Here is a 54,741-nt window from a genome sequence, read left to right on the forward strand (position 1 = left end):
CCCGCGTCGCCGACCGGTGTGGTGCGGGAGTTGGTCGACGGCGGGGTGGTCGCGGGGCGGCTGGTCGCCGCGGCGGGGCCCGACCTCCACCTGGCGGTGACCGGCGGGATCGGCGGGATCGGCGGGACCGGTGGGACCGGTGGGACCGGTGGGACCGGTGGGACCGGTGGGATCAGCGGGGCCGGCAGGAAGAGTGCGGCTGGCGGCGGGGGCGTGCTGGTGGTCGACACACGGGTGCTCGTGGGGTGGGAGCTGGTGGCGGCCGACGCGGGGGCGGGCGTGAGCGTGCCCGTCCAGGCCGTGGTGCCGGCGGCGGGCGGCGGTGCCGAGCAGGACGGGCTCTTCTGAGGCGCCTCCGTGGGGCTGCCGGGTTGGCGGGCTGGCGGCCTGGCGGCCTGCCGGGTTGGTGGCCTGTCGGCCTGTCGGCCTGTCGGCCTGGCGGGCAGGTGGGCAGGTGGGCAGGTGGGCTGACGAGGGCTCGGGCCTCCCGCTGCGCGATCCCGCGTCCCCTCCGTACGGGCCTTCGCCGACCGGACGGTCAAGTCCGCGTGACCGTCCGGCAAGATCCGGCGGAAAGGGGTGGACTCCGGTGGGCCGAAGGCCGAGTGTGACGACATGAGCGATCACGCCAGAGGTCCTGTCGGACCCTTCGAACCGCCGTACTACGCCGTCGTCTTCACCTCCGTGCGCACCGAGCACGGTGACGGCTACGGAGAGACCGCGGCGCGCATGGACGACCTGGTCACGGGGGTGCCGGGGTTCCTCGGCTCCGACGCGGCCCGCACGCCGGGAGGCATCGGCATCACCGTCTCGTACTTCCGCGACGAGGAGGCGATCAAGGCATGGCGGAGCGATCTGGAGCACCGCGCGGCACAGCGGCGCGGGCGCGAGGACTGGTACGAGACGTACGTCCTGCACGTCGCCAAGGTCGAGAGGAGCCACGGTTTCGAGCGGGCGGAGCCCAAGCCGTGAGCGGGGACAGCGGGGCCAGCGGGGCCAGCGGCGACAGCGGTGCGGAGGCCGCCGCCGTGCGCGGGTTCTGGGAGCGGCTCGGGACGCCCGGACTCATCGACGTACACACGCACTTCATGCCGGAGCGCGTGCTGGACAAGGTCTGGGCGTACTTCGACGCCTATGACGCGACGGGCGCGGTGCAGTGGCCCATCACCTACCGGCACGAGGAGGAGCGGAGGGTCGCGCTGCTCGGCGAGTTCGGGGTGCGGGCCTTCACCTCGATGCTCTATCCGCACAAGGCGGGCATGGCGGAGTGGCTCAACGGCTGGTCCCTCGACTTCGCGCGGCGCACGCCCGACTGCCTGCACACCGCGACGTTCTTCCCGGAGCCCGGAGTCGACCGGTACGTGCGGGAGGCCGTCGAGGCGGGCGCGCGGGTCTTCAAGGCGCATGTCCAGGTGGGCGGTTACGACCCCAACGACGCGCTGCTCGAACCGGTCTGGGGCCTGCTCGCCGAGGCCGGCGTCCCGGTCGTCGTGCACTGCGGGTCGGGCCCCGAGCCCGGCAAGCACACCGGCCCCGAGCCGATCGCCCGGCTCCTCGCCCGCCATCCGCGGCTGCCGGTCGTCGTGGCCCACATGGGGATGCCCGAGTACGCGGAGTTCCTCACGCTCGCCGAACGGTACGAGGAGGTGCGCCTCGACACGACGATGGCGTTCACCGACTTCAGCGAGCGGCTGATGCCGTTCCCCGCGGCGGAGGCGGGGCGGCTCGCGGACCTGGGGGAGCGGGTGCTGCTGGGCAGCGACTTCCCCAACATCCCCTACCCGTACCTGCACCAGCTCCAGGCCCTGGAGCGGCTCGGCCTCGGTGACGCGTGGCTGCGCGGGGTCGTGCACGGGAACGCGGCACGGCTCTTCGGGATCGCCTGAGCCGACGCCCCGGGGCCACCTGTCTCTCCCCTCCTCGAGCCCCCCGAGCCCCCCCCGGCGCCCCCCGCGCCCCCACGTCCCCCGCGGAGGGTTTCTCAGGGAATTCACAGGTTCGCGCAAGAGTGCTCTCAGAGGCGCGTCGCAGGGTGTGGGACATGACCACGACCACGCCCCAGGCGCGTACCGAACTGCTCAGGCCGGACGGGAGCCCCGTCCGCGTGCTCGTCGTGGACGACGAGGTGTCGCTCACCGACCTGTTGTCCATGGCCCTGCGGTACGAGGGCTGGCAGATCCGCAGCGCGGGCGACGGCGCGGGCGCGGTGCGGGCCGCGCGCACGTTCCGGCCGGACGCCGTGGTGCTCGACATGATGCTGCCCGACATGGACGGGCTCTCCCTGCTCGGCAGGCTGCGCCGCGAGATGCCGGACGTTCCCGTGCTCTTCCTGACCGCGAAGGACGCGGTGGAGGACCGCATCGCCGGGCTCACGGCCGGCGGCGACGACTACGTCACCAAGCCCTTCAGCCTGGAAGAGGTGGTGGCACGGCTGCGCGGGCTCATCCGGCGCGCCGGTGCCGCCGACAAGCGCAGCGAGTCCACGCTCGTGGTGGGGGACCTGACGCTCGACGAGGACAGCCACGAGGTGACGCGCGGCGGGGACTCCATCCACCTGACCGCCACCGAGTTCGAGCTGCTGCGCTACCTCATGCGCAATCCGCGGCGCGTGCTCAGCAAGGCGCAGATCCTCGACCGGGTGTGGAACTACGACTTCGGCGGCCAGGCCAACGTCGTCGAGCTCTACATCTCCTACCTCCGCAGGAAGATAGACGCGGGCCGGGAGCCGATGATCCACACGCGGCGCGGGGCGGGCTATCTGATCAAGTCCGCGGTACCCGTTCCTTCGTGAGACGTCGTCCCTTCGTGAGACGCGTCTTTGTGAGACGTGCTCCGGTGCGCCTCCCGGGACGGCGCAACCGGCCCCGCACCCTGCGCACGCGGCTCGTGCTGTCCGCCGTCGCGCTGATCGCCGTCGTGTGCGCGGTCATCGGGACCGTCACCACCCTCGCCCTCAAGTCCCATCTGTACGACCAGTTGGACGGCGTGCTCGGCGACGTCGGCAAGCGGGCGTCGGGGCCCGCCGCGGTGCCCGGCAAGGGGCCGCTCCCGGGCGCGGGCAGCGGCCCCGGCGCGCACGACGACCCGCTGGAGTTCGTCACGCGGGGCCCGCAGGAACTCGGCACCATCGGCGCGGAGGTGGGGCAGGACGGTTCGGTGGGCCGCGCCCTCGTCAGCACCGAGGCGGACGGCGACAGTCCGGTGCCGGACGCCACGCGGCTCGACGACGCCCAGATCGCCGCCCTCGCCTCCGTGCCGAGGGACGGGGAGCCGCACGACGTCGACATCCCGGGGCGCGGCGCGTACCGCGCCACGTACACGAGCGGCGTCAAGGGCGACTTCCTCGTCGGCGTCCCGGCGGCCAAGGCGCGGAACACCCTCGACACCCTGATCGTCGTCGAGGTCTGCGTCACCGCCGCGGGCCTGGCCGCCGCCTCGCTGGCCGGCGCCGCCATGGTCGGCGTCGCGCTGCGCCCGCTGCGCAGGATCGCCACGACCGCCACACGGGTCTCCGAACTCCCCTTGCACAGCGGCGAGGTGGCCCTGCACGAACGGGCCCCCGACGCCGACCCGCGCACGGAGGTCGGCCAGGTGGGCGCCGCGCTCAACCGCATGCTCGACCACGTCCACTCCGCCCTCGAAGCGCGCCAGCGCAGCGAGACGCGGGTACGCCAGTTCGTCGCGGACGCCAGCCACGAGCTGCGGACCCCGCTCGCCTCGATCCGCGGGTACGCCGAACTGACGCGCCGGGGACGGGAGGCCACGTCCACCGGTCCCGACACCCGGCACGCGCTCGGCCGGATCGAGTCCGAGGCCGAGCGGATGACCGGCCTGGTCGAGGATCTGCTGCTGCTCGCACGGCTCGACGCGGAACAGCCGCTCTCGTACCGGAGCAGTGATCTCGCACCGCTCGTCGTCGACGCCGTCAGCGACGCGCGGGCCGCGGGCCCCGACCACCACTGGCGGCTCGACCTGTCGCGGCTGCCGGACGAGCCCGCCCTCGTGCGCGCCGACACCGCCCGCCTGCACCAGGTCGTCGCCAACCTCCTCGCCAACGCCCGCACCCACACGCCGCCGGGCACGACGGTGACGGCCCGCCTGCGCGCGGACGGCCCCCGCGTGCGCCTGGAGGTCCAGGACGACGGGCCCGGCATCGACCCCGAGATGCTGCCCGCCGTCTTCGAACGCTTTGCCCGAGGCGACGCCTCCCGCTCGCGCCACGCGGGCTCGACGGGCCTCGGCCTGGCCCTCGTCCGCGCCATCGTGACCGCGCACGGCGGCACGGTGAGCGTGGAGAGCGCGCCCGGACGGACCGTGTTCGCCGTCGTGCTTCCGGCCGAGGCGGCTGAGAGCGCCCCGCCGACCCCCGCACGGCAGCCGGGCCCCGACTTCCCCGCACGGCAGCCGGACCATGACTTCCCCGCACGGCAGCCGGACCACGCCTCCCCCGCGCCGCAGCCGGGCCATGACTCCCCCTCGCCGCAGCCGGGCCACGGCGTCACCTCACAGCCGGGCCACAGCCTCACCACACAGCCCTGACAGACCACTTGGCGAGTGTCGGTCCCATGCGAACCGACTCTTCCCCGGGTGCCCTGCCGTCGCGGGACCACCTGCCCGCCGCCTGGCGCGACGTACCCGTTCTGGACGTCGTGATTCCGGTCTACAACGAGGAGAAGGACCTCGGGCCGTGCGTCCTGCGGCTCCGCGACCACCTCACCCGCACCTTCCCCTACCCCTTCCGCATCACGGTCGCGGACAACGCCTCCACGGACCGCACCCCGCAGGTCGCCGCGGGACTCGCCGGCTCCGTCGCCGAGGTGCGGCACGTCCGGCTCGACCGGAAGGGCCGCGGCCGGGCGCTGCGCGCCGTCTGGTCCGCCTCCGACGCGCCGGTCCTCGCGTACATGGACGTCGACCTCTCCACCGACCTCAACGCGCTGCTCCCGCTGGTCGCCCCGCTGATCTCCGGCCACTCGGACCTGGCGATCGGCTCGCGCCTCGCCCGCAGTTCACGGGTGGTGCGCGGGCCCAAGCGCGAGTTCATCTCGCGTACGTACAACCTCATCCTGCGCGGCTCCCTGCACGCCCGCTTCTCCGACGCCCAGTGCGGGTTCAAGGCGATCCGCGGCGACGTGGCGCGGGTGCTGCTGCCGCTGGTCGAGGACACCGGCTGGTTCTTCGACACGGAGATGCTGGTCCTCGCCGAGCGCGCCGGACTGCGCATCCACGAGGTGCCGGTCGACTGGGTGGACGACCCGGACTCCACGGTCCACCTCGTAAAGACGGCCACGGACGACCTGCGGGGCGTGTGGCGGGTGGGCCGCGCGCTCGCCGTCGGCGCCCTGCCGCTCGACCGCCTCGCCCGCCCGTTCGGCGACGACCCGCGCGACACACAGCTCACCGGCGTCCCCGGCGGCCTGGCCCGCCAACTGGTCGGCTTCTGCGTGGTCGGCGCCCTCTCCACCCTCTTCTACCTGCTGCTCTACAGCGGTTTCCGTACGTTCACGGGGTCGCAGGCAGCCAACGCGGCGGCCCTCCTGGTGTCGGCGGTCGCCAACACCGCGGCGAACCGGCGGCTGACCTTCGGCGTGCGCGGCCGCGACCACGCCGTCCGTCACCAGGCGCAGGGCCTCGTCGTCTTCGGCATCGGCCTCGCCCTGACCAGCGGCTCCCTCGCGGCGCTCGGCGCGGCATCGGGCGACCCCGCGCACTCCACGGAGCTCGCGGTGCTGGTCGCGGCGAACCTCGCGGCGACGGTGCTGCGGTTCCTGCTGCTGCGGGCGTGGGTGTTCCCGGACCGCCGCGCACCGCGGGCCGAGGCCGTCCCCCGGCCGACACCCTCCCCCGAGCCCGGCACCCGGGCTCCGGAGCCCGCCCACGCGTACGACATCACACACATACGCGACGTCCAGGCCCCCTCGTACGAGCCGACCGCCGGTAGGGCACGTGGCGTGGTCGCCGACGCTGCCGCCGGAATGGCGCCCCGCATGACCGCCGACGCCGCCGCTGCCACGCCCCCCGGCAGCGCACCCGGCGTGACCGCAGAAGCTGCCCCCGCCGCGCCCCCCGGCAGCGCACCCGGCGTGACCGCAGAAGCTGCCCCCGCCGCGCCCCCCGGCAGCGCACCCGGCGTGACCGCAGAAGCCGCCCCCGCCGCGCCCTCCGACAGGGAACCCGGCACCGCCCCCGGCACGCCCCCCGGCCTGACCGCTCCCCACGACCCGAGGAACGCACGATGACGACAGCCTCTCCCACGGCGGCGCCGACGCCCCTGCCGGCGGCGCCGGACGGCTCCGCGCGCCGGTGGCCCGCCGCGCTGCCCGCCCGGCTCTGGCGCGGCCGCCCCGACGACCCCCGCTGGGCCCGCCCCGCGCTCCTCGGCCTGCTGCTCGCCACCGCGGTCCTCTACCTCTGGAACCTCAGCGCGTCCGGCTACGCCAACTCCTTCTACTCCGCCGCCGTCCAGGCGGGCAGCCAGAGCTGGAAGGCCCTCTTCTTCGGCTCGCTCGACGCGGGCAACGCGATCACCGTCGACAAGCCGCCGGCCTCGCTCTGGCCGATGGCGCTCTCCGTGCGCCTGTTCGGGCTCAACTCGTGGGCGGTCCTTGTCCCGCAGGTCCTGATGGGCGTCGCGACCGTCGGCGTGCTCCACGCGGCCGTGCGGCGCCGCTTCAGCCCGGCCGCTGGACTGATCGCGGGCGCGGTCCTCGCGCTCACCCCGGTCGCCGCGCTGATGTTCCGCTTCAACAACCCGGACGCGCTGCTCGCGCTCCTGATGACCGTCACGGTCCACTGCGTCCTGCGCGCGCTGGAGCACGGCCGCACCAAGTGGCTGGTGTGGGCGGGCGTCGCGGTCGGGCTCGCCTTCCTCGCCAAGACGCTGCAGGCGTTCCTGATCCTGCCGCCGCTCGCGGTGCTCTACGCGGTGTGCGCGCCGGTCCGGTTGCGCAGGCGCTTCGGCCAACTCGCCCTGTCCGCGGGCGCGATGGTCGTCGCGGGCGGCTGGTGGGTGGCGATCGTCGAGCTGTGGCCCGCCTCCTCGCGGCCGTACATCGGCGGCTCGCAGAACAACTCCTTCCTGGAGCTGACCTTCGGCTACAACGGCCTCGGCCGCATCAACGGCGAGGAGACCGGCAGCGTGGGCGGGGGCGGCGGCCCCCGCGGGGGCGGCGGTGTTGGCGGCGGCGGTGGTCAGTGGGGCGAGACCGGCCTCGGCCGGATGTTCGACTCCGAGGTCGGCAGCCAGATCTCCTGGCTCCTGCCGGCCGCGCTGATCCTCCTGGTCGCGGGCCTCGTCCTCACCCGCAAGGCGCGGCGCACGGACACCGCGCGGGCGGCGTTCGTGGCGTGGGGCGGCTCGCTCCTGATGACCGCGGCGGTCTTCAGCTTCATGGCGGGGATCTTCCACCAGTACTACACGGTGGCCCTGGCCCCCTCCATCGCCGCGCTCGTCGGCATGGGTGTCACGGTCCTGTGGGAGGAGCGGACCTCGCGCCGGGCGTGCGCGGCGCTCGGCGTGACGGTGGCGGCGACGGCGCTCTGGGCGTACGTCCTGCTGGGCCGCACGCCGGACTACGCGCCCTGGCTGCGGTGGGCGGTGCTCGTCGCCGGTGCCGTGGGGGCGGCGGGCCTGTTGCTCGCGGGCCGTCTCGGCCGTCGACTGGCCCTCACCACGCTCGGGTTGAGCCTCGCGGCGTCCGTGGCGGCCCCGGCGGCGTACACCTTGTCGACGGTGGACAGCGCGCACACGGGCTCGATCGTGACGGCGGGCCCGGCGTCGGCGGGCGGCATGGGCGGCCCCGGCGGCGGCAGGCCGGGCGGCGGCGGTCCGGGCGGACCGGGCGGCGGCGACGGGGGCGGGGGCGGTATGCGGCAGCCGGGTCAGGCCGGCCAGAGCAATCAGCAGCAGGGCCAGCCCGGCCAGCGGAGCCAGCAGCCACCGGGCCAACAGGGCCAACAGGGCCAGCCTCCGCTGGGCCGGCCCGGCCGGCAGGGCGACAACGCCCAGGGCCAGCGAGGCCGCGAGGGCGGCATGGGCGGTGGCACGGGTGGCGGCATGGGCGGTCTGCTGAACGGCGCGCAGGTCTCCGCCGCGGCGAAGAAGCTCCTGGAGACGGACGCCGGTGACTACACGTGGGCCGCGGCGGCCATCGGCTCGCAGAACGCGGCGAGCTACCAACTGGCCACCGGCGAACCGGTGATGGCGATCGGCGGCTTCAACGGCAGTGATCCGTCCCCGACGCTCGCGCAGTTCAAGCAGTACGTGACGGACGGCAAGGTGCACTACTTCATCGGGAGCGGCTCGGGCGGCTCGGGCGGCATGGGCGGGGGCATGGGCGGCGGGGGCAACGGCACCGCGTCCGGGATCACGTCCTGGGTCGAGTCGACCTTCAAGAAGGTGACGGTGGGCAGCGCGACGTTCTACGACCTGACGCAGCCGAAGAAGTAGCGGACGAAGCCGCCGGAAAAGCAGCGGACGAAGCAGCGGCAGGAACCCCCACGGCCCTCCCACGGCCCTCCCTCGTCTCCCTCCCCGGAAATCTCTTGTACGCCGTATGGGAGCTGCCTTACAGTGTAAGTCGCACAGCCCCGTACACCGTATAACCAGAGAGGGAGGGCCGTATGACGGCGACGACCGCCGAGGCTCCCACCGCCTCGCAGAGGCACCCGCAGCGCTGGCTGATCCTCGGCGTGATCTGCCTGGCCCAGCTCACCGTGCTGCTCGACAACACCGTCCTGAGCGTCGCGATCCCCTCCCTCACCCGGGAGCTGGACGCGTCGACGTCCGACATCCAGTGGATGATCAACGCGTACTCGCTGGTCCAGTCGGGCCTGCTGCTCACCGCGGGCAGCGCCGCGGACCGCTACGGCCGCAAGAAGCTGCTCGCGGTGGGCCTCGCCCTCTTCGGCATCGGCTCGCTGGCGGCTGGCCTCGCCCAGACCTCCGGCCAGCTCATCGCCGCCCGCGCGGGCATGGGCGTCGGTGGCGCGCTCCTGATGACCACCACCCTCGCGGTCGTCGTGCAGATCTTCGACGACGCGGAGCGGGTGAAGGCGATCGGCCTCTGGGCCACCATCAACTCCCTCGGGTTCGCGGCCGGTCCGCTGCTCGGCGGCTTCATGCTGGACCACTTCTGGTGGGGCTCGATCTTCCTGATCAACATCCCCGTCGCGCTGATCGGCCTCGTCGCCGTCCTCAGGCTGGTCCCCGAGTCCAAGAACCCCCGGGGCGACCGCCCCGACCTGCTGGGCGCGCTGCTCTCGACGACCGGCATGGCGGCGGTGGTCTACGCGATCATCTCCGGGCCCGAGCACGGCTGGACGTCGTCGCAGGTGCTGGTCCCCGCCGCCGTCGGCGTCCTGGTGCTCGGCGCGTTCACGTGCTGGGAGCTGCGGATCCCGTACCCGATGCTGGACATGCACTTCTTCCGCGACCAGCGGTTCGTCGGAGCGGTGGCGGGCGCCATCCTCGTGGCCTTCGGCATGGGCGGCTCGCTCTTCCTCCTGACCCAGCACCTGCAGTTCGTACTCGGGTACGAGCCGCTGGAGGCGGGGCTGCGCACGGCGCCGCTCGCGGCGACCATCGTGGCCCTGAATCTGGCGGGCATCGGCGCGAAACTCCACGCGAAGCTGGGCACACCCGCCACCATCGCGTCCGGCATGAGCATGCTGGCGGCGGGCCTCTCGGCCATCGCGCTGCTCGGCGGCGACAACTACACGGGCCTGCTGTTCGGCCTGATCGTCATGGGCATGGGCATCGCCCTCGCCATGCCCGCGATGGCCAACGCCATCATGAGCGCCATACCGCCGGAGAAGGCGGGCGTGGGCGCGGGCATCAACGGCACGCTCGCGGAGTTCGGCAACGGTCTGGGCGTCGCCGTGCTCGGCGCGGTCCTCAACTCCCGCTTCGCCTCGCTCGTGGCGGTCTCCGCCGCGTCCTTCCCCGCCGCCATGGCCGCCGCGAAGTCGACGGGCGAGCGCGAACGGATCGCCGACGCGTTCGCCTCGGGCCTGGAGACGAGCCAGCTGGTGGGCGCGGCGGCGGTCTTCGTCGGGGGCATCCTGGCGGCGGCGTTGCTGCGCAGGGCGCAGAGGGCAGACTCCGTGGGTGAGGGCGCGGCATAGCATCGGGGGAGGGCGGACCACCCGGCTCCGTACCGGCCGCCCTCTCCACGCCGCACCCCCGGAGACAACCGCTCCAGGCCCGAGGACCAACGAGGAAGGCGCGCCATGGCGAAGGCTGCCGGCCGCACGAAGAGCGCGGCGCGGACGAGTGTCTGGCTGCAGGAAAAGGCCCCGCGCGGCGGCGGCCGCAAGGGCGAACCGAGCGGCCTCGACCGGGACCGCATCACACGGGCCACGGTCGCGCTCCTGGACGCGGAGGGCCTGGACAAGTTCTCCATGCGCAGGCTCGCCGGCGAGCTGAACGTCACGGCGATGTCCGTCTACTGGTACGTCGACACCAAGGACGACCTCCTGGAGCTCGCCCTGGACATGGTCTGCGGCGAGATGCGGCTCCCCGGCCCGGAGACGTCGCCCGAGGCCTGGCGCGAGGAACTGCGCGCGCTGGCGTACGAGTACCGCGCGGCGCTGATCCGCCACCCCTGGGTGTCACCGCTGGTCGGCCGGTACCTCAACATCGGCCCGAACTGGCTGGCGTTCGCCCTCGCGATCCAGAACGCGGTCCGCAACACGGGTTTGCCCGCCTACACGCAGAACGGCGCGATCTCGGCGGTCTTCCAGTTCGTGTACGGCTTCGGCACGATCGAGGGCCACTACATCTCGCGGTGCGCGGAGGCGGGGATGTCGCAGGAGGACTACTACCGGGAGGCGGCCGGAACGGTCCGCACCGAGCTTGCGACGCACGGGCTGCTGGAGAGCGCGGACGAGTTGATGGCGGCGCGGAACGGGGACACGGTCGAGGAAATGTGGGAACGGGACTTCACGATCGCTCTCGATCTGATGATCGCGGGCATCGAGTCCCTCCTGGTCAAGAACCCCCCGACGCCTGGGCCTTGAACGTGGCGGGGTGGGGTCTTCCCTACGTGGGCTGGCCCCTGGGCCTTGGGCGGTGCGGGGTGGGTGGGGGTTGCCCTGCGTGGGCGGGTGCGGGTGTGGTGTGGCTGGTCGCGCAGTTCCCCGCGCCCCTTAAAGCCCACCCGCCGTTGTGGGGCGCGCTGCGTGGGCGGGTGCGGGTGTGTTGTGGCTGGTCGCGCAGTTCCCCGCGCCCCTAAAAGCAACAGCCCGCCGCCCCCGTACCCCTGAAAGCAACAGCCCGCCGCCCTCACGCCCCTGAAAGCAGCAGCCCGCCGCGCCCCCGAGGCGTCGACCCGCCCGGGGCCCCCGGGGGAGGGCACCGCCCCACCCGAGGCCACACCTGAAGCCCTCAGGAGGCACCGGCCCTGCGGGGCTTGCCCGGAAAGCCCCCACCGGGCCGCACCCGCGTACGCGCCGGAGGGGGCGCGGGGGTATGTGCGCACGGAGCACCGAGCCGGCCATAGCGCCTTTGTTCGTGCAGCGTGGCGCAGGGATAGCGAGTACGTACATACCCCCGCGCCCCCGCCCCACAAGACGGACCCAAGGCGAGACCACCCAAGGCCCAGGGGCCAGAACCCGCCCTAGCCCATGAGAGCGGCATCTCGGCCGACCGCGATCGACACGCGGCCCACCCGGGGACAAGCCCTCCATGAGCGCCCCGCCCACCTCACCCCACCGCCGCCACCCCACGCGGCCCCGGGCGCTGCTCACCCTCCTCGTACTCCTCCTCGCCGTCCTCACCGCCCTCGCCCCGGCCCCCACCGCCCAGGCGACCGCACCCCCACCCCCCGCCACCCTCTCCACGGAGACCGGCGGCGAGGCCCTCCAGGACGCCACGGACACGGCGCTGCGCCTGCCCACCCGCCACGCCACCCGCCTGCCCACCGCACGCCCCCACACCCCCGCACCACGTCCCGCCCCCGCCACACCCGCCACGCCCCACTCCTCCCGCCTCCACCCCCACGTCCCGACCCCCCGCTCGGTGGTCCTGCGCTGCTGACAGAGGAAGGCGCCCACGTCGCCCGCCCGCCCCTTCCTCCCCCCCTCACCAGCAAAAGCGCAGATCAAGGACACCCTCATGCCGATCGACCCCTACGCGGCGCTCCAAGCGCTCCTCCGCGCCGAAGGCGTACGCACCGCATCCCCCGAGACGCCCCCGCAGCCCGACGGCGAACACCCCCAGCCCCACCAGCACGACCACGACCACGACCGCAACCACGACCGCAACCACGGCCACGGCCACGGCACCCCCAAGGACGCCTGACCGGCACGGCACCCCACCCCACGACGGCCCGGCGCAGCCTCAGCGTCTGCGGCGGGCCGTCCCGAACACGGACCGCGAGATCTCCCGCCCGATCTGCGTCCCCATGGACCTCAGCAGGGACTTGAACATCCCGCTCCCCACCACCTGCTCCACCACGGACCCGTCCCCGCGCGGCTTGGCGCGTGCCTCGGCCCGCGCCGCCTTCTCCGCCTTCTCCGCCTTCTCCGCCTCCACCACCTCGGCCTCCGCCTGCTTGCGGGCCTGCGTCTCCGCCTCCTGGGCGGTCAGCTTCTCGTACGCGGACTCACGGTCGACCGCGTCGGCGTACCGCGAGTACAGGAGCGAGGACCGCACGGCCTGCTCCAGCGCGCCCGCCTCCACCGGCCCCATCAACGACTCGGGCGCCCGCAGCCGCGTCACGGCGACCGGAGTCGGCGCCCCCTTCTCGCTGAGCACGGTGACGACGGCCTCGCCGGTGCCGATCCCGGTGAGGATCTCCTCCAGGTCGTACGCCGAGTCGGGAAACGTCCGTACCGTCGCTTTCAGCGCCTTCTGGTCGTCGGGGGTGAACGCCCGCAGCGCGTGCTGCACGCGGTTGCCGAGCTGCGCGAGCACGTCCGCGGGCACGTCCTTCGGCGTCTGCGTCACGAAGAAGACGCCGACGCCCTTGGACCGGATCAGCCGCACGGTCTGCGTGATCGCTTCGAGGAAGGCCTTCGACGCGCCGTTGAAGAGCAGATGGGCCTCGTCGAAGAAGAAGACGAGCTTCGGCTTCTCCACGTCGCCGACTTCCGGCAGGTCGTTGTAGAGGTCGGCGAGCAGCCACATCAGGAACGTCGAGAAGAGCTGCGGCTTGTCCTGGACCTGGGGGAGTTCGAGGACGGACACCAGCCCCCGCCCGTCCGGCGCCAGCCGCAGGAACTCGCTCGTGTCGAACTCCGGCTCCCCGAAGAAGTCCGCCATGCCCTGCGCCTCGAACGCGGTGAGGGCCCGCAGGATGACGCCGGCGGTCACGGTCGAGAGGCCGCCGATGCCCTTGAGTTCCGGCTTGCCCTCGTCCGAGGTCAGGAAGGTGACGACGGCGCGCAGGTCCTTCAGGTCGACGAGTTCGAGGCCCTTCTGGTCGGCGTAGTGGAAGATCAGGCCGAGCGACTGCTCCTGGGTCTGGTTGAGCTGCAGCACCTTCGAGAGCAGTACTGGACCGAAGCTGGTGATCGTGGCCCGTACCGGGATCCCGGTGCCGATGCCCCCGAGCGCGTAGAACTCGCTCGGGAACCCCGTCGCCTCCCACTCCTGCCCCACGTCACGGGCCCGCTCCGCGACCTTCTCGCCCGCTTCGCCGGGGGCCGAGATGCCCGAGACGTCGCCCTTGATGTCCGCCAGGAACACGGGCACGCCCTGCGCGGCCAGCTGCTCGGCGATGAGCTGCAAGGTCTTGGTCTTGCCCGTGCCGGTGGCCCCGGCGACGAGCCCGTGCCGGTTGAGCATGGGCAGCGGGATGCGGATCTGCGCGTCGGCGAGGCACCGCCCGTCCCAGAGGAGCGCGCCCAGGTCGAGGGCGGGCCCGGCGAAGGCGTATCCGGCGGCGATCTCCGTCGCCTCCTGAGGCAACGCACTCCCGCTCCCCGCACCCGCACCCACATCGCCGACCGCCACGTCAGCACCAGAAACCTCAGATACCTCTGAAAGCTCTGAAAGCTCTGAAACATCAGACGCATCAGATACATCAGGCGACCCAGACACCCCGGACGCCACGAAGTCCCCACCGCCCCCGGAACCATCGCCTCCGGCCGTCATCCCCACTACCGGAGCGGACTCGTTCGGGCGGTTCGCGCGGCCCGGTGTGGACGGCATCGGCTGGCTCTCGCTCACTTCGGCCCCTGTTCCCGGCTGGCGTGTTTCCGGTTTGCACCGATTTACTGCGTCATTTCCCAGGGTCGCACTCCGTCTCCATGGCTGCGCCCGGAGAGCCTTGCCCGGTAGGCTTTCCGTGTGATCTTCAAGCGCATCGGAAACGGCCGGCCGTACCCCGACCACGGCCGGGAAAGCACCCGCCAGTGGGCGGATGTCGCGCCGCGCCCGGTCCGCCTCGATCAGCTCGTGACGACCAAGGGGCAGCTCGACCTGGAGACCTTGCTCGCCGAGGACTCCACGTTCTACGGCGACCTCTTCGCGCACGTCGTGAAGTGGCAGGGCGACCTGTACCTGGAGGACGGGCTGCACCGTGCGGTCCGCGCCGCGCTGCAGCAGCGCCAGGTGCTCCACGCGCGCGTACTCGAACTGGGCTGACGCGACCGCACCCCCGCCCGGCCCTGCCCCAAGTCGGCATTGGCCCTTTTGGGTTGGACTGGGCCCCGAGTAATGATCATTTAGTAGGCATCGCCGTCCGGCCGCACTACGCTGCGCCCATGAGCATGCTCACTCCCCCCGGCATGGGCGGCAAGTACCGCATCACGGGGGACAAATATCCACGGATGCGCCGCCCCAGCGGGCGCCGCAGGATCGTGCTCGCGGTGATCGCGTCCGCCGCGGCCGTGGGCCTGATCGGCTGGGGCACGCTGCAGCTCATCAACGTCTTCACGGGCGGCGACAAGGCATCGGCCGCGAGCCGCGCGGGCGGCGACTGCGACCGCAAGCCGGGCTCGGGCACCGAGGCCTCGAAGGCCGGGGCGAAGGCGGACGCGGACGCGGCGGACAAGGCCGAACCGAAACCGCTGCCCAAGCCGGCCCAGATCACCGTCAACGTCTTCAACGCCACGCCCCGCGGCGGCCTGGCCAAGGAGACCGCGGACGAGCTCAAGAAGCGCGGCTTCGCCATCGGCAAGGTCGGCAACGCGGCGAAGGAGTTCGACAAGAAGGTCAAGGGCACCGGGATACTGCTCGGCCCCAAGTCGGCCGCCGACACCGCGCTCCCCGTCCTCGGCACGCAGCTCACCGGCGCCGAGCCCCGGTCCGACGCCCGCAAGGGCGGCGAGGTCGACCTGATCATCGGCGACAAGTTCAAGAACCTGGCCAAAAAAGCGGACGCCGACAAGGCCCTGGCCGATCTGGCCAAGCCCAGGCCGACGCCCGCTCCGTCAGACAAGAAGAACTGCTAGCCGGCGGGAGGGACCGCCGGCCGAAGCAGCGTGGAACCGCGCCGCTACTCCGCCGCCCCGTACATCCGGTCGCCCGCGTCGCCGAGCCCCGGCACGATGTACCCCTGCTCGTTGAGCCGCTCGTCGACCGAGGCGGTCACGACGGTCACCGGAGTGCCCGCCAGCTCGCGCTCCATGATCTCGACGCCCTCGGGGGCGGCGAGCAGCACCACGGCGGTCACGTCGTCGGCGCCGCGCTTGATGAGCTCCTGGATCGCCGCGACGAGCGTGCCGCCCGTGGCGAGCATCGGGTCCAGGACGTACACCTGACGGCCGGAGAGGTCGTCCGGCATGCGCGTCGCGTACGTGGAGGCCTGCAGCGTCTCCTCATTGCGGACCATGCCGAGGAAGCCGACCTCGGCGGTCGGCAGCAGCCGCACCATGCCGTCGAGCATGCCGAGACCGGCGCGCAGGATCGGCACGACCAGCGGCCGCGGGTAGGAGAGCTTGACGCCCGTGGTCCGCGAGACCGGGGTGTCGATGTCGACCTGCTCGGTGCGCACGTCCCGGGTGGCCTCGTACGCGAGCAGGGTGACCAGCTCGTCGGCGAGGCGCCGGAAGGTCGGGGAGTCGGTGCGCTTGTCGCGCAGCGTGGTGAGTTTGTGCGCCACCAGCGGGTGGTCGACGACGTGGATCCGCATGACATCAACAGTAACCGGGACCCGGGCCCCGCTCCCCCGTTGGCCCGCACCGGCCCGCGTTGGCATCAACCCCGCCGACGGGGGGAAGGTGGGCACGTACGGACTGAGGTGGTGTGGCCCATGACGGAACGCAAGCCGGAAGACGAGACCGACGTCGAGCGACGCCGTCGCCGCGCCCAGTTCCTGCGCGAACGCGACGAGGCCATCGAGCTCCGCGACCGTGTGAAGCCGCGCCGCGCCCGGGCGGCACGGATGCGTCAGCAGATGCGTATGCGCACGTTCCGCTGGTAGCCGCCCGGCCGGCGGCGGGCCCGGCGAGGGCCCCGGAAGAACGCGACGCGGAACACAGCGGCCGGAAGACCTCTCCTGACGGCGCTGTTTCTGCCACGATTCCGAATGGGCGGGGCATGGCACAGCGATTCCCCGCTCCCCGACCTCGCCGGGGGGACCCCAAACCGCCAACCGGCACTGCCTATGACCAGTGGGAGAGTCACGGTGTACTTCGCCGCACTGCTCGCGCGCACCGAAGACGGGTGGGAAGCGAGCGACACGGAGCTCGACGATGTGGAGACCCTGTCGGATCTGGCCGACCTGGCCCGTGAGGCCACGGCCGACTACGACGACGACACGGTGCTCGTCTTCATCGAACAGGACGACGCGTGGTTCGGCGTCGTCCGCGTGGACGGGGAGGAGGACCCCCGTGTCTACGTCTCGGACGCCGCAGCGGCCGCCCGCAGCTCGTACGGGGAGATCCTGCTCACCGACGAGATGCTCGGCCGCGATCCGGACGACGACGGGGCGGTCGACCTGGACGCCCTCGACCTCGACGGCACGGAGGACGGCGAACCGGAGGCGTCCGACGCCGACGGGGATGCCCCGGCCGACGACGCCCCCGGCACGTCCGGGGTGCCGTCAGGACCGGTCGGCGACTCGGAGATCCTCGCCGACCTCGGGGTGCCCGAGAAGGATCTGCTCGGTCTCGAGAGCGGCGACGCGCTCAGCGAGATCGCCGACATCCTCGGGGCGGCGGAGGTGCTCGAGACCGTCCGCTAGGTTCCCCGTGTGACCGATCCGACCGACCCGACCGACCCGACCGATCCGATCGCCGCCACCGACCCGACCGACCGCATCGATCCGACCGACCCCTTCACCGCGACCGACGACGATCCCGTGCGCGACCGCTGGCGGGCGCCCATGCGGCTCGCCCTGGCCGAGGCCGAGCTGGCCCTCGGGAACGGCGACGTACCCGTCGGCGCCGTCGTGCTGTCCCCGGACGGCACGACGGTGCTCGCCACCGGCCACAACGAACGCGAGGCGGCCGGCGACCCGACCGCGCACGCGGAGGTGCTCGCCCTGCGCAGGGCCGCCGCCGGGCTCGGCGCGTGGCGGCTGACCGGCTGCACGCTCGTCGTGACACTGGAGCCCTGCGTGATGTGTGCGGGCGCGCTCGTGCAGTCCCGGGTGGACCGGGTCGTCTACGGAGCGCGCGACGAGAAGGCGGGAGCGGCCGGCTCGCTCTGGGACCTCGTACGCGACAGAAGGCTCAACCACCGCCCCGAAGTCATCGGGGGCGTCCTCGCGCGGGAGTGCGCCGACCGGCTGACGGACTTCTTCCGAAACCGCTGAGGGAAATCCGGCACACGGCGGGGACAAGGCCGGTCCGGGGCCGCCGGGAACGGATTTCTGTCCACGGCCCACCTTGGGCTAGAGTTCCTCTCGGTAGCGTGTCCGAGCGGCCGAAGGAGCTCGCCTCGAAAGCGAGTGTGGGGAAACTCACCGTGGGTTCAAATCCCACCGCTACCGCTCTTGATACGAAGGGCCCGTCCAGCTGGACGGGCCCTTCGTCGTGCACGGATCCGCGGGCGTGCGCGCATACGGACACGCGGACACTCGGGCATGCGGGCACGCGGAAAGCCCCGGCGCCTCCGCAAGGCACCGGGGCTCCTCCCGCCGGGACGGGGGAAGCGGCATCGGGGGGACAAGCCGCTCCCCCCGACGAGGACCGGACCCTCAAGTCAGCGCCGCCGTCAGGGGGGAAGCAGACGGCGCGGACCCCGCAGTAGGGGCCAGTCCCTCACCCGCGGATTCCTGCCAGATCCGCTGGGCTCACCACCAATCCTGCGCCTCGCGCCACCCGTGGAGGGCAGGCAAAGGGCCTCTGCTGCCGGGCCGTTGGTCCCTAAAAGCCCCGTGAGTACGGTCCGGGTTAGACTCGCCGCCGTCACAGGGGTCACACGGGGCACGGCAAGGGGAGGCCAGATCGTGGCAGTGCAGTGGAAGAAGCTCGGCCTCTTCGCGGTGGTCGTCTTCGCGCTCTATGTGATCATCACCGACCCGGCCAAGGCCGCCGACTACGTGCAGATAGGCTTCGAAGGCGTCTCGAACGCCGCTCGGAGCATCGGCGACTTCATGACGTGGGTGGCCAACGGAGGCAAGGACTGAGCGGCCGCCGAGGCCGCCCCGCACCAGTCCTCTCCAAGGAGTGCCCGTGATCCGCCATCTGGTCCTCTTCAAGCTCAACGACGGAGTGCGTCGTGACGAGCCCCGCGTGGCCGAGGGCGTCGCCGCCTTCCGCGCCCTCGGCGGGCAGATCCCGGAACTGACGTTCTGGGAGTGCGACTGGAACATCACCGACCGCCCCATCGCGTACGACTTCGCCATCAACTCGGCGGTCGAGGACACCGATGCGCTGAAGCGGTACATCGAGCACCCGGCCCACCAGGCGGGCGTCGCCCTGTGGCGCGAGTTCGCCACGTGGGTGATCGCCGACTACGAGTTCTGAGCCCCCGGGCGCGACAGCTCCCCGAACGGCCCCGCACCACCACGGTGCGGGGCCGTTCTGCGTCGTATGCCCCAACTTGCCTTCAACACGTAGTTATCGGGTGCTTGCACACAGTGCACATGTCTTGTGATGCTATGACCGCTTTTGACGGATGAGTTGACCGAGGTCGACCGAGCTTGTGCCTGACCTCGACCGTGCCTGACCGAGAAGGGGTGGCGTTGACCGTGCCGGCCAGTACTGCGCCCGAGGCTCCACCCGCGAAGGCCGCCCCGAGCACCGGGAGCACCCGCGGCGCCGACACCCGCGCCCTCACCCAGGTGCTCTTCGGCCAGCTCAAGGAGCTGGAACCGGGCAGCCCCGAACACGGCCGCGTGCGCGGCGCCCTCATCGAGGCCAACCTGCCGCTCGTGCGGTACGCGGCCGCGCGCTTCCGCAGCCGCAACGAGCCGATGGAGGATGTCGTCCAGGTCGGCACCATCGGACTCATCAACGCCATCGACCGGTTCGACCCGGAGCGCGGCGTGCAGTTCCCGACCTTCGCGATGCCCACCGTGGTCGGCGAGATCAAGCGGTACTTCCGCGACAACGTCCGCACGGTCCACGTACCGCGTCGCCTGCACGAGCTGTGGGTGCAGGTGACCGGCGCGACCGAAGACCTCACCACCGCCTTCGGGCGCTCGCCGACGACCGCGGAGATCGCCGAGCGGCTGCGCATCACCGAGGACGAGGTGCTCGCCTGCATCGAGGCCGGACGCTCGTACCACGCAACGTCGTTGGAGGCGGCCCAGGAGGGCGACGGCCTGCCGGGCCTGCTCGACCGGCTCGGCTACGAGGACCCCGCGCTCGACGGCGTCGAACACCGCGACCTCGTACGCCATCTCCTGGTCCAGCTGCCCGAGCGCGAGCAGCGGATCCTGCTCCTGCGCTACTACAGCAATCTGACGCAGTCACAGATCAGCGCCGAATTGGGCGTTTCCCAGATGCATGTGTCGAGACTGCTGGCCAGAAGCTTCGCACGACTTCGGTCCGCAAATCGGATCGAGGCGTAACCGTATCGGGTGGAGTCCTGTCGGAGCCGTTCCCGACGGGACTCTTTGTCGAAATCCCCCAGACCCCCTCTTTCCTGCACGGATGTCACCCTTGTTTGTCGACAAGTAACTACAGCGTGTTGCCGACATGTGACATTCTGCTGGAACCGCGTTTGCCGTAGCCCCACCTCCGGTATTCAGGTGGAGGCTGCGTTCCTCCGACGGGAGCGCCCGCCGCGACCGTCCGCGACCCAAAGGGGGTGGCATGTCCGCAGACCAGGGCAGCTCGAAGGTGCTCACGCTCACGCTCGTCAAGAGCCCGAGCGAATCCGCGCCCGACGCGCTTCACAGCTCGACAGCCTCGGAAGCCATCGACACCCGGACCCTGTCCCGCTCCCTCTTCCTGCGGCTCGCCGCGCTCGACCAGGACAGCCCGGAGCGCGTCTACGTACGCGACACACTCATCGAACTGAACCTCCCGCTCGTGCGGTACGCGGCGGCCCGCTTCCGCAGCCGCAACGAGCCGATGGAGGACATCGTCCAGGTCGGCACGATCGGCCTGATCAAGGCGATCGACCGTTTCGACTGCGAACGGGGCGTGGAGTTCCCGACCTTCGCGATGCCGACGGTCGTCGGTGAGATCAAGCGCTTCTTCCGGGACACCAGTTGGTCGGTGCGCGTGCCGCGCCGCCTCCAGGAGCTGCGCCTGGCGCTCACCAAGACCAGCGACGAGCTCGCCCAGCGGCTCGACCGCTCGCCGACCGTGCCCGAACTGGCCGCCGCGCTCGGCGTCTCCGAGGAGGACGTCGTCGACGGCCTCGCCGTCGGAAACGCCTACACGGCCTCCTCGCTGGATTCCCCGGCCCCCGAGGACGACGGCGGCGAGGGCTCCCTCGCGGACCGCCTGGGGTACGAGGACACGGCCCTGGAGGGCGTGGAGTACCGCGAGTCCCTCAAGCCGCTCCTCGCCAAGCTTCCGCCGCGCGAGCGCCGCATCATCATGCTGCGCTTCTTCGCCAACATGACGCAGTCGCAGATCGGCGAGGAGGTCGGCATCTCCCAGATGCACGTCTCCCGACTGCTCACGCGCACGCTTTCGCAGCTGCGCGAAGGCCTCATCTCGGACTGACGCACGCCAACTGGTCATCGCGCGGCCGGTGTTGCTGACGGGGTTCCTAATTGACGGACCGTCAGCCACACTGGCGCGATGCGACGTGGCGTACGGAACGTGCTCGGTGCCGGGGCGGCCGTGGTGTGCCTCGGCGGCCTGCTCGCCGCCTGCGGCGGCGACAGCGGCGACGGCTATGTGGCGACCGGCGCGGCGGGCTCCTCGCCCGAGCGGCCCCCGGGCAGGACGGTGGGCCCCATGGGCGGCGTGCAGCTGCTCCCGCTGGACGACGCCCCGAAGGCGTCCCGCTCCCCCTCCTCCGCCTCGGGGGCGGCCTCAGGGCCCCGCGCGGGCGACGCGGAGGGCAAGTTGCCCGACGGCCCCGACGGCCCCGACGGCCCCGACGGCAAGGGAGGCTCTCGCACGTCTGCCACCTCCGGCGGGACGGACGACGGCACGTCCGGCTCCGGCGCGGATGCGCCGTCGGACCCTTCCGGCCCCTCTGACCCTTCCCGCCCGTCGCACCCGGGCCCGGACTCGCCGAACCCGAGCTCACCGGATCCGGACCCACCGGCCTCCGGCCCGGCCGTACTGAGCGTCGGCGATCCGCAGCGGAAGCCCGCGGACAAGCGCTGGTGCGAGAACGTCACCGTCGCCTTCCGCAACACCGGTGGCTCACCGGTGCGTTCGGGGACGCTCACCTTCGAGACGCACATCATCGGCGCGCTGGGCGTCGACTGGGCCACGGTCGAGTCCACGGTGAAGCTGCCCGCACCGATCGCGCCGGGCCAGAAGAAGGAGAAGACCTGGCCCGTCTGTGTGGACGCGTGGCGGGTGCCGATGGGCATGCACGTGGATACGCAGGACGTCTCGGCGAAGTGGAAGTAGCGCCGGCCCTGGGCGAGTCTTCGTCTGCGGGTGTGGTGTGGCTGGTCGCGCAGTTCCCCGCGCCCCTGGGGTTCGGCTGTGGGGCGGGGTCGCGGGCGTATGTACGTACTCGCTATCCCTGCGCCACGCCTCAAGAACAAAGACGCCACAGTCCGCTCGGTGCTCCGTGCGCACATACCCCCGCGCCCCCTCCGGCCGGTTGGGAGGCTGCGGCCCGGTGGGACGATGCACTGCAGCTGAGGCAACCCCCGCAGAGGTGGTGCCTCGGGCGGGGCAGCGCCTCGGGGGCGCAGCGGGCCGTTGCTTTCAGGGGTACGGGCGCGGCGGGCTGCTGCTTTCAGGGGTACGGGGGCGGCGGGCTGTTGCTTTCAGGGGAGCGAGGAACTGCGCGACAAGCCACAACACACCCGCACCCGCCCACGCAGCGCGCCCCGCAACGGCGGGTGGGCTTTTAAGGGGCGCGGGGAACTGCGCGATCAGCCACGACGGGCCGCACCCACCCGCGCAGGGCGACCCCCGCCCACCGAGAACCGCCCAAGGCCCAGGGGCCAGACTCCTTACTTGAGCGCGAGCCAAGCCACCCCCGCCACCACCACGATCGCGAGGACCACGCCGATGATCAGGCCGACGCGGGGGCCGGAAGAGGTCACCGCCTGCTGCTGACGGCCCTGCGGAGCCTCGTCGACGAAGGCGCGGAACATCTGGGTGTTGCCGGCAGGGTCGGGAGTGCCCTGATTGCCCTGGGGGTTGTGTGCCATGGAGCAGGACCCTAGCGAATTCAGCGCTGTCGGCCCAACCCCCTCTGGCCAGGGACTTTACGAGCGGGGTCCCAGAACTTTGCCGACTCTTTAGTCCGTTGGCCCCGTTTTAATTTGCCTGCGGCAACCAACCGCTTCTATCGTTGCCCTAAGCAACAAAAAAGAGGAGGTGCCGTGGCCGCGCAGCGTCAGTACGAGGAGCTGGCCCGACAGCTCAGCGCCATCGGTGCCGTGAAGCGAGGCCTCGGACGGGGCCTGCCGCACGACTGCCCGGCCGGATCCGCCGCCGTACTCGTCCTGCTCGACCGGCACGGTGCGATGCGGATGAGCAGGCTCGCGGAGCTGCTGGCCGTGGACACGTCGGTGACCAGCCGCCACGTCGCCCATGTCGCGGACAGGGAGTGGATCGTCCGCGATCCCGACCCCGCGGACAAGCGCTCCCGGATCCTGCGGCTCACGCCCGAGGGCAAGGCCAAGGTCGACGAACTCTCCGAGCTCTCCATCCGGACGCTCACCCACTACTTGCACGACTGGACGGACGAAGAAGTCGTCCAGCTCAGCACGCTGCTCGCGCGCCTGCGCGACAGCTTCGGGGACTGCCGTGCGGCTTCGGCCCGGCTCCCCGGTTCCCCCCACGACGTGCAGACCACGTCAGAGACCACCCGTACACCCGCGTAAGAAAAGGAATTCCATGGCAACAACCACACCAGCCGGTGTGCGGGGCAGCCATGCCAAGCACGGAGCTCACCAGGGTCACAACGGTGAGAACGCTCCGATGACGCACCGGCAGATCATGGAAGCGCTGTCCGGGCTGCTGCTCGGCATGTTCGTGGCGATCCTGTCGTCCACGATCGTCTCCAACGCCCTGCCCCAGATCATCGGCGACCTCGGCGGCGGCCAGTCCGCCTACACCTGGGTCGTGACGGCGTCGCTGCTCGCGATGACCGCGACGACGCCCCTGTGGGGCAAGCTCTCCGACCTGTTCAGCAAGAAGGCGCTCGTACAGATAGCCCTGGTCATCTATGTCCTCGGCTCTGTCGTCGCCGGTCTCTCGCAGAACGCGGGCATGCTGATCGCCTGCCGTGTTGTGCAGGGCATCGGCGTGGGCGGTCTCTCCGCCCTCGCACAGATCGTCATGGCCGCGATGATCTCCCCGCGCGAGCGCGGGCGTTACTCCGGCTACCTCGGCGCCACCTTCGCGGTCGCCACCGTCGGCGGCCCGCTGCTCGGCGGCGTCATCACCGACACCTCGTGGCTCGGCTGGCGCTGGTGCTTCTACGTCGGCGTGCCCTTCGCGGTCATCGCGCTGATCGTCCTGCAGAAGACCCTGAAGCTCCCCGTCGTCAAGCGTGACGTCAAGGTCGACTGGGGCGGCGCCTTCTTCATCAGCGCCGCCGTCTGCCTGCTGCTCGTCTGGGTCACCTTCGCCGGCGACAAGTACGACTGGATGTCCTGGCAGTCGGCCGCCATGGTCGGCGGCTCGATCCTCCTCGGACTGATCTTCGTGCTCGTCGAGTCCAAGGCGACCGAGCCGATCATCCCGCTGCGGCTCTTCCGCAACCGCACCATCACCCTCGCCTCCCTCGCCTCGCTCTTCGTGGGTGTCGCGATGTTCGCGGGCACGGTGTTCTTCAGCCAGTACTTCCAGCTGGCCCGCGGCCAGTCCCCGACGATGTCCGGCGTCATGACGATCCCGATGATCGGTGGTCTGTTCATCTCGTCGACCGTCTCCGGACAGGTCATCACCAAGACAGGCAAGTGGAAGGCCTGGCTGGTCAGCGGTGGCGCCCTGGTGACGGCGGGCCTCGGCCTGCTCGGCACCATCCGGTACGACACCGAGTACTGGCACATCGCGATCTTCATGGCCCTGATGGGTCTCGGCATCGGCATGATGATGCAGAACCTGGTCCTGTGCACGCAGAACCAGGTCGCCCCGGAGGACCTCGGTTCCGCCAGCTCCACCGTCACCTTTTTCCGCTCCCTGGGCGGTGCGATGGGTGTCTCGGCGCTCGGTGCGATCATGGCCACCCGCATCACCGACTACGTCAAGGACGGCCTGACCGACCTCGGCCCGAAGGCCGCCGGCTTCGGCCACGGCGGCACCGGCGGCGGTGGCATCCCGGACCTGGACAAGATCCCGGAGCCGTTCCGCACGGTGATGGAGAGCGCGTACGGACACGGCATCGCCGATGTCTTCCTGATCGCCGCGCCCATGGCGCTGATCGCCTTCCTGATCACGATCTTCATCAAGGAGGTCCCGCTGCGGACGTCGGGCGCCCTCGCCCAGGCCGCGTCGGAGACCGCGGATGCCTCGGACGGCGCCGCTCCGGCCGCCTCCCCGGCCGCCGCTGCCGCCCCCGCCGACGAGCCCGTGCTCGCCTCGGTCGCCTCGCACACGGAGGCCGCACCCGACGCCACGCAGCCGCTGGCCTCGGTGGCCTCCGCCGCCCAGTCCGGTGCCGCGGGCTTCCCGCCGGTCACCAACGGCATCCCGGTACGCGGCTTCGTCCGCGGCGCCGAGAGCGCGCCCGTACCGCGGGCCGCCGTCACGCTGATCTCCCTCGGGGGACGCCAGCTGGGCCGCGCGGTCGCGCAAGGCGACGGCTCCTACGCCGTCGACGCCCCCGGCGCCGGGTCGTACGTGCTCATCGCCTCCGCCGACGGCTTCCAGCCGCAGGCCTCGACCGTCGTGGTGGGCGACGACGCCCTCGCGTACGACATCCTGCTCAGCGGCACGAGCGGCCTCACCGGCCTGGTGCGGGACGCGGACAGCAAGCTGCCCGTCTCCGGCGCGATGGTCATCGTGACCGACGTGCGCGGTGACGTCATGGCCACCGGACTCTCCGGCGAGCAGGGCGAGTTCACCTTCGCCGAGCTGGTCCCCGGTACGGTCACCATCGCGGTGAACGCCACCGGTCACCGGCCGCTGGCCCTGCCCGTCGAGGTCGGCGGCACCGGGGTCACCCGGGTCGAGGTCGAGCTCAACTCCGGCGCGCGGGTGCTCGGCACCGTGCGGGCCGGCGGCGGGCCGCTGAACGACGCGCGGGTCACGCTCGTCGACGCGGCGGGCAACGTCGTCGCCACCGCGACCACCGGATCGGACGGGGCGTACGCCTTCACCGACCTGGACGGCGGGGACTACACGGTCATCGCGACCGGGTACCCGCCGGTGGCCACGGGCCTCTCGGTGGCCGGCAGCGGCATCGACGGCCACGACATCGAGCTCGCCCACCCGGGCGAGTGACCTGACCCGGCCCGGGTCGCGCCCCGAGCGGGGGCGTGGCCCGGGCCGGTCGCGGAAGAGGCCCCCGGGCCGGCGGTGGCGTTCATGGCAGGGGACGGCCAGTCACCGCCGCCGGGGGTCTTCTGCTTGACGCGGCATCACGCTTGACGCGGCATGACGCTGGACGTGGCATCACGCTCGATGCGGCGTGCATGGCGTGCATGGCGTGAACTTGAGTTTGGACTTTGGGGCTCCCGAGCGGGGAGCCCGGCAAGGAGTAAACGGGATGGCACTCAACGCTCGGATCCGCACCCGTGACGGGTGGGCCGTGCCCCACGCCGTCGTCACGGTGACCGACATGACCGGGACGCAGGTACTGCGGGCCGCCGCGGACGAGGAAGGCGCCGTACGGGACGGGACGGTGCTCGCCGCCGGGCCCTACACCGTCATCGTCACCGCCGTCGGCTACGCACCGGTCGCCTCCACGGCGCTCGTGACCGCCAGCGGGCGGGCCGAGGTCGGCAACGTCGTCCTCGCCCGGCAGGGCGGCACGGAGCTGCCCCCGCCCGGGCCGTGGGCCGTCGACCCGGCCCACTCGACGGTCGGCGCCGTCGCCCAGCACCTCGGGATCACCAGCGTGCACGGGCGGTTCACGGACTTCGGCGGCCGGATCGAGATCGCCGAGGACGTCGAGAAGTCCCGCGTCGAGGCGGTCATCCGGTCGGCCTCGATCGACACGGGCAACGGCATGCGGGACGGACACCTGAAGTCGGGCGACTTCCTGGACGTCGAGCGGTACCCGGAGATCACCTACCGGTCCAACGGGCTGACGCCCGCGGGCGCGGACCGGTGGACCGTCCACGGTGACCTCGGCATGCACGGCGTCGTACGGCCGGTGGACCTCGACCTCAGCTACCTCGGGACCGGGGCGGACCCCTGGGGCGGGACACGGGCCGCCTTCCGGGCCACGGCCGAGCTGCGGCGCGAGGACTTCGCCATGAACTACAACCAGGTGGTGCAGGCGGGGATCTCGGCGATCGGCACGACGCTGAAGGTCGAGCTCGACATTCAGGCCGTGCAGGGGGAGTCGTTGCCCCAGATGGGGTGAGGGGGGTCGTTAGGGTGCCCGTATGGCACCCGACATCGCTACCAACACCAGTGTGACGCTTGAGGAGTTGCTCGACTTCGTCCGGCCCAGGCACCGTGCGGTGCTGCTGACCACGCGGTCGGACGGGACCCCGCAGGGCTCGCCCCTCACCTGCGGGGTCGACGACTCCGGCCGCATCGTCGTCTCCACGTACCCGGAGCGGGCCAAGACGCGCAACGCCAGGCGGAATCCGCGGGCCAGCGTGATCGTGCTGAGCGACGAGTGGAACGGGCCCTGGGTCCAGGTCGACGGCGCGGCGGAGGTCATCGACGCGCCGGAGTCGGTGGAGCCGCTGGTGGAGTACTTCCGGAACATCTCCGGGGAGCATCCGGACTGGGACGAGTACCGGGCGGCGATGCTGACCCAGAACAAGTCGATCATCCGGATCACTCCGGAGAGGTGGGGGCCGGTGGCCACGGGCGGATTCCCCGCTCGGTAGCGGGCTCTTCTCTGGCGGGGGCGCCTGGGGCTCGTGTCGCCTTTGCTGCGTCTGTGGGGCGGGGTCGCGGGGGTATGTACGTACTCGCTATCCCTGCGCCACGCTGCACGAACAAAGACGCTATGGCTGGCTCGGTGCTCCGTGCGCACATACCCCCGCGCCCCCTCGGGCGCGTGTGCGGCTGCCGGTCATCGGTGGGGCTTCTCCAGGCAAGCCCCACAGGGCCGGTGCCTCCCGAGGGCTTCAGGTGTGGCCTCAGGTGGGGCGGTGCCTCAGGGGGGCCTCGGCGGGGCGGTGCCTCAGGGGGCTTTGGGCGGGGCGGTGCATCGGGGCGCGGCGGGCTGTTGCCTCCTGGGGCGCGGGGGCGGCGGGCCGTTGCTTTCAGAAGTACGGGCGCGGCGGGCTGCTGCTTTCAGAGGTACGGGCGCGGCGGGCTGCTGCTTTCAGGGGTACGGGGGCGGCGGGCCGCTGCTTTCAGGGATGCGGGCGCGGCGCGCTGTTGCTTTCAGAGGTACGGGGGCGGCGGGCTGCTGCTTTCAGGGGTACGGGGGCGGCGGGCCGTTGCTTTTAGGGACGCGGGGGCGGCGGGCTGTTGCTTTTAGGGGCGCGGGGAACTGCGCGACCAGCCACAACCAACCCGCACCCACACACGCAGCGCGGCCCGCAACGGCGGGTGGTCTTTAGGGGCGCGGGGAACTGCGCGACCAGCCACAACACACCCGCACCCGCCCGCGCAGGGAGGAACCCACCCACCCCGCACCGCCCAAGGCCCAGGGGCCAGAGGACGCGGAGGCCCCGCACGGAACGGGTGGGCCGGGGCTACTTGGCCGACTTGGCCGCGGCCTTGAGCTGCTGCTTGTGCGCGCGGACCTTCTGGAGGGACTCCGGCCCCGTGATGTCCGCGACCGAGCGATACGCCTTGGCCGGGCCGTAGTCGCCCGCGGACTCCCGCCACCCCTCGGGCCGTACGCCGAGCTGCTTGCCGAGGAGGGCGAGGAAGATCTGGGCCTTCTGCTTCCCGAAGCCGGGAAGGTCGTTGAGGCGCTTGAGGAGTTCCGCGCCGGTCGCCGCGTCCCGCCAGACCCCCGTCGCGTCACCGTCGTAGTGGTCGACGAGGTACTGGCACAGCTGTTGGATCCGCTTGGCCATCGAGCCCGGGTAGCGGTGCACGGCCGGCTTCGTGGAGAGGAGTCCGGCGAAGGCCTCTGGGTCGTACGCGGCGATCTCGTGGGCGTCGAGATCGTCGGAGCCGAGCCGCGTGGCGATCGTGTGCGGGCCCGCGAACGCCCACTCCATGGGGACCTGCTGGTCCAGGAGCATGCCGATCAGCGCGGCCAGCGGGCTGCGGCCGAGGAGCTCGTCGGCCTCCGGTTCCTGTGCGAGGTGCAGGGTGACGTCCATGAGGTGATGATCCCTCGCGGGCCGGCGCGTCGCAGCGCGGGGCGCCGGGCAGCGAGCGGGGGCGCCGGAAATGAGGTGCCGCGGGGGTGGGGGCCGCGTTAGTCTCGCCGTATGTCTACGCCCCGCATTTCCTAGCCAGGACACACGCCTTCACGTCACCCGTGTGTCCATTCGCTATTGCGGAGCGTTACCTCATGATCACCGTACGAGGCGCCGACGTGCGCGTCGGCGCCCGCCTTCTGTTGTCCGGCGTCTCCTTCCACATCGCCCCCGGCGACCGCGTCGGCCTGGTCGGGCACAACGGCGCGGGCAAGAGCACCCTGATGAAGGTGCTGGCCGGGCAGGCCGTGCCCACGGGCGGTGCGGTCACCCGTGCCGGTTCCGTCGGGTATCTCGCCCAGGATCCCGGCGCCGCCGACCCCGCCCTGTCCGTCACGGACCGGATCCTGTCCGCCCGGGGTCTGGACGAGGCGGTCGCCGCGTTGCGTACCGCCGAGGCCGCCATGGTGCGGGCCGCGTCCCCGGCCGCGCAGGAGCGGGCCATGGCCGCGTACGCCCGCGCCGACGACCGGTTCCAGGCGCGCGGCGGCTATGCCGCGGAGGCCGAGGCCGCCCGTGTCGCCGCCGGGCTCGGGCTGCCCGAGCGCGCCCTGCACCAGCCCGTCGGCGAGCTGTCGGGCGGCCAGCGGCGCCGCGTCGAACTCGCCCGGATCCTGTTCTCGCGCCACGACACCCTGCTCCTCGACGAGCCGACCAACCACCTCGACGCCGACTCGGTGGGGTGGCTGCGCGGATATCTGTCGGGGTACCCGGGAGGCCTCGTGCTCATCAGCCACGACACCGGGCTGCTCGCCGACACCGTGAACCGGGTCTTCCACCTCGATCCGCGGCGCGCCGTCATCGACGTCCACAACACCGGGTGGCACACCTACCTCGCCCAGCGCGCGGCGGACGAGAGGCGGCGCACCCGGGAGCGGGCCAACGCCGAGCGGAAGGCCGCCTCGCTGCGCGCCCAGGCCGACAAGATGCGCACCCACGTCTCCACCGCCACCGCGGCGAAGAACATGGACCGGCGTGCCGAGCGGATGCTCGCGGGGACCGAGCCGGTGCGGCGCGGCGAGAAGGTCGCGCGCATCCGGCTGCCCGAGCCCGCGCCGTGCGGCCGGATGCCGCTCGGCGCGGTCTCCCTCGCCAAGTCGTACGGGTCCCATCGCGTCCTCACCGACGTCGACCTGGCCGTCGACCGGGGCAGCCGCCTCGTCGTCCTCGGGCTCAACGGCGCCGGCAAGACGACGCTGCTCCGGCTGCTCGCCGGGCGGGAACTCCCGGACGCGGGGCGGGTCGTCGCGGGACCCGGGCTGCGGCTCGGGTACTTCGCGCAGGAGCACGACACCCTGGAGGGCGCCAAGACCGTACGGGAGAACCTCGCGGGCGCGGCTCCCCACCTGACGGACAGTGAGGTGCGGCGGGTGCTGGGGTCGTTCCTGTTCGGCGGGGACGACGCGGACAAGCCCGCCGCCGTTCTCTCCGGCGGCGAGAAGACACGGCTCGCGCTGGCCGGACTGGTCCACTCCGGCGCGAACGTCCTGCTGCTCGACGAGCCCACCAACAACCTCGACCCCGCCTCCAGGGGCGAGGTGCTGGGCGCGGTGGACACGTACCCCGGGGCGATCGTGATGGTCACGCACGACGAGGGGGCGATCGACGCGCTGCGGCCCGACCGGGTGCTGCTTCTGCCGGACGGTGCCGAGGACCTCTGGAGCTCCGGGTATCGGGAGTTGGTCGCGCCGGCCTGAGGGGGGTGGGCTACCAGGACTCTGTTCCGGTAGCCGGGGTCCGGGGTGGCTTCAGTTCTGTTCCGCTCCTCGCGCGCAGCCTCAGCGCGAGGAGCGGGAAGACCAGGACCGACACCATGCCCGCGCCCACCAGCGCCGCCGCCTCGCCCGCCGTCAGCGCCTTCTCGTCGAGGCCGATCGTCGTGATCGCCACGACCAGCGGCAGCGCCGTCGCGTTGTAGAGCACGAGTGCCGTGCGTTCGCCGCGGTCCAGGTCGCGCGGGGCCAGGGCGTAGACCGGCAGGCCGCGTACGACGAGGAAGAGGAGGAGGAAGGCGGGGAGCAGGACGAGGGCGCGGCCGCCGTCCAGGAGCGCGTGCAGGTCGAAGTCGATGCCCGTCACGACGAAGAACACCGGGACGAGGAACCCGAAGCCCATCGCCTCGATTTTGCCGAGGACCAGTTCGCTGCTCTCGGGGGCCGCGCCCTGCAGCACCAGCCGGGTGAGCAGGCCGGCCGCGAACGCGCCGAGGAGCGTGTCGAGTCCGAAGGCGTGCGAGAGCCCGAGCATGGCCGCGAGCAGCAGCATCACGAAGCGGACCGCGAACTGGCCGCTGCTGTGCAGGGTCTTGGCGATGACCTTCGCGAACCACGGCGGGCGCGGGCGCAGCGCCCACAGGACCGCGGCCGCCGTGACCGCGGCGAAGCCGGCGAGCAGCGCGGTGGACCTGCCGGGATGGCTGCCGCCGAGGAGCAGCGTCATCGCGATGATCGGGCCGAACTCGCCGACCGCGCCGAACGCCATCATCACCGTGCCGAAGCGGCCCTTGAGGTCTCCCGAGTCGCGCAGGATCGGCAGAACCGTGCCGAGGGCGGTGCTGGTCAGTGCCGTGCCGATGACGAAGCTCTTGGTGACGGCGCCGCCGTTCAGGGCGAACGCGATGCCGAGGCCGAGCGCCAGGGTGATCAGCCAGGCCCGCACCGAGCGGCGCAGGGTGTCGCCGCGGACCGCGGCGAACTCGATCTCGTAGCCCGCGAGGAAGATCAGCATCGAGAGGCCCAGGTCGGAGAGGACGTCGATGACCTCGCTGTGGTGCGCGAGGCCCAGGACGTCGGGGCCGATCACGATGCCCAGCACGATCTCGAAGATGGCCAGGGGGACCGGGATCCAGCGGGCGAGCCCGTAGGTGAGGAGCGGGGCGAGGACCGCGATGGCCATGATCAGGATGAGGGTCCCCGGCTGCGACATAATGATCTATCTAGCATAAAGTCGGGCGAAATGGACTGTTGTCTGTTGTCTGTTGTCTGTTGTCCGTTGTCCGTTGTCTGTGGTCTCTGGTTCGAGAGGGGATCCGGTGAGGGCCGGTCAGAACCCTGGTGCGGGTGGCGTCGTGCACGGGCGTGGTGCGTCCGGTGGTGACGCGTCCGGTGGTGGTGCGTCCAGTGGTGATGCGCCCGGTGTTCCTGGTGGGCCTCCGCGGATGCGGGCCGGGCTGTGGAAGCGGTGTCTGTGGGGCGGGCTCGCCCTGTGGCTGCTCACCGCGGTCATCACGTACGCCACCAAGAACACCAACCTCCTGCCGACGCTGATCCTGCTCGGCAGCTTCCTGGTCCCCGGTGTCTTCGTGCTCTGGGCCTACGAGCGGCACGGGCGGGACCTGGGGCTCGGCGTGCTGCTCAACTGCTTCATCGTGGGGGGCGTGCTGGGTGTTCTCGGCGCGTCCGTCATGGAGTACTACCTGCTGCACCCCTCGGTGTGGATCTTCGTGGGCGTCGGGCTCATCGAGGAGGCCGTGAAGCTGGCCGCGCTCGTGATCGTGCTGCGACGGTTCAAGGAGGTGCGGGGGCTGCGGGCCGGGCTGGTGCTCGGTGCGGCCGTGGGGTTCGGGTTCGCGGCGTTCGAGAGTTCCGGGTACGCGTTCAACGCCGTGGTCAGCCTGAAGGGGCTCGACCTGAGGTCGCTCCTGGAGACGGAGATCCTGCGCGGGCTGCTCGCTCCCTTCGGGCACGGGTTGTGGACCGCCATCGCGGGCGGCGTGCTGCTCAGGTTCCGGGAGCCGGGCGGGCGGTTCCGGTTCCCGGGCGCGGTCGTCCTGACGTATCTCGGGGTGTCGCTGCTGCACGCGCTGTGGGACTCGATGCACGGCATCGCGGTGTGGCTGGTCGTGCGGATCACGGCTACGGGGCTGGACCGGGAGCTGTTCGCCCAGGGGTACATCCCCGAGCCCACGTCGGAGCAGAAACACCTGTTCACGGTGTTTTCCGTGGGTGGGATGGTGCTGGTGTCGCTGGCGGGGGTGGCGTGGCTGCTGTCGCTGGCGCGGCGGGGGCGGGCGGGGGCGCCTTGAGCGGGGTCGCCTTGGGTCCGTCTTGTGGGGCGGGGTCGCGGGGGTATGTACGTACTCGCTATCCCTGCGCCACGCCTCAAGAACAAAGACGCCACAGTCCGCTCGGTGCTCCGTGCGCACATACCCCCGCGCCCCCTCGGGCGCGCGTGCGACTGCCGGTCATCGGTGGGGCTTCTTCCGGCAAGCCCCGCAGGGGCGAGTGGGTTTTTAGGGGCGCGGGGAACTGCGCGGGCGGCCACGGCGGGCCCGCGCTCGTGAAGCGTCGAGGCTCTTCGTGGCGGGTGGGTTTTTGGGGGCGCGGGGGACTGTGCGAGCGGTCACGGCGGATCCGCGCTCGTGAAGCGTCGAGGCTCTTCGTGGCGGGTGGGTTTTTGGGGGCGCGGGGGACTGTGCGAGCGGTCACGGCGGGCCCGCGCTCGTGAAGCGTCGAGGCTCTTCGTGGCGGGTGGGTTTTTGGGGGCGCGGGGAACTGCGCGGGCGGTCACGGCGGATCCGCGCTCGTGAAGCGTCGAGGCTCTTCGTGGCGGGTGGGTTTTGGGGGCGCGGGGAACTGCGCGGGCGGTCACGGCGGGCCCGCACTCGCGAACTGTCCGGGCCCTTCGTGGCGGGTGGGTTTTTAGGGGCGCGGGGAACTGCGCGAGCGGCCACGGCGGGCCCGCACCCGCCCACCCGGGGGAACCCAAACCCACCGGCCAAGGAGCGCACCCGCACCATTACCGTGACGGGACATGGCGCACAGCACGGAACCGGTCCTGGGCGACACCGCCAGAAAGATTGCCGCGCGGTGCGAACCGCGCGTCAACGCCCTCGCCCGCCGAATGACCCGACACGCCTTCGCACGGCTGCGCGGCTACGAGGAACTGCCGGCGGACGTGAAGGACGTCGAGATCGCCGCCACCGCCCGGCACGGGCTGCGGCTGTTCCTCGACAGCGTCGCGGACCCCCGCGGGCGGACGCGCGACTACGAGTACTTCAGGGAGCGCGCCGCCCAGCGGGCGGACGAGGGCATGCCCCTGCATCTGCTGCTCGGCACCCACTGCCTGGGCGCCCACGTGCTCTGGCGCGAGCTGCGCGACGTCACCCTGCCGGGGGAGGAGGCCGCGCTCGCCGAACTCAGCGACTTCCTGTTCGGCGCCCAGGAGCGCATCGTGGCCGCCGTCACGGAGACCTACCTCGACGAGCAGGCGGCCATCGTGGCCGAACGCCGGGAGGAGCGGAGGTCGTTGGCGCGGAGTTTGCTGGAGGGTGCCTCCGTGGGGGACGGAGGGAAGGAAGCGGGGGCGTACGAGGATGGCTGCCTGGTCCTCTTCCTGGCTCTGCCCGCGGAGGGGCGGGACGGGCGGCCCGTGGCGGTGCGCAGGCTCGGGCGGCGGCTGCAGGCCACGCTCGACCGGGCCTTCGGCACCGGTGTGCTCACCCTGTTGGACGGGGGCGGCGGGCATGCCCTCGTGCCCGGCGAAGGCGGGGCCGTCTCGGGAGAACTCGTGGGGGCACTGCGGGAGTTCTGCGGTCCCCAACTGCGTGTCGGCGCCGTCGTCGCCCGGTCCGTCGGGCAGATCCCGCAGGCCGCCCGTACCGCGGAAGAGGTCGTACGGGTCGCCCGCGCCTGTGGGCGGCCGGCCGGGCTGCACCGGCTCGACGACGTCCTGCTCGAATACCATCTGTCGCGGCCCAGCGCCGGCAGCGAGGGAATAGCCGCGCTGCTCGAACCGGTCGCCTCACGGCCCGAGTTGACCGACACCCTGCGGGCCTATCTGGAGCTGCGGCAGGACCGTCGGGCCGCCGCCCGTCGGCTCAGCCTGCATCCGAACACGGTCGACAACCGGCTCGCCCGCGTCTCCTCCCTGACCGGGCTCGACCTCACCTCGTCGCACGGCACGGCCCTCGCCCTCGCAGCCCTCCTGCTGCGGGAGATGGCGGGGTGATGAGGAGATGGGGGGTCGGTGAAGGGGGCAGGCGGCGTCGCGTACGTGACGACTTGGGCGGGACGCCTGTGCCGTTCCGGTGGCTGTGATTCGATGCTGCGATGAGACGAGACCGTGCCGCCGACGCGGCCGAGGGGCACCCCGTCCTCCGCGTGCGGGAACGTTCCGGCGAGCGTGACCTGGAGGCGTGTGTCGGGGCCCTCGCCGTGGTCCACAAGGTCGACGGATATCCCGTCAACTGGCCCGCGGAGCCGGGTGCGTGGCTTGAAGGCGGCGGTGCCGTCGGGGCGTGGGTGGCCGAGCTCGACGGGCGGGTCGTCGGGCACGTGGGGCTGTCCCGGCCGGGGCCGGGGGACGAGGCTCCCGGGGTGTGGGCCGAGCGCGCGGGAGCGGGCGTCGATGCGGCCGCCGTCGTCGGCCGCCTCTTCGTCGCGCCGGACGCGCGTGGCCACGGCATCGGCGCCCTGCTGATGCGGCGGGCCGTGCGGGAGGCAGGAGTGCGCGGGCTGCACCCGGTCCTGGACGTCGTCTCCACCGACGCCTCGGCCGCCGCCCTCTACGAACGCATGGGGTGGCGGCTGCTCGCCGTCGTCGAGCAGGAGTGGCAGCCCGGGCAGCGGGTCGCCCTGCGCTGCTACGCGGCCCCCGGCGAGTCCGGCCCGGCCCCCGCGGCCCCGCCGGTGGCCGAGGAGTCCGCCGCCGCCCGCAACGCGTCGAGCAGGCCCCGCAGCGCCGGCTGAACCGGGGCGGCCGCGCGCACCGCCGCGTGGATCGACCTGACCGGCTCGGGGCCCCTGACCTCCCGTACGGCCACGTCGGGACGGTGGCCGCCGGTGAGCCCGAGCGCGGGGACCAGGCTGACGCCGAGTCCGGCGGCGACGAACCCCTGGGCCGTCGCGTAGTCGCCGCTCTCCACCACGAAGTCCGGGGTGAAGCCGGCCGCCGCGCAGGCGTCGAGCACCGGGTCCAGGCACGGGCCCGGCGTTTCGCCCGCGACCCACGGCTCCTCGGCCAGGTCCGTCAGGTCGACCGTCCGCCGCTCGGTGAGCGGGTGGCCCACGGGGAGCACCGCGCGGTACCGGTCGTCCAGGAGGTGGACGAACCTGACGCCGTCCTCCGCCGCCCCCTCGCGCGGCCTGACCACCAGGGCCAGGTCGGCCCGCCGCTCCTTCACCTCGGGCAGCGGGTCGTCGGGGTCGGACAGCTTCAACTCGACTCGTACGCCCGGCTGTTCGCGGCGGAGCGTGGCGAGCGCGGGTGCCACCAGGGGTGCGCCCGCCGTCGCGAAGTACCGCATCGAGACGTGGCCCGTGTGCCCCGCGCGCAGCTCGGCGAGCGCGGTCTCCGCCTCGGCCGCGTGCCGGCCGATGACCGTCGCGTACTCGGTGAGCAGGCGTCCCGCCTCCGTGGGGCGCACCCCGCGGCCGGTCCGCTCCAGGAGCGCGATGCGCGCCTCCTTCTCCAGTGCGGCCATCTGCTGGCTGACGGCCGAGGGCGTGTACCCGAGGTTCCGGGCCGCCGCCGTGACCGAGCCGCTGGTCACCACCGCCCGCAGGATCTGCATCCGCCGCATGTCGAGCATGCCGTCAGTGTGCCGCACGGCGGGCGGCCCAGCATGCAGTTCAGCTTAATTCTGGGTCCAGATCTTTTCGCTTGTCTTACGAGTGGGTGCGCGGGACCGTACGGAGTGACGCGGCCGCATCCGCGTACACGCACTCCCCGTACGTCCCATGCACCACCCCCGTACGCCCTACGAAGCACCTGGAGGCGAGCCGTGTTCAGCGGTCCCCGTGCCACCCTCGTCCGCATGGCGGTGCTCGCCCTGCTCTGGGGGTCGAGCTTCCTCTGGATCAAGCTCGCCCTGAGCGGCGGCCTCGCGCCCCTGCACCTCACGGTCGTCCGGTGCGCCCTCGGCGCTGCCGTCCTGCTCGTCCTCGCCCGCTCGGCCGGGCAGCGCATGCCGCGCGGCCGCGAGGTCTGGGGGCATCTCGCCGTCGCCGCGTTCTTCTGCAACGCGCTGCCGTTCTTCCTCTTCAGCATCGGCGAACAGACCGTCGGCTCGGGCGTCGCCGGCGTCCTGAACGCCACCACTCCCCTGTGGTCCCTGGCCATCGGCCTGATGCTGCGCACCGAGCGCCGCCTCGGGCGGCTCCGCCTGACCGGTCTGCTGCTCGGCTTCGCGGGGACGCTGCTCATCTTCGCGCCCTGGCAGCAGACGGGGCTGGCCAGTTGGGGCGCGCTCGTACTGCTGGGCGCGGCCGTCAGCTACGCCGTCGCCTTCGCCTACATGGCCCGCCACCTCGTCGGCCGAGGCTCCGCGCCGCTCGCGCTCTCCGCAGCCCAGCTGCTCACCGCGACCGGCCTGACCACCCTCGCCCTGCCCGCCGCGCCCGCGGCCGCCTCGTCCCCGACGCTCACCGGCATCGTCGCCGTCGTCCTCCTCGGCACGCTCGGCACGGGCATCACCTTCCACCTCAACTCCCGCCTCATCGCGGACGAAGGGCCCACCTCGGCCGCCACCGTCGGCTATCTGCTGCCCGTGGTCTCCCTCGTGCTCGGCGCGCTCGTCCTCGGCGAGGAGATCGGGGCGCGGGTGGTGGCGGGCATGGTGGTCGTGCTCGTGGGGGTCGGGCTGACGCGGCGTACGGGGAGTGCGGGGGGTGCGGGGGAGGGGCGGCAGGTGCGGGTGTGGGCGCGAGTGCCGCTACGGGTACGGGGAGCCCGGTCGGGCGGGGCGGTGCGCACCCCGTCCGGGTGACGGTGGGGTGCGTGACCGGGCAGGTGCGACTCGGCCGGGAACAGGCGTGGCTGGAGCCCCGGCGACGGCCCCGGGCCTCGTCCCCTCAGGGCAGCTGTCTCCGGGACTTGGCGCCCTGCTCGTGCAGCCACCGTGTGACCTCCTCGGCGTCGGCTCCCGCCGCCACGGCGATGTCCAGGGGGGTCATGTCGTCGTACCCGACCCAGTCGAGGTCGGCGCCCCGGTCCAGCAGATAGCGTGCCGTGGCCGTCCGGCCGCCGTGGCACGCGCCCCAGAAGGCGTTGGAGATGTCGTCGGCGTCCGGCAGGTCGCCCCTGTCCGTGTCCTTCCCGTCGCCCTCGACGAGCGAGACGACGCGGTCGAGCAGGCCGAGCGTCGCCGCGTCCTGGAGGGTCGTTCGCGCCCCGTGCTCCAGGAGCCGCCGGGCCGCCCGCCACTGGCCGAACCCGCGCGCGTCGGCCAGCGGCGTGCCGCCCGCGATGACGCCGCCGGTCGCCTCGATGTCCGCGCCGGCCGCGACGAGGGCGTCGAGCGCGGCGACGTCGTCGTTGCTCGCCGCCCAGTGCAGCGGCGTCTCGGTGTGGGCGCCGACGAACGGGGTGTCGGGGTCGGTGCCCGCCGCGACCAGCACGGCGATGACCTCCGGGCCCGCGGGGCGGTGCCCCGGCCAGTCCGTCGCGATGTGCAGCAGGCTGCGCGTCCCCGCCGCCTCGCCGACCTTCCTGATGCCCGTCCTCGCGAGGCCGGGATGCGCGCCGAGCAGTTTCCGCAGCGCGGTGACGTCACCGGCGCGGATCGCCTCGGTCACCTCCACGGCCAGGGGATCCCCCGCGTCGAGAACCGCCATGCCCGACCTCCTGTTTGACACCCACCTGACCGGCTGCTCCCGATTCTGTCAGCGGACGCTGACAACGGGCGGTACCTCGCGTGAATGCACGGTGCTCGTTCGCCGCTCCGGACCGCCCTCGCCCTCGTCGCCCCCTGTGGAGGGCGGCGGCCAGGAGCATCGCGACGACCACGGCGACCACGTGCTCGCGGCCCGCCAGACCGGGGTCGGCGATCGAACCGGCCATCGTCGGGACGACCGCCGCCACGAAGAGGACGGGCGCCCGCAACGCCACGGCCGTGTAGGCGTAGAGGCCGACGACGGCCGCGGAGGCACCCGTGTCCACCGCGTGCGCCGCGTCGGCGGGGAGCCCGAGCCGGTCGGGCCCGAGCGCGATCATCACGCGCGCGCTCAGGGTCCCGGCGAGCGTGGCGGCGTAGGCCACCACCAGTGTGCGTACGCGTCCGAAGAGCAGCTCGGCGAGGGCGAACGCCAGGATCAGCCGGGGCAGTCCGCCCCACGCGGGCAGATCCACCGCCGGCACGAACACCGAGACGGGAGTGCGCAGCAGGGACAGCCAGAGGGGCTGGTCGGCCCGCACCTCACTGGCCACCCGCAGCACCCCGGCACCGGTGTCCGTCTGCTGGAACTCGTGCAGGCCGAGCACGGCGACGGCGGCGAGGAGCGCGAGCGCGATGCCCAGCGGGCCGCGCTCCCGCAGCATGCGGCAGGGGATGACGACGACGTTCCGCCACTCATGGAGCAGCGCGTCCCGGCCCCGACGGACCAGGCGGGACGCCACCGACATCAGCGACCCCCGCACAACCCCCGACACCCGCGACATCAGCTGTCCGTCCTCCTGCCCGGCGAGGGCCCTCAGTCACCCGAACGGGCGAATGCGGAGGATACGTGACAGTCGGCGCCGGTGCTGATGCCGGCACCGGGGCCGCTGATGCCGGTACCGGCTAGCTCTCCAGCACGTCCCCGAAGTACGACGTGCCCGACGGACCGCCGAGTCCCGTGCCGCTCACCGACTTCGAGCCGCTCGCGGTGACGCCGGAGGAGGTGGACTTGAAGAGCCAGACCGCGCCGGCACCGTCGTTCTCGCCGTACGCACCGGCCACGAGCTCGGCGCGGCCGTTGCCGTCGGCATCCGTGAGCCGGACCGCCGCGCCGAAGAAGTCCGAGGTCTCCGCGGTGCCGGGCACGCCCGAGGTGCTCTGCGAGAACGCCTTGGCGCCCGAGCCGGTCAGGCCGCCCGCCGAACCGCGCAGGACGACGACCGAACCGGCCTTCTTCGCGGCGCCCAGCGACTCGGAGGCCACGCCGACGGCGATGTCCTTGTAGCCGTCGCCGTTGGTGTCGCCCGAGGACAGGCTCCAGCCGAAGGCGTCGCCCTTCTCCGCGGCGCCGGGGACGCCCGCGGTGTCCTGGGTGATGCGGACCGGGGTGCGGGTGCTCAGGCCGCTCGCGGCGCCGTACGTCACGGTGACCGCGCCACCGGGGCCGCCGTTCGGCTCGTCGGTGGACTTCTCCATGAAGTTGCCGGTCACGATGTCGCCGTAGCCGTCCTTGTTCACGTCGGCGATGGTCGCCGCGTAGCCGCCCGCGACCTTGCCCGCGGGCTTGGGCGTCGTACCGCCCTTGTAGAGGACGCTGCGGGTCCGGTAAGCGTCGCCGTGCTCCTCCTGACCCATGATCAGCAGGTCCGTGACCGTGTCACCGTCGACGTCACCCGTGATGATCTTGTCGGTGTTGATGCCGGTCGCCTCGTACGTGTCGATGCCGGTGCGCGCGGCGGCCTTGCCGGTACGGGAGACGGGGCCCTTGAAGATGTTCAGCTCGGGGGAGGCGAGGTTCGCGGCGGCGAGGTCGGTCTTCCCGTCGCCGTCGAAGTCGCCGGTGGCCACGGACCAGCCCAGTTCGTTGCGGTGCCGGGGCAGCGGCGAGGTGATGTCGGTCGCCTTCTTGAGGCCGCTCGCGCCGCCCCAGACCACGGTGAGGGTGCCGGACTCGTCGGTGGAGCCGATGTGTTCGCCGTGCACGCCGACGATCAGGTCCGTGTAGCCGTCGTCGTCGAGGTCGCCGGTGGTGATGCGGTCCCCAAAGAAGTCGCTGCTTTCGGGGGTGCCGGGTATGCCGCTGGTGGCCTGGCTGAGCACGGTGCGCTTCGTGGTGTCGAGGCCGCTCGCGGTGCCGTAGACGACGGCGACGGAACCGGCCCCCGACTTGCCCGAGACCTTGGCGAGCGGGGCGGAGATGGCGAGGTCTCCGTAGCCGTCGCCGTTGAAGTCGGCGCGCACCTCGTCCGTGCTCGGGGTGGGCGCGGCACCGGCCGGCGCCGACGCGGCGGCGAGCAGCGACCCGGTAAGCGCGGCGGTGGCGGCACCGACCAGGGCCGTACGGAACTTCTTGGACATGCAGTTCTCCTGCGGCGGCATGCGGGACGCCCGTGCTGCGGACGCCCCGTGTCGAAAGGGGGTGCCGCGCGCCGCCCGTCCCCCGCTCACCGGGAGCCGGGCCTCGGACGTGACGCTTCGGCGCACAGGAGACCCGCGATGGGTCGGGAGGGTTGTACGTGACGGGTGGGAGAGATCTGAGGGGGGTGGGGGAACCCGGGGAGATCGAGGGCCCGAGGAATCGGGGGAGCCCGGGGAAATCGGGAGAACCCACGGAAATCGGGAAACCACGGAGTGCCGGGGGCACCTACTCGTCCATGCCCGTCCGCTTCGGCCCGTCGTCCCGTCGTCTGCGCGGCCGGTGCGCCATGAGGTTCCGTGTTCCGCGTACCTCGTCCGTGCCCACGATCGGCAGGGGGTGCGTGCCCCGCGGCGGGACGGCGGGGAACTGGAACAGCCTGCCGGGCGGGGGCTCCCCCTCGGAGTGACCGGCCGGCGCCACGGGTTCCTGGTCCGTCGCGCGGGCGTGCTCCGCGGCGCGGGCGTGTTCGTCCCAGCCCTCGCGGAACCAGCGCAGCTGGGTCTGCTGAGCCTCTTCCTCCGTGAGGATGCGGACGCCGTCGACCCCGGCCTGCTGGATCTTCGAGCCGAGTTCGATCAGCAGCCCGCCGAGGAGCAGGGCCAGCTCCTCCGACGTGCCCGTCGCCCCCTCGATCTCGATGTCCTGGCGCCCCGCACCGCGCCCCGACCCGCGTTCCGCACCGCGACGCGCGCCTCCGGACGGCCCCTCCGCTTCGTCACTCGGCATACTCGCACTCCCTCTGTGCCCCCGGGCTGCGTTCCGCCCCCGTGCTATTCGACCTGCGGCAGGAAGGCCCTCGTGACCCGTACGAAGACCGCCTGGAGTTCAGGAGGCACCCCCATTCTCCGGGCCGCCTCCTCGGGGCTGAGCAGCCGGGGGGCTTCGGTGTCGTCGCCTCGGGCGACCGCGATCGGCAGGTCGTTCTCGGACAGCCGTCCGGAGCGGATCAGCATGTCCCGCAAGGGGACCCCGAGCACCGTGGCGAGGCGACGCATCGTCTCCAGGTCGGGCATGCTCTGCCGTTGGATGAGGCGGCTGACGGCTGCCCGGTGCACACCCGCGTCGTCCGCGAGCTTCGACTTGCCGCCGCCGCGCGGGCTGTCGATGTCGTAGCCGCGCTCGCGCATCACGCCCTCGATCCACGCGGCGAACTCCTCGAGTTCACCCGCTCGATTCTGGCCACTCTCCCGGCCGTCCCGCCCCTGCGAATGGCCGGTCTCGGCTCGGTACCCCTGGTCGATGCGGGCGCTCGCCCGCGCGCTGGACGCCATGTCGTGGCTCTCCCCTCGTCGCAGAGAGAGCGTACCGATCGCGCACGCACCAAAATGTGCGCGCGCTCGCACGTTGTTGTAAAGATCCGGCGCGGGCGCGCACGGGTGCCCCTCGATCGGACGCTCCCGCAACGGCTGTTTCCAGTCACCGCTTCCTCCTCTCGCGACCCTCGGGCCCCATGTTTTTAGTTGCGCATGCGCACGCACCGTGTAAGCCTGATCACGCATTCACACCTTCGAACTTATGTTCGCATACCCGGGGGAGGGGCCGAACATGCCCAACCGGACGACTGTCCCCGTACTTGCTCTGAACAGTGCGTTCTCCCATACACAGGATCCCGGGGGCGAATCCCTCGACTGGCGCAGGGACGCTGCCTGTGCGGATCTTCCGCAGCAGTACGTCTTCACTCGCGTCCCCGCCGAGGCGGCACCGGTATTGCGCGCTTGCAATCAGTGCCCCATTCGGCGCGAATGCGAGGCCATCGTCGACCCGTCCCGCACGTGGTTCGACGGGGTCAGCGGAGGGCGGCTCTGGCGCAACGGGCGCGAGGTCAAGGCCCGCCGGTCCACCGCGGGGAGTCAGTGATGAACGGCACGAGGAGTGACGTGATGAGTGGTGTCGCGAGTGGCATGGCCGACGACGTGATGAGTGAGGGTGCGGGGGATCCCGCGATGCGCGTCGCGGCCGAACGGGCCGCGCTCTGGATCGCTTCCCTCCGCCGCCGGTACCCGCTCCTCCTCGACGAGCTCGCGCCCGGCACGGGCCGCGTCCTGCGCGAGGTGCGGGGCGGCGGACCTGGTGGATCGGGTGTCGCGCCGGTCCGGCTGTACGTGTCCGACGCGCTCCGCGACATCGGTGACGGGGTGGTCGAGCTGGAGGAGGCCGTACGGGACCGGCTCGGCCTGCGCCGGATCACCGCGGCCCCGGTGCCGGTACGCCTGCGACGCCTGGCCGAACTCCTCGACCGGGTCGCGGAGTTGCCGGACCTGGCGGCCCACGTCGAGGAGGAGACCCGCCGGATGGCCGGGCGCTGCGCCCGCGCCCTGGGCGACCCCGAGCAGCTGGTGCGGCTGCCGGGGCGCTGTCCCGCCTGCGACTCCGTGTCGCTGCGCGCCTTTCCCGAGCGCGGCGTCGCGATGTGTGTGAACCCCGCCTGCCGGCACGTGCTCGACGAGGAGACGGCATGACCATGAGCACGCCTCTTAGCGCACCCCTGAGCGCACCCCTGAGCGCACCTCTGAGCGCACCTCTGAGTACGACCGTGGGCACGGCCTCGAACACGCCCCTGATCTCCGGGGACCTGGCCGCCGCAGAGGTCGGCGTCTCGCCCGCCACCATCCGCAAATGGGTGCAGCTCGGGCACCTGACGGCCGCCGGGCGCCAGGGACGGCGGGCGATGTACCGCCTGGAGGACGTGTTCGCCGCCGAGCGGTCGGTTCGCCTGGGGCGGGTGACGTAGCGGCACGTGTGTCGTCGTAGCGGAGGAGTAGCGGCGGCGCAGCAGGGCGGGAGAGGGCCCCGCACCACCTACCGGGTGGTGCGGGGCCCTCCGCCGTTCCGGGGAGGGAACCCGCGCGACCCGGGCCGGGGCGGACTCGGTTGCGAAAACGGGGGCCCTGGATCACAGTTGGAGCAGCGGCAGAGCTGCGCCCCCACCGGGGGCGGCGGACCTGCCGCTTCGTGTTGCCCGCACTCGCCCCTCTCACGACAGGGAGTGTCCATGTGTCCATCCTGACCTTCCCCGACGCGGAACGGCTCGTCGTCGACTTCCTCAAGAACCGTGCGGAGCTCGCCGGTTCGGTCGTCGACAACAGGCCGCCCGCCGGGTTCGACGGCACTCAGAAGGCCGTTCTCGTCTCCCGCGTCGGTGGCGCGTGGGTCGACGACCGGCATCTCGACCAGCCGCTGATCGATTTCGAGGTGTACGGCCCGGACAAGTCCACCGCGCACGGCATCGCCCTCGCCGCCCGTGCCTGTGTGCTCGAACTGGCCGGCACCTCGTACGGCGGGGCCGTCGTCACCGACGTCGCCGAGACGGACGGGCCGCGCTGGCTGCCCGACTACAACCGTCCGGCGGGCAGCCGGTACCTGTCGACGGTACGGATCTCCGTACGGCCGGCGTGAGACACCGAGAGCCACCCCGCTCTCCCTCACGCCCTCCCGCATTTCCTCTCTTCCCTTCTTCCTCTCTTCCTCGCACTTCCTCGCTCTTCCTTGTAAGTCCGCACTCGCAGGCCCTGCCGATTCCGGCGGGGCCTTCGTCGTATCCGGGACCCGAAGTCCCGCAATCACCTGAGGAGTACGCATGGCAGGCAACAACGGCAAGGAGATCCGCGTCGCCGGTACCGGACGCGTTCTGATCGCACCCGCCGGGACCGACGCCCCGGCCAACACCACCGTCGACTGGGACACGGCCCTGTGGACGGACCTCGGTTACACCACGACCGACGGCATCAAGTTCAACAAGAAGGACAAGATCGACCCGGTCGACACCTGGCAGTCGGTGAGCCCGGCGCGGTTCATCTACTCCGACCGCGACCTCACCGTGAAGTTCCAGCTGCTGCAGCTGAACAAGGCGAACCTGGCCTTCTTCATGGGCGGCGGCGAGGTGGCCGCGGCGGCCGGCGGGGCGCCGGGCGGGCTGGCGGAGGACCTCAAGGAGTTCACGTACGACCTGGCCCACACCCCGACGGCCGACGAGCGCGCGCTCGGCATCGAGTTCACGGACGGCTCGGCCAAGTACCGCTTCGTGATCCCGCGCGGTCAGGTCACCGAGACCGAGGAGATCGCGCTGACCCGGACCGGCGCGGTGAAGCTCGGTGTGACCTTCACGGCGCTGGCCAAGAACGACGCTGCGCCGCTGGCCAGCTTCCGGATCAAGGAACTGTCCTCGTCCTACTCGTAGGCCGTGGGCAGTGTGCCGTAGGCCGTTTGCAGTAGGCCGTGTGGCGCAGGTCGCAGGGCGGTGCCCCTGGTCTCAACCCACCGCCCCGACCTGCTGGTTGATTGTGCGCAATAGGCGGTTGCGCTTGCGCGCGACCGCATAGGATCCCGAGCGACGCCCGGCCACGCCCCCAGCGAGGCCGGGCGTCGCCCTGCCCAAGGAGACACCCATGTCCGGCTTCAACGTGAATGCCGCCCGCGCCCAGCGCCTCGAAGCGCTCGGCCGGGCCTGGACCTTCGAGCTCGACTCCGACAGCTTCGAGCTGCCGACCGAGCTGACCCGCACGACCGCGCGCAAACTGCGCGAACTCGACGACAACGACGTCGACGGCCTGCTCGAACTCCTCCTGGGCGAACGGCAGTTCGCCCGCTTCGAGCGGCATGACGTCACGATGCAGGACATCGGGGCGATCCTGGAGGCGTACGGCAAGGAGACCGGGCTCGGCCTGGGGGAAGGCTGAGCCTCGGCGTGTTCGTCGACGAACACGCCGAGGCCCTTGAGGCTGACCTGCTGCGCTTCTACGGCCTCGACCTCCTGGACTGGCACCGCGGCCGCCTGTCCTCCCGCCGTCTCGCGCTCCTCATCAGGCACCTGCCGCGGGAGGGGGCGGTGGCCCGGGAGACGGAGGGCGAGTCGGCGGACTGGTCGGTCGGCGACTACCTCCTGGCCCACGTGGTGGACCAACTGTCCGACGCGAACTGGATGTTCGCCACGGTCAACCGGGACGAGGACGCGGATCCCCTGGACCCGCCGAAGCGGTTGCCTCGGCCGGGGGTCGAGGACTCCTCCGACGGTCAGGGGCAACAGCAGTCCGACGGCGGTGCCGCCAACCCGACTGCGGGTCAGTTGGCCGCCTTCTTCTCCTGACCCTTTCCGCGTGCCGCCGCGCGGGCGATGATCTGCCCGAAAGGTCGTGGAACCCGGGGAGGGAGTGTCGTGAAGGTGCAGACGAGAAGCTGGTCCTCGTGGCGGAGCAAGGAGGTGCTCGTCCGCGAACCCGGCGAGACCGGACCCCTACCGCTGCAGCTCCGGGGCGTCTTCGGTGCCGCCCTGACCGTCTACGCCACCCAGCGGGGTGAGGCGACGGTGACCCAGGGGATTTCGTATGAGGTGTGGGACGCGGGCAAGCGGCGCATCGTGCTGCCCGAGGGATTCAACTCCCTGAACATCGTCCGCCGTTCGGTCGGCAGCAGCAGCTCGTCCGGCATCGGCCCTTGGAAGGTGACACGCCTCGCGGACCAGGACATCGAGACGCCCGCCGAGGGCGGCACTTCCGGTCGCGGGCCATGGGTGCTGCGGCTCACGGACGGCCCGACCAGGACCCTGCGCATCGAATGGAACCAGGGGAAGACCCCCGGTTCCCTGCGGCTCTTCCGCACCGGATCCGGCACCGGCGAGGAACTGTCCGCACCGGACCGCACCAGGGAGAAGATCCGCGTTGCCGGCCCCGGATATCTCCTGCTCGAAGCCGACCGCTGGACGGTCGAATCCGACTGAGCCGGCACCTCACCCTCGACGGCCTTGCGTGACCGCACCTGCGGCACTCGGGGCCGTCACGTGTTTCTGGGAGCTGATCATGACCGAATCACCCACCCCTGCCGCCGGGCGCGAATCCCCGCCCGCCCCGCTCGTCAAGTGGTTCACGGACTACACCGAGCGCGAACTGGTGAAGAAGGTCGAACTGACCGCCCTCAAGAGCGAGATGAACGGCGGAGCGTTCGCCGCCAACGCCGTCTCCGGCGAGCTCACCGGAATCAAGCTCGAGAAGACCATCTGGGACCCCCTGCAAAAGCTTGAGGAGAGGCGGGCCAGAGGGCTGGGAGAGCTGCCGTCGCAGATCAAGGCGAAGGCCGATGAGGCGAAGACCGCGGCGGACAAGGCCCAGCAGACCGCCGACAAGGCTGTCACCAAGGCCAACGGGGCCAACAGACGCATCAACGACCTCTCCCGTGACATCAACCGGAAACTCCGCCGCAAAGCCGACAAGTCGACCATGTCGGAGCGGAACAACCAGCAGGACAGCCAGATTGCGGCGATACGTCGGTCGTCCAGGGAGGCGAGGACAGAAGTGGAGCGCCTCGACCGCGAGATCGCCCGCCTCGACGCCCGTTTCTGACGCCCGACGAGAGGAGTACGCACCATGGGTTTGAACCAGTCCATAGGAACCGCGGCCAACCAACTGGGCCGCATGCGGAGCGCGGCGAGCCAGGCCGCCTCCCAGATCGGCGCGTTGGGCAAGTCGTCCGGCAGCGCCGCTGCCCCGGTCGGCAAGATCGGCAAGTCGAGCGGCACCGCCTCCACCGCGGTCAGCAAGTTCGGCAAGTCCACCGGCACCGCCTCCATCGCCATCGGCAAACTCCGTACCTCCGCCAACAACGGCGAAAGCGCCGTCCGGAAACTGCACTCCGGACTCCGTACCGCCGACGGGTCCCTCACGAAGGCCCGCCAGGGCTCCGACAAGTTCAAGAGCGCGCTCGACAAGCTCCGGGGCTCCGCCGACAAGACCAAGAACGCCCTGCGCGACGTGAAGCGCCAGGCCGACGCCGTGGACAAGTCCGTCGGCAAGGCCGGCAAGAACGCGGACAAGGGCGGCAAGTCCATGGGGTCGCTCGGCAAGGGGCTCAAGGGCGCGAGCACCGCCCAGAAGGGGCTCAACCTCGCGATGGCCTCCAGCCCGTTCGGGCTGATCATGACGCTCGCGGCCCCGCTGATCGCCCAGTTCGTGAACATGGACAAGGTCACCGCCGCCCTCAAGCGCGGGATGACCGCCGCCTGGAAGGGCATCAGGTCGGGCACCAGCGCCGCCATCGACTTCATCAGGCCGCTGATCAAGGGGCTCGGCAACATCATGCTGACCCCGATGAGGGCCCTGGCGACGGCGATCAACGCGCTGTTCCGCGTCCTCGCCGGGATCAAGATTTCCATCCCCAGCTGGGTGCCGAAGTGGGGCGGCAAGTCCTTCGGCTTCCCGAGCCTGCGCGTGCCCGTCCCGCACCTCGCCCAGGGCGGCATCGTGCAGGCCCGGCGCGGCGGCACCCTGGCGCTCGTCGGCGAGGCCGGCGAGAGCGAGGCCGTCATCCCGCTCTCCAAGCTGGAGCGCATGATCGGCCGCGGCGGCGGCAGCGGTGCCGCCCTGCGCCGCCTGGCCGAGGTCATGGAGCGGCTCGCCGAGCGGCCCGTGCACGTCGACGTCGACTCGCAGACCATCGCCCGCGCCGTCTTCGCGGGGCAGCGCGCCCTCGCCCGCAGGTAGAGGCCGGAGCCGGACGCCGGAGCCGGATGCCGTAACCGGGCGCCGTAGCCGGATGCCGTAACCGGGCGCCGTAGCCGGACGCCGTAACCGGGCGCCGTAGCCGGATGCCGTAACCAGGCGCCGTAGCCGGGCGCCGTAACCAGGCGCCGTAGCCGGACCCGTGGACAGCCCCCGCGCACGGCCGCGGCTCCACCCCCCCTCGCAACCCACCCCAGAACAGGAGGAGTTCATGGCCAGGAACCTGTGGATCGGAACGCCAGGCCGGCTCCGTGAAATCCGCCAGGCGGCGAAGAGCTGGGAGCGCACCGCCGAGCTCAACGTGACCGAGTTCAAGGCGCTCGAAGGCCGCGTCACCACCTTCGCCCCCACCCGCACCCCCCGCCGCATCAAGCTCTCGTTCGACGCCCTGGAGCCCGCGGACGCCCAGCACCTCGTCCAGCTCGCCCGCCGCGTCGGCACCGGCAGGGGACCCGTGGCCGTCCTCGACCCGGCCTCCGTCAATCTCCTCGACCCCCACCAGGCGGCCGGGCAGTCGGAGAGCCCCGGCGGCTGGGACCACTGGTTCACCATGAACGGCGCCGTCACCCTCTCCCGCAACGCCGACCTCGTCACCACCGCCGACTGCCAGGACGCGGCGGCCGCCGTCGGCTGGGTCCAGGGCACCTGGGCGGGCTGGCCGGTGGCGCCCGGCATGCGGATGTCCTGGCTCCTGCCGGCCGGCTGGAACCCGGCCACCGCGGTCGCCCAGCTGGACTGGAAGGCCGCCGACGGCTCGTACGTGAGCACGACCCAGGTCGTCGGGAGCACCAGCGTCACCGGTACGGCTCCGGCGGGCGCCGCCTTCGCCACCCCGGTCGGGCGCCCGGGCGCCGTAGGCCAGTTCGGGCTCGCGGGCGCCTGCCTCACCATCGGCGACGTCCCGGTCGCGCACGCCCTCGGCGACGGCTGCCCGGCCATGTCGGTCACCGCGTACACCGACGTGCCCGCGGCCCCCCTGCCGTACCGCAACGTCACCGTCGACCTCGTGGAGGTGCGCCGTGCAGCGGTCTGACGAGGCGCTGGACGAGGCCCTGGCCGCGCCCGAGCGGGTGCCGTCCCACACCACCCGGCTCGGCGGCGAGGAGCTGGGCCGACAGGTCCAGTCGTGGAAGGTCGAGCGCGCGTACGCCACGGACCTGCCGGAGGCGATGCGGGCCTTCTCGGGCAGCGCGTCCGCGCAGCTGGAGCTGCTCCTGGGCGGCACGGACACCGTCCCCGCGCCGCGCCTGTACTCGGCCTGGGCCGAACGCATGACGGGAGACGTCGTACGGCCCGGCCAGTCCGTCGTCCACAGGACGGGCGCCGCGGGCCGCACCCTGCCCGCCTTCCGGGGCACCGTGCGCTCGCGCACCGCGGCCTCCGGCAGCGACACCGTCACCGTGCAGGCCCTGGACGGCGCCGAGCGGCTGCGCGGCCCCGCCATGCTCCCGCGGCCGTACCACGGCTTCTACCACCGGCGCCCGGTGGCGACCGCCACCTGGTGCGTCGACGAACTCCTGCGCCAGGGCGGCATCCACACCTGCCCGCCGCCGCGCGCCCCGCTCGTCCTCAAGGACGACCCGACGGACGACAAGCCCTTCACCGTCCTGTACGCCTCGCTGCACGGCGGCTTCAACGCGACCTACGGCCAGCCCGAGGATCTCCCGCTGCCCTCGACGTACGACTGGATACGGGAGGGCGCCCCCTTCGAGATCGCCCTGATGCCGAAGGCCGCCGGGCTGAAGGCGTCCTGGATGCCGCGCTCGCGGATCATCCTGCCCGGCAAGGTCTTCCAGGTGGAGTGCTGGGTCAACACGGCGTACACCCGCGGCAATCTCGTCGAGCTGTCCGCGGTGTTCGACCAGATGGGCACCAGGACCGGGTACATCAAGGGGACCTTCGACATCTCCACGGGCGTCGTGACCCTCGCCTCCGGCACCAACGGCTACACCCCGGACAAGGTCACCAGGACCTTCGACAAACTGGGGTCCCTGCGGGGCGTCTGGCACCTCGGCTTCATGGTCGACACGACGTCCGCAGGCTCGGTCGTCTCCCCGACCGTTCAGGTGCGCGCCACGGCTCCCGACGGATCGTTCCACGAGGCCGACAAGGTCGTCTTCCCGACCGAGAACGCGTGGCAGCCGATCTCGGAGCTCAACCGGATCGACCTGACCACCGACATGGCCGTGGAGTGCTTGCAGGTCACCGACCGGGTGTGGACGGGCACCACCAGCTATCCGAAGGAGCTGTGGAACCAGTCGGGGACGTGGACGAAGGGTGCCGTCCTGGACACCCCCGAACTGCCGCTCTACGACATCCCCAAGGTGTCCGGATCCCAGTGGGACGTGATCACCGAGATCGCGCGGGCCGCCATGTCCACCGCCGAATTCGACGAGCAGGGCATCTTCCGCTGGCGCGGCCCCTCGCGGTTCACCAAGGTGCCGGCCGTCCCCGACCTCACCGTCACCACGCGCCGGGACATCGCCTCGCTCACCGTCACCGAGGAGATCGACGCCTGCCGCAACCACTGCGAGCAGACCTACCAGGACTGGGGCGCCGTCAGCTGGACGCTCGGCGAGTTCGTCGACGACACGGCGGTGCGGGAGATCAAGCCGAACGTCCCCGTCGTCGTGGAGTACGCGATGGCCGAGGACGACAACGAGATCGGGCCGTTCCCGGTCCTGGACGACACCGTCACGAGCACCGGCCACCGGGTGCGCTTCGGCACCGCGAGGACCGGCGGGACCGCGGTCAAGGGCCAGGTCACGGTGAGCTGCTGGCGGGAGGGGCCGATCTACTACGTCCGGTTCGTCAACCGCGGCACGACCAGCGTGTGGACGGTCCTCAAGGACGGCAGCCCCTCCGTGCGCATCCAGCCGATCAAGCGCTCGGCCGACCCCAGGCAGCGCTCCATCGCCCTGTGGCACTCCCCGAGCCAGCAGTACTACGGCAAGCAGCAGTACACGGCACCCGCCAGTGACTGGGTGCAGACGTCCGGGAGCGCCGCCGCCCTCGTGAACGCGATGCTCGTCGCCGGGCGCTACCCCGTGCCGCTCCTCGGCGACGTCGAGGTCCTGCACGACCCGCGCATCCAGCTCGGCGACGTGGTCCGGGTGGTCGACACCGCGGGCGCCGAACTCGACACCCTGGCCTGGGTGGTGGGCATCCGCACCACGCACGCCGCGGGCGCGGTGCCACAACAGGTGCTCACCCTGCGCGGCACCTCCTTCAACGGCGTGCCCGCCGACGCCGGGCTCACCCCCGACACACCGGTCGACCCCGCCTACGGCAAGCAGCGGACGTACCAGCTGCTCACCGCCCAGTACGCGACGCTCGGCGCGCTCACCACGGCGGGTCTCAGCTACCGGAAGGTCCTGGAGACGACGGGAGGCACGGGATGACGGAGACAACCGGCGGGGTGTCCGCGGAGACGCTCCCCGACGCCTACGTGCCGCCGCCCGGTCCCATCCAGATCGACGACCCCCTCGTGGCGGCCGACGACGAGGGGATGGACCCGAGCGAGACCCTGCCGCCGCCGCTCGACGGCTGACGCCAACCAGCCCCGTATCCGGAGGAATCGCCACCATGGTCGCTCTCACCCCGCTCGGCAGCCTGCCCTACCCGCAGCCCGCCGACAACGCCGACATCCCCGTCCACCTGCAGTCCCTCGCCGAGGCCGTCGACGGCCGCACCGTGCTGCGGTTCGCCGACGCCGCGGCCCGCGACGCGAAGCTGACCGACCCGGTCCCCGGCATGATCGCCTGGCTCAACAACCCGGGCCGCCACTACCAGTTCACCGCCGCCAAGCAGTGGGCCCTGCTGACGCCCGGCCCCGCGCACTGGTGGGGCACGACGCCCGGCACGACGACGTCCACGGCGTACGTCGAGACGCTGACGGGCGCCGCCGACCCCTTCACCGTCAACGCCCTCGCGCCGCCGTCCGGGTCCCTGGTCCTCGCCATCGGCGCCCGGCTCAGCAACAGCGTGGCCGGCACGGTCCACTTCTCGGCCGCCGTGAAGCAGGGCACCCGGGTGGTCCTGGCCGCCGCCGACACCCGCGCGGCCATCGCCGGCGGCACCAACCAGGTCTCGGCGAGCACCCAGTTCCCGGTCACCGGCCTCACCGCGGGTGCCGTCTACACCGTGACCGCCGCATACCGCACCACCGCGGGCACCGCCACCTTCACCAACCGATTCCTCACCATCACGCCCCTGTGAACCGACGCACGAGGAGGCCCCCATGGCCACCCCGCTGACCCCCGACGCTCTCGTCCGCGCCCTGTGCGCCGAGGGCGTCCGCATGAAGGAACACGGCAACTGGAGGACGCACAACCGCAATCACAAGGGCTCCTGGGGTCCGGTGCACGGCGTGATGCTGCACCACACGGCCGGCCGCGACAGCCTCACCCTCTGCCTCCGCGGCACACCCGACCTGCCGGGACCGCTCTGCGTCGGCCTGATCGCCAAGGACGGCACGCTCCACCTCGTCGGCTACGGCCGCACCAACCACGCCGGCAGCGGCTCCACCGCGGTGCTCGACGCGGTCCGCACGTCGCGGACGCCGCCGTCCCGTCCCGGCCCCGACGCCGTCGACGGCAACGCCCGTTTCTACGGATTCGAGATCGAGAACCTCGGCAACGGCAGCGACCCCTACCCGGCCGCCCAGCTCGACACGGTCGAACGCCTCTCGGCGGCCCTGTGCCGGGCGCACGGCTGGTCGGGATCGAGCGTCATCGCCCACAAGGAGTGGACCCGCAGGAAAATCGACCCCTCCTTCTCGATGCCGGTGATGCGGCGCCGGGTCTCGGAGCGGCTCGGCTCCGCGAAACCGGGCGGCGGCGAGGGCGGCGGCGCCCCCGCGTACGCACCGTTCCCCGGCGCCTCGTTCTTCGCGGTCGGCCGGCGCAGCGAGCTGTGCACGGCGGTCGGGCGGCGCCTGGTGAAGGAGGGCTGCGGGCGGTACGCGGTCGGCCCCGGGCCGGTCTGGACCGAGGCCGACCGGGCCTCGTACGCCGCCTGGCAGTACAAGCTCGGCTACCGGGGCGCGGCGGCCGACGGGGTGCCGGGGCGGGCCAGCTGGGACCGCCTGCGCGTACCGCGGTCCTGACGGTCCGGGTTCTGGAGGAACACCATGAAAGATGCCACGCGCAGATCGCTGCGCACCGCGGTGCAGGCACTGTTCACGCTCGTCACCGCGCTGCCGCTGCTCGCGACGGCCCCTGAGGTCGCCGACGTGCCGGCCCTCGCGGCCCTGGTCGCCTTCGCCACGGGCCTGAGCCGCCTGATGTCGCTGCCGGCGGTGGAGGCGCTCCTGCCTCCTTGGCTCCGAACGGACAGCCGGCCCACCCGGCCCGTCCCTTCCGGCGAGGGGGCCGACGATGGCGGGAGCTGAGACGGGGAGCGTCCCCCTGGAGTTGGAGAGGTTGCGCCGCTCCGTAGACGTCGGTTTCGCCACGACCCGCGGCGATCTGGCGCTGCTCCTGCAGCGGGCCGACCAGACGGACAAGACCCTCTCGGAACACGAGGACCGCCTGGACGCCCTGGAACGCAGCCGCTGGCCCCTCCCCTCCCTGGCAGCAATCACCTCCTGCACGGCCCTGGCGGTCACGTTGTGGCAGTCGGGGGGGAGGTGAGGGGGCTGAGGGTGCCGGGGGCCGTTGCCCCAGCGAGTGGTTCCGGACCGAGTGCCGGTCCGGAGCCACCGGGCCCAAGTGGCGGCATGACTTCCGGTTCGAGGACCTGCCCCGCGTGTCCTCGAACCGGAAGTCATGTCTTGAGGTGGAGCACACCGAAGGCGGACACGTCGTGCGGGGCTGCCTTGAAGTCGTGCAGCTGCTTGCGGCCGCGGTGGTTCCACGTGTGGTGTGCCGACCGGCCGACGGCCTCGGTCAGCGGTTGATGGACTGGATCTCCTGCACGACGACGTCCTGTTCAGTGCCGAACACGCCATCAGGCAGCTTCTGTTCGCCCTCGACCCCGGTTCCCGTCCAATGGATCCTCCAGGTGACGGTGGCCTTGAGCTGATACGCGTCGTCGCCCGACGCCCGCATGTACGTCACGCCGCACGGAGGAGTGTCGCCACTGTCGCCCTTGCTGTACGGCACGCCGATGCGGCCGCCCTGGATCGGGCACTGCCCGGAGGCCGGGTGCAGTTCAGCGTCCGGCGTCCCCGGTTCGATCTTCAGTGCGGCGGGCTCGGCTGTGCTGGTTGCTTCGATCCCGAGCCCGGGAACGGAGGCCGTGACCGACACTGGCTTGAACTCCGCCTCCTCCAGCCACGCCCACGTC

Annotated in this window: 59 protein-coding genes and 1 tRNA gene (2 of these 60 running past the window's edge); 48 read left to right on the forward strand and 12 right to left on the reverse strand. The window is 72.0% G+C overall.

Annotated features, from left to right (window positions below; translation table 11 throughout):
• The 11 genes from ACZ592_RS11400 to ACZ592_RS11450 form a co-directional block, all read left to right on the forward strand.
• Window positions 1-348, forward strand: partial view of a DUF2797 domain-containing protein gene (locus ACZ592_RS11400; protein ID WP_471581273.1) — the final stretch only. It extends 708 nt beyond the left edge of the window; the window shows 348 of its 1,056 coding nt (coding positions 709-1,056); the start codon falls outside the window, past its left edge; it ends in the stop codon at window positions 346-348.
• A gap of 267 nt (window positions 349-615) precedes the next feature.
• Window positions 616-972, forward strand: a complete 357-nt coding sequence (locus tag ACZ592_RS11405; protein ID WP_471581274.1) for an antibiotic biosynthesis monooxygenase family protein — start codon at window positions 616-618, stop codon at window positions 970-972.
• Window positions 969-1,886 carry an amidohydrolase family protein gene (locus ACZ592_RS11410; RefSeq protein WP_471581275.1) on the forward strand — a complete coding sequence of 306 codons (918 nt, stop codon included), beginning with the start codon at window positions 969-971 and terminating at the stop codon, window positions 1,884-1,886. Before ACZ592_RS11405 ends, ACZ592_RS11410 begins: the two co-directional genes overlap by 4 nt.
• A gap of 155 nt (window positions 1,887-2,041) precedes the next feature.
• Window positions 2,042-2,791 (forward strand): response regulator transcription factor, encoded by a 750-nt coding sequence (locus ACZ592_RS11415; RefSeq protein WP_471581276.1) that lies wholly within the window; start codon window positions 2,042-2,044, stop codon window positions 2,789-2,791.
• A gap of 44 nt (window positions 2,792-2,835) precedes the next feature.
• Window positions 2,836-4,539: a sensor histidine kinase gene (locus ACZ592_RS11420; RefSeq protein ID WP_471581277.1), complete on the forward strand. Its 1,704-nt coding sequence runs from the start codon at window positions 2,836-2,838 to the stop codon at window positions 4,537-4,539.
• A 26-nt stretch (window positions 4,540-4,565) separates the two neighbouring features.
• Window positions 4,566-6,239, forward strand: a complete 1,674-nt coding sequence (locus ACZ592_RS11425) for a bifunctional glycosyltransferase family 2/GtrA family protein (RefSeq protein ID WP_471581278.1) — start codon at window positions 4,566-4,568, stop codon at window positions 6,237-6,239.
• On the forward strand, window positions 6,236-8,449 hold the full coding sequence (locus ACZ592_RS11430) for a glycosyltransferase family 39 protein (protein WP_471581279.1): 2,214 nt from the start codon (window positions 6,236-6,238) through the stop codon (window positions 8,447-8,449). Before ACZ592_RS11425 ends, ACZ592_RS11430 begins: the two co-directional genes overlap by 4 nt.
• Before the next feature lie 173 nt (window positions 8,450-8,622).
• A complete protein-coding gene (locus ACZ592_RS11435) occupies window positions 8,623-10,125 on the forward strand; it encodes an MFS transporter (protein WP_471581280.1) in 1,503 nt (500 codons plus the stop codon).
• 105 nt (window positions 10,126-10,230) lie between these two features.
• Window positions 10,231-11,019 carry a TetR/AcrR family transcriptional regulator gene (locus ACZ592_RS11440; RefSeq protein WP_471581281.1) on the forward strand — a complete coding sequence of 263 codons (789 nt, stop codon included), beginning with the start codon at window positions 10,231-10,233 and terminating at the stop codon, window positions 11,017-11,019.
• A gap of 667 nt (window positions 11,020-11,686) precedes the next feature.
• Window positions 11,687-12,037, forward strand: coding sequence for a hypothetical protein (locus tag ACZ592_RS11445; protein WP_471581282.1), 351 nt, complete (start codon window positions 11,687-11,689; stop codon window positions 12,035-12,037).
• Between the two features lie 78 nt (window positions 12,038-12,115).
• Window positions 12,116-12,301, forward strand: a complete 186-nt coding sequence (locus ACZ592_RS11450) for a hypothetical protein (protein ID WP_471581283.1) — start codon at window positions 12,116-12,118, stop codon at window positions 12,299-12,301.
• Between the two features lie 39 nt (window positions 12,302-12,340).
• Here ACZ592_RS11450 and ACZ592_RS11455 read toward each other — a convergent pair whose 3' ends face one another.
• On the reverse strand, window positions 12,341-14,155 hold the full coding sequence (locus tag ACZ592_RS11455; protein WP_471581423.1) for a helicase HerA-like domain-containing protein: 1,815 nt from the start codon (window positions 14,153-14,155) through the stop codon (window positions 12,341-12,343).
• Between the two features lie 138 nt (window positions 14,156-14,293).
• Between ACZ592_RS11455 and ACZ592_RS11460 the strand changes: the two genes are divergently transcribed.
• Window positions 14,294-14,590, forward strand: a complete 297-nt coding sequence (locus tag ACZ592_RS11460) for a type II toxin-antitoxin system VapB family antitoxin (protein ID WP_003955420.1) — start codon at window positions 14,294-14,296, stop codon at window positions 14,588-14,590.
• Window positions 14,591-14,709: 119 nt separating this feature from the next.
• Window positions 14,710-15,399 carry a LytR C-terminal domain-containing protein gene (locus tag ACZ592_RS11465; RefSeq protein WP_471581284.1) on the forward strand — a complete coding sequence of 230 codons (690 nt, stop codon included), beginning with the start codon at window positions 14,710-14,712 and terminating at the stop codon, window positions 15,397-15,399.
• 44 nt (window positions 15,400-15,443) lie between these two features.
• On the opposite strand, the gene upp is transcribed toward ACZ592_RS11465, so the two are convergent.
• The gene (upp, locus tag ACZ592_RS11470) at window positions 15,444-16,079 is read right to left on the reverse strand and encodes a uracil phosphoribosyltransferase (protein WP_471581285.1); all 636 of its coding nucleotides are present in this window, start codon (window positions 16,077-16,079) and stop codon (window positions 15,444-15,446) included.
• Window positions 16,080-16,199: 120 nt separating this feature from the next.
• Here upp and ACZ592_RS11475 point away from each other — a divergent pair, with 120 nt between their 5' ends.
• From ACZ592_RS11475 to ACZ592_RS11515, 9 genes are all read left to right on the forward strand, one after another.
• Window positions 16,200-16,370 carry a hypothetical protein gene (locus ACZ592_RS11475; RefSeq protein ID WP_471581286.1) on the forward strand — a complete coding sequence of 57 codons (171 nt, stop codon included), beginning with the start codon at window positions 16,200-16,202 and terminating at the stop codon, window positions 16,368-16,370.
• Window positions 16,371-16,574: 204 nt separating this feature from the next.
• Entirely contained in the window at window positions 16,575-17,132 is a 558-nt protein-coding gene (locus ACZ592_RS11480) for a tRNA adenosine deaminase-associated protein (RefSeq protein WP_471581424.1), read from the forward strand.
• 141 nt (window positions 17,133-17,273) lie between these two features.
• On the forward strand, window positions 17,274-17,705 hold the full coding sequence (gene tadA, locus ACZ592_RS11485; protein WP_471581425.1) for a tRNA adenosine(34) deaminase TadA: 432 nt from the start codon (window positions 17,274-17,276) through the stop codon (window positions 17,703-17,705).
• Window positions 17,706-17,797: 92 nt separating this feature from the next.
• A tRNA-Ser gene (locus tag ACZ592_RS11490) sits at window positions 17,798-17,882 on the forward strand.
• Between the two features lie 459 nt (window positions 17,883-18,341).
• Window positions 18,342-18,521, forward strand: coding sequence for a hypothetical protein (locus tag ACZ592_RS11495; protein ID WP_471581287.1), 180 nt, complete (start codon window positions 18,342-18,344; stop codon window positions 18,519-18,521).
• Window positions 18,522-18,567: 46 nt separating this feature from the next.
• Complete coding sequence (locus ACZ592_RS11500) at window positions 18,568-18,861, forward strand: Dabb family protein (protein ID WP_471581288.1); 294 nt, start codon at window positions 18,568-18,570, stop codon at window positions 18,859-18,861.
• A gap of 212 nt (window positions 18,862-19,073) precedes the next feature.
• Window positions 19,074-19,910 carry an RNA polymerase sigma factor SigF gene (locus ACZ592_RS11505; protein ID WP_471581289.1) on the forward strand — a complete coding sequence of 279 codons (837 nt, stop codon included), beginning with the start codon at window positions 19,074-19,076 and terminating at the stop codon, window positions 19,908-19,910.
• A gap of 244 nt (window positions 19,911-20,154) precedes the next feature.
• Window positions 20,155-21,018 (forward strand): RNA polymerase sigma factor SigF, encoded by an 864-nt coding sequence (locus ACZ592_RS11510; RefSeq protein ID WP_471581290.1) that lies wholly within the window; start codon window positions 20,155-20,157, stop codon window positions 21,016-21,018.
• A 78-nt stretch (window positions 21,019-21,096) separates the two neighbouring features.
• Entirely contained in the window at window positions 21,097-21,885 is a 789-nt protein-coding gene (locus tag ACZ592_RS11515; RefSeq protein ID WP_471581291.1) for a hypothetical protein, read from the forward strand.
• Window positions 21,886-22,442: 557 nt separating this feature from the next.
• Here the strand turns inward: ACZ592_RS11515 and ACZ592_RS11520 are convergent.
• Window positions 22,443-22,643 carry a hypothetical protein gene (locus ACZ592_RS11520; RefSeq protein WP_471581292.1) on the reverse strand — a complete coding sequence of 67 codons (201 nt, stop codon included), beginning with the start codon at window positions 22,641-22,643 and terminating at the stop codon, window positions 22,443-22,445.
• Window positions 22,644-22,817: 174 nt separating this feature from the next.
• On the opposite strand from ACZ592_RS11520, the gene ACZ592_RS11525 reads away from it, so the two are divergent.
• The 4 genes from ACZ592_RS11525 (at window position 22,818) to ACZ592_RS11540 (ending at window position 27,452) form a co-directional block, all read left to right on the forward strand.
• The gene (locus ACZ592_RS11525) at window positions 22,818-23,321 is read left to right on the forward strand and encodes a MarR family winged helix-turn-helix transcriptional regulator (protein ID WP_471581293.1); all 504 of its coding nucleotides are present in this window, start codon (window positions 22,818-22,820) and stop codon (window positions 23,319-23,321) included.
• Between the two features lie 97 nt (window positions 23,322-23,418).
• Window positions 23,419-25,887 (forward strand): MFS transporter, encoded by a 2,469-nt coding sequence (locus ACZ592_RS11530; protein WP_471581294.1) that lies wholly within the window; start codon window positions 23,419-23,421, stop codon window positions 25,885-25,887.
• Window positions 25,888-26,152: 265 nt separating this feature from the next.
• The gene (locus ACZ592_RS11535; protein WP_471581295.1) at window positions 26,153-26,974 is read left to right on the forward strand and encodes a YceI family protein; all 822 of its coding nucleotides are present in this window, start codon (window positions 26,153-26,155) and stop codon (window positions 26,972-26,974) included.
• 22 nt (window positions 26,975-26,996) lie between these two features.
• Complete coding sequence (locus tag ACZ592_RS11540; RefSeq protein ID WP_471581296.1) at window positions 26,997-27,452, forward strand: PPOX class F420-dependent oxidoreductase; 456 nt, start codon at window positions 26,997-26,999, stop codon at window positions 27,450-27,452.
• An 819-nt stretch (window positions 27,453-28,271) separates the two neighbouring features.
• Here the strand turns inward: ACZ592_RS11540 and ACZ592_RS11545 are convergent.
• The gene (locus ACZ592_RS11545; RefSeq protein ID WP_471581297.1) at window positions 28,272-28,853 is read right to left on the reverse strand and encodes an HhH-GPD-type base excision DNA repair protein; all 582 of its coding nucleotides are present in this window, start codon (window positions 28,851-28,853) and stop codon (window positions 28,272-28,274) included.
• Between the two features lie 194 nt (window positions 28,854-29,047).
• On the opposite strand from ACZ592_RS11545, the gene ACZ592_RS11550 reads away from it, so the two are divergent.
• Window positions 29,048-30,649 carry an ABC-F family ATP-binding cassette domain-containing protein gene (locus ACZ592_RS11550; RefSeq protein ID WP_471581298.1) on the forward strand — a complete coding sequence of 534 codons (1,602 nt, stop codon included), beginning with the start codon at window positions 29,048-29,050 and terminating at the stop codon, window positions 30,647-30,649.
• 10 nt (window positions 30,650-30,659) lie between these two features.
• Here the strand turns inward: ACZ592_RS11550 and ACZ592_RS11555 are convergent, their stop codons facing one another.
• Window positions 30,660-31,877, reverse strand: coding sequence for a cation:proton antiporter (locus ACZ592_RS11555; protein ID WP_471581299.1), 1,218 nt, complete (start codon window positions 31,875-31,877; stop codon window positions 30,660-30,662).
• Between the two features lie 232 nt (window positions 31,878-32,109).
• Between ACZ592_RS11555 and ACZ592_RS11560 the strand changes: the two genes are divergently transcribed.
• The 3 genes from ACZ592_RS11560 to ACZ592_RS11570 all read left to right on the forward strand — a co-directional run bounded on the left by ACZ592_RS11560 (window position 32,110) and on the right by ACZ592_RS11570 (window position 35,641).
• A complete protein-coding gene (locus ACZ592_RS11560) occupies window positions 32,110-32,976 on the forward strand; it encodes a PrsW family intramembrane metalloprotease (RefSeq protein ID WP_471581300.1) in 867 nt (288 codons plus the stop codon).
• Between the two features lie 728 nt (window positions 32,977-33,704).
• On the forward strand, window positions 33,705-34,901 hold the full coding sequence (locus tag ACZ592_RS11565; protein WP_471581301.1) for a PucR family transcriptional regulator: 1,197 nt from the start codon (window positions 33,705-33,707) through the stop codon (window positions 34,899-34,901).
• Window positions 34,902-35,002: 101 nt separating this feature from the next.
• Window positions 35,003-35,641, forward strand: a complete 639-nt coding sequence (locus ACZ592_RS11570) for a GNAT family N-acetyltransferase (protein ID WP_471581302.1) — start codon at window positions 35,003-35,005, stop codon at window positions 35,639-35,641.
• Here ACZ592_RS11570 and ACZ592_RS11575 read toward each other — a convergent pair.
• Window positions 35,536-36,483, reverse strand: coding sequence for a LysR family transcriptional regulator (locus ACZ592_RS11575; RefSeq protein ID WP_471581303.1), 948 nt, complete (start codon window positions 36,481-36,483; stop codon window positions 35,536-35,538). The genes ACZ592_RS11570 and ACZ592_RS11575 overlap by 106 nt on opposite strands.
• Before the next feature lie 225 nt (window positions 36,484-36,708).
• On the opposite strand from ACZ592_RS11575, the gene ACZ592_RS11580 reads away from it, so the two are divergent.
• Window positions 36,709-37,659 carry a DMT family transporter gene (locus ACZ592_RS11580; RefSeq protein WP_471581426.1) on the forward strand — a complete coding sequence of 317 codons (951 nt, stop codon included), beginning with the start codon at window positions 36,709-36,711 and terminating at the stop codon, window positions 37,657-37,659.
• An 85-nt stretch (window positions 37,660-37,744) separates the two neighbouring features.
• Here the strand turns inward: ACZ592_RS11580 and ACZ592_RS11585 are convergent, their stop codons facing one another.
• From ACZ592_RS11585 to ACZ592_RS11605, 5 genes are all read right to left on the reverse strand, one after another.
• A complete protein-coding gene (locus ACZ592_RS11585) occupies window positions 37,745-38,506 on the reverse strand; it encodes an ankyrin repeat domain-containing protein (protein WP_471581304.1) in 762 nt (253 codons plus the stop codon).
• Window positions 38,442-39,293, reverse strand: a complete 852-nt coding sequence (locus ACZ592_RS11590; protein WP_471581305.1) for a hypothetical protein — start codon at window positions 39,291-39,293, stop codon at window positions 38,442-38,444. Before ACZ592_RS11590 ends, ACZ592_RS11585 begins: the two co-directional genes overlap by 65 nt.
• A 157-nt stretch (window positions 39,294-39,450) precedes the next feature.
• Window positions 39,451-40,905: an FG-GAP-like repeat-containing protein gene (locus ACZ592_RS11595; protein ID WP_471581306.1), complete on the reverse strand. Its 1,455-nt coding sequence runs from the start codon at window positions 40,903-40,905 to the stop codon at window positions 39,451-39,453.
• A 286-nt stretch (window positions 40,906-41,191) separates the two neighbouring features.
• Complete coding sequence (locus ACZ592_RS11600) at window positions 41,192-41,692, reverse strand: hypothetical protein (protein WP_471581307.1); 501 nt, start codon at window positions 41,690-41,692, stop codon at window positions 41,192-41,194.
• A gap of 44 nt (window positions 41,693-41,736) precedes the next feature.
• Window positions 41,737-42,093, reverse strand: a complete 357-nt coding sequence (locus ACZ592_RS11605; RefSeq protein ID WP_471581427.1) for a helix-turn-helix domain-containing protein — start codon at window positions 42,091-42,093, stop codon at window positions 41,737-41,739.
• Between the two features lie 418 nt (window positions 42,094-42,511).
• Here ACZ592_RS11605 and ACZ592_RS11610 point away from each other — a divergent pair, with 418 nt between their 5' ends.
• From ACZ592_RS11610 to ACZ592_RS11690, 17 genes are all read left to right on the forward strand, one after another.
• Window positions 42,512-42,823 carry a WhiB family transcriptional regulator gene (locus ACZ592_RS11610; RefSeq protein WP_471581308.1) on the forward strand — a complete coding sequence of 104 codons (312 nt, stop codon included), beginning with the start codon at window positions 42,512-42,514 and terminating at the stop codon, window positions 42,821-42,823.
• A 23-nt stretch (window positions 42,824-42,846) separates the two neighbouring features.
• Window positions 42,847-43,425, forward strand: coding sequence for a hypothetical protein (locus ACZ592_RS11615; protein ID WP_471581309.1), 579 nt, complete (start codon window positions 42,847-42,849; stop codon window positions 43,423-43,425).
• A 74-nt stretch (window positions 43,426-43,499) separates the two neighbouring features.
• Window positions 43,500-43,697, forward strand: coding sequence for a helix-turn-helix domain-containing protein (locus tag ACZ592_RS11620; protein ID WP_471581428.1), 198 nt, complete (start codon window positions 43,500-43,502; stop codon window positions 43,695-43,697).
• Window positions 43,698-43,960: 263 nt separating this feature from the next.
• Window positions 43,961-44,362, forward strand: coding sequence for a hypothetical protein (locus ACZ592_RS11625; RefSeq protein WP_471581310.1), 402 nt, complete (start codon window positions 43,961-43,963; stop codon window positions 44,360-44,362).
• Between the two features lie 181 nt (window positions 44,363-44,543).
• Window positions 44,544-45,143, forward strand: a complete 600-nt coding sequence (locus ACZ592_RS11630; protein ID WP_471581311.1) for a phage tail tube protein — start codon at window positions 44,544-44,546, stop codon at window positions 45,141-45,143.
• A gap of 208 nt (window positions 45,144-45,351) precedes the next feature.
• On the forward strand, window positions 45,352-45,642 hold the full coding sequence (locus ACZ592_RS11635) for a hypothetical protein (protein WP_471581312.1): 291 nt from the start codon (window positions 45,352-45,354) through the stop codon (window positions 45,640-45,642).
• An 8-nt stretch (window positions 45,643-45,650) separates the two neighbouring features.
• The gene (locus tag ACZ592_RS11640; RefSeq protein WP_471581313.1) at window positions 45,651-46,049 is read left to right on the forward strand and encodes a hypothetical protein; all 399 of its coding nucleotides are present in this window, start codon (window positions 45,651-45,653) and stop codon (window positions 46,047-46,049) included.
• A gap of 75 nt (window positions 46,050-46,124) precedes the next feature.
• Window positions 46,125-46,679, forward strand: a complete 555-nt coding sequence (locus ACZ592_RS11645) for a hypothetical protein (RefSeq protein WP_471581314.1) — start codon at window positions 46,125-46,127, stop codon at window positions 46,677-46,679.
• 79 nt (window positions 46,680-46,758) lie between these two features.
• Window positions 46,759-47,298, forward strand: a complete 540-nt coding sequence (locus ACZ592_RS11650; RefSeq protein ID WP_471581315.1) for a hypothetical protein — start codon at window positions 46,759-46,761, stop codon at window positions 47,296-47,298.
• Window positions 47,299-47,322: 24 nt separating this feature from the next.
• On the forward strand, window positions 47,323-48,435 hold the full coding sequence (locus ACZ592_RS11655; protein WP_471581316.1) for a hypothetical protein: 1,113 nt from the start codon (window positions 47,323-47,325) through the stop codon (window positions 48,433-48,435).
• 229 nt (window positions 48,436-48,664) lie between these two features.
• Window positions 48,665-49,486, forward strand: a complete 822-nt coding sequence (locus ACZ592_RS11660) for a hypothetical protein (protein ID WP_471581317.1) — start codon at window positions 48,665-48,667, stop codon at window positions 49,484-49,486.
• Window positions 49,473-51,854 (forward strand): hypothetical protein, encoded by a 2,382-nt coding sequence (locus ACZ592_RS11665; RefSeq protein ID WP_471581318.1) that lies wholly within the window; start codon window positions 49,473-49,475, stop codon window positions 51,852-51,854. The genes ACZ592_RS11660 and ACZ592_RS11665 overlap by 14 nt, the downstream gene beginning before the upstream one ends.
• Window positions 51,851-52,003, forward strand: coding sequence for a hypothetical protein (locus ACZ592_RS11670; RefSeq protein WP_471581319.1), 153 nt, complete (start codon window positions 51,851-51,853; stop codon window positions 52,001-52,003). The genes ACZ592_RS11665 and ACZ592_RS11670 overlap by 4 nt, the downstream gene beginning before the upstream one ends.
• Before the next feature lie 35 nt (window positions 52,004-52,038).
• Complete coding sequence (locus ACZ592_RS11675) at window positions 52,039-52,671, forward strand: hypothetical protein (RefSeq protein ID WP_471581320.1); 633 nt, start codon at window positions 52,039-52,041, stop codon at window positions 52,669-52,671.
• 22 nt (window positions 52,672-52,693) lie between these two features.
• On the forward strand, window positions 52,694-53,560 hold the full coding sequence (locus ACZ592_RS11680) for a peptidoglycan-binding protein (protein ID WP_471581321.1): 867 nt from the start codon (window positions 52,694-52,696) through the stop codon (window positions 53,558-53,560).
• Window positions 53,561-53,584: 24 nt separating this feature from the next.
• Complete coding sequence (locus tag ACZ592_RS11685) at window positions 53,585-53,845, forward strand: hypothetical protein (RefSeq protein ID WP_471581322.1); 261 nt, start codon at window positions 53,585-53,587, stop codon at window positions 53,843-53,845.
• Window positions 53,832-54,086 carry a hypothetical protein gene (locus tag ACZ592_RS11690; RefSeq protein WP_268772175.1) on the forward strand — a complete coding sequence of 85 codons (255 nt, stop codon included), beginning with the start codon at window positions 53,832-53,834 and terminating at the stop codon, window positions 54,084-54,086. The genes ACZ592_RS11685 and ACZ592_RS11690 overlap by 14 nt, the downstream gene beginning before the upstream one ends.
• A 255-nt stretch (window positions 54,087-54,341) precedes the next feature.
• On the opposite strand, the gene ACZ592_RS11695 is transcribed toward ACZ592_RS11690, so the two are convergent.
• Window positions 54,342-54,741: the end of a hypothetical protein gene (locus tag ACZ592_RS11695; RefSeq protein WP_471581429.1), read on the reverse strand. Its footprint extends 668 nt past the window's final position; 400 of the gene's 1,068 nt are visible here — the last part of the coding sequence; its start codon lies off the right edge, out of view; its stop codon occupies window positions 54,342-54,344.

Source organism: Streptomyces sp. NPDC040622 (genome assembly GCF_055593965.1).

Coding starts and splice junctions, on each gene's coding strand:
- upp (WP_471581285.1), bottom strand. CDS start 16,079: ATGCGGATCCACGTCGTCGACCACCCGCTGGTGGCGCACAAACTCACC.
- ACZ592_RS11560 (WP_471581300.1), top strand. CDS start 32,110: ATGCGGGCCGGGCTGTGGAAGCGGTGTCTGTGGGGCGGGCTCGCCCTG.
- ACZ592_RS11575 (WP_471581303.1), bottom strand. CDS start 36,483: ATGCTCGACATGCGGCGGATGCAGATCCTGCGGGCGGTGGTGACCAGC.
- ACZ592_RS11415 (WP_471581276.1), top strand. CDS start 2,042: ATGACCACGACCACGCCCCAGGCGCGTACCGAACTGCTCAGGCCGGAC.
- ACZ592_RS11570 (WP_471581302.1), top strand. CDS start 35,003: ATGAGACGAGACCGTGCCGCCGACGCGGCCGAGGGGCACCCCGTCCTC.
- ACZ592_RS11455 (WP_471581423.1), bottom strand. CDS start 14,155: ATGCCGTCCACACCGGGCCGCGCGAACCGCCCGAACGAGTCCGCTCCG.
- ACZ592_RS11535 (WP_471581295.1), top strand. CDS start 26,153: ATGGCACTCAACGCTCGGATCCGCACCCGTGACGGGTGGGCCGTGCCC.
- ACZ592_RS11605 (WP_471581427.1), bottom strand. CDS start 42,093: ATGCGCGAGCGCGGCTACGACATCGACAGCCCGCGCGGCGGCGGCAAG.
- ACZ592_RS11635 (WP_471581312.1), top strand. CDS start 45,352: ATGTCCGGCTTCAACGTGAATGCCGCCCGCGCCCAGCGCCTCGAAGCG.
- ACZ592_RS11650 (WP_471581315.1), top strand. CDS start 46,759: ATGACCGAATCACCCACCCCTGCCGCCGGGCGCGAATCCCCGCCCGCC.
- ACZ592_RS11445 (WP_471581282.1), top strand. CDS start 11,687: ATGAGCGCCCCGCCCACCTCACCCCACCGCCGCCACCCCACGCGGCCC.
- ACZ592_RS11450 (WP_471581283.1), top strand. CDS start 12,116: ATGCCGATCGACCCCTACGCGGCGCTCCAAGCGCTCCTCCGCGCCGAA.
- ACZ592_RS11515 (WP_471581291.1), top strand. CDS start 21,097: ATGCGACGTGGCGTACGGAACGTGCTCGGTGCCGGGGCGGCCGTGGTG.
- ACZ592_RS11690 (WP_268772175.1), top strand. CDS start 53,832: ATGGCGGGAGCTGAGACGGGGAGCGTCCCCCTGGAGTTGGAGAGGTTG.
- ACZ592_RS11610 (WP_471581308.1), top strand. CDS start 42,512: ATGCCCAACCGGACGACTGTCCCCGTACTTGCTCTGAACAGTGCGTTC.
- ACZ592_RS11685 (WP_471581322.1), top strand. CDS start 53,585: ATGAAAGATGCCACGCGCAGATCGCTGCGCACCGCGGTGCAGGCACTG.
- ACZ592_RS11430 (WP_471581279.1), top strand. CDS start 6,236: ATGACGACAGCCTCTCCCACGGCGGCGCCGACGCCCCTGCCGGCGGCG.
- ACZ592_RS11405 (WP_471581274.1), top strand. CDS start 616: ATGAGCGATCACGCCAGAGGTCCTGTCGGACCCTTCGAACCGCCGTAC.
- ACZ592_RS11595 (WP_471581306.1), bottom strand. CDS start 40,905: ATGTCCAAGAAGTTCCGTACGGCCCTGGTCGGTGCCGCCACCGCCGCG.
- ACZ592_RS11655 (WP_471581316.1), top strand. CDS start 47,323: ATGGGTTTGAACCAGTCCATAGGAACCGCGGCCAACCAACTGGGCCGC.
- ACZ592_RS11580 (WP_471581426.1), top strand. CDS start 36,709: ATGGCGGTGCTCGCCCTGCTCTGGGGGTCGAGCTTCCTCTGGATCAAG.
- ACZ592_RS11630 (WP_471581311.1), top strand. CDS start 44,544: ATGGCAGGCAACAACGGCAAGGAGATCCGCGTCGCCGGTACCGGACGC.
- ACZ592_RS11540 (WP_471581296.1), top strand. CDS start 26,997: ATGGCACCCGACATCGCTACCAACACCAGTGTGACGCTTGAGGAGTTG.
- ACZ592_RS11670 (WP_471581319.1), top strand. CDS start 51,851: ATGACGGAGACAACCGGCGGGGTGTCCGCGGAGACGCTCCCCGACGCC.
- ACZ592_RS11660 (WP_471581317.1), top strand. CDS start 48,665: ATGGCCAGGAACCTGTGGATCGGAACGCCAGGCCGGCTCCGTGAAATC.
- ACZ592_RS11615 (WP_471581309.1), top strand. CDS start 42,847: ATGAGTGGTGTCGCGAGTGGCATGGCCGACGACGTGATGAGTGAGGGT.
- ACZ592_RS11465 (WP_471581284.1), top strand. CDS start 14,710: ATGAGCATGCTCACTCCCCCCGGCATGGGCGGCAAGTACCGCATCACG.
- tadA (WP_471581425.1), top strand. CDS start 17,274: ATGCGGCTCGCCCTGGCCGAGGCCGAGCTGGCCCTCGGGAACGGCGAC.
- ACZ592_RS11520 (WP_471581292.1), bottom strand. CDS start 22,643: ATGGCACACAACCCCCAGGGCAATCAGGGCACTCCCGACCCTGCCGGC.
- ACZ592_RS11680 (WP_471581321.1), top strand. CDS start 52,694: ATGGCCACCCCGCTGACCCCCGACGCTCTCGTCCGCGCCCTGTGCGCC.
- ACZ592_RS11565 (WP_471581301.1), top strand. CDS start 33,705: ATGGCGCACAGCACGGAACCGGTCCTGGGCGACACCGCCAGAAAGATT.
- ACZ592_RS11440 (WP_471581281.1), top strand. CDS start 10,231: ATGGCGAAGGCTGCCGGCCGCACGAAGAGCGCGGCGCGGACGAGTGTC.
- ACZ592_RS11545 (WP_471581297.1), bottom strand. CDS start 28,853: ATGGACGTCACCCTGCACCTCGCACAGGAACCGGAGGCCGACGAGCTC.
- ACZ592_RS11510 (WP_471581290.1), top strand. CDS start 20,155: ATGTCCGCAGACCAGGGCAGCTCGAAGGTGCTCACGCTCACGCTCGTC.
- ACZ592_RS11435 (WP_471581280.1), top strand. CDS start 8,623: ATGACGGCGACGACCGCCGAGGCTCCCACCGCCTCGCAGAGGCACCCG.
- ACZ592_RS11550 (WP_471581298.1), top strand. CDS start 29,048: ATGATCACCGTACGAGGCGCCGACGTGCGCGTCGGCGCCCGCCTTCTG.
- ACZ592_RS11530 (WP_471581294.1), top strand. CDS start 23,419: ATGACGCACCGGCAGATCATGGAAGCGCTGTCCGGGCTGCTGCTCGGC.
- ACZ592_RS11475 (WP_471581286.1), top strand. CDS start 16,200: ATGACGGAACGCAAGCCGGAAGACGAGACCGACGTCGAGCGACGCCGT.
- ACZ592_RS11590 (WP_471581305.1), bottom strand. CDS start 39,293: ATGTCGGTGGCGTCCCGCCTGGTCCGTCGGGGCCGGGACGCGCTGCTC.
- ACZ592_RS11600 (WP_471581307.1), bottom strand. CDS start 41,692: ATGCCGAGTGACGAAGCGGAGGGGCCGTCCGGAGGCGCGCGTCGCGGT.
- ACZ592_RS11555 (WP_471581299.1), bottom strand. CDS start 31,877: ATGTCGCAGCCGGGGACCCTCATCCTGATCATGGCCATCGCGGTCCTC.
- ACZ592_RS11425 (WP_471581278.1), top strand. CDS start 4,566: ATGCGAACCGACTCTTCCCCGGGTGCCCTGCCGTCGCGGGACCACCTG.
- ACZ592_RS11585 (WP_471581304.1), bottom strand. CDS start 38,506: ATGGCGGTTCTCGACGCGGGGGATCCCCTGGCCGTGGAGGTGACCGAG.
- ACZ592_RS11675 (WP_471581320.1), top strand. CDS start 52,039: ATGGTCGCTCTCACCCCGCTCGGCAGCCTGCCCTACCCGCAGCCCGCC.